At 37.8% G+C, this 57671-nt stretch carries 53 protein-coding genes (2 of these 53 cut by a window edge); 36 read left to right on the top strand and 17 right to left on the bottom strand.

All coding sequences use genetic code 11. The features are described from left to right. The 13 genes from G6N06_RS14325 to G6N06_RS14270 form a co-directional block, all read right to left on the bottom strand. On the bottom strand, positions 1-1493 hold the 5' portion of the coding sequence (locus tag G6N06_RS14325) for a carbon-nitrogen hydrolase family protein (protein WP_163517489.1). It extends 28 nt beyond the left edge of the window; only the first 1493 of its 1521 coding nucleotides appear in the window; it begins with the start codon at positions 1491-1493; its stop codon lies off the left edge, out of view. A 66-nt stretch (positions 1494-1559) separates the two neighbouring features. Then, positions 1560-2012, bottom strand: a complete 453-nt coding sequence (locus tag G6N06_RS14320) for a tRNA (cytidine(34)-2'-O)-methyltransferase (protein WP_163517472.1) — start codon at positions 2010-2012, stop codon at positions 1560-1562. Between the two features lie 135 nt (positions 2013-2147). Further along, positions 2148-2291: a hypothetical protein gene (locus G6N06_RS19745; protein ID WP_205334780.1), complete on the bottom strand. Its 144-nt coding sequence runs from the start codon at positions 2289-2291 to the stop codon at positions 2148-2150. 182 nt (positions 2292-2473) lie between these two features. After that, positions 2474-2878, bottom strand: a complete 405-nt coding sequence (locus G6N06_RS14315) for a DUF805 domain-containing protein (RefSeq protein WP_163517471.1) — start codon at positions 2876-2878, stop codon at positions 2474-2476. Positions 2879-2919: 41 nt separating this feature from the next. Then, positions 2920-3690 carry a tryptophan synthase subunit alpha gene (gene trpA / locus G6N06_RS14310; RefSeq protein WP_163517470.1) on the bottom strand — a complete coding sequence of 257 codons (771 nt, stop codon included), beginning with the start codon at positions 3688-3690 and terminating at the stop codon, positions 2920-2922. A 183-nt stretch (positions 3691-3873) separates the two neighbouring features. Then, positions 3874-5055, bottom strand: coding sequence for a tryptophan synthase subunit beta (trpB, locus tag G6N06_RS14305; RefSeq protein WP_163517469.1), 1182 nt, complete (start codon positions 5053-5055; stop codon positions 3874-3876). Between the two features lie 210 nt (positions 5056-5265). Further along, the gene (locus G6N06_RS14300; protein WP_163517468.1) at positions 5266-5922 is read right to left on the bottom strand and encodes a phosphoribosylanthranilate isomerase; all 657 of its coding nucleotides are present in this window, start codon (positions 5920-5922) and stop codon (positions 5266-5268) included. Positions 5923-6014: 92 nt separating this feature from the next. Beyond that, a complete protein-coding gene (trpC, locus tag G6N06_RS14295) occupies positions 6015-6797 on the bottom strand; it encodes an indole-3-glycerol phosphate synthase TrpC (protein ID WP_163517467.1) in 783 nt (260 codons plus the stop codon). Between the two features lie 67 nt (positions 6798-6864). Further along, positions 6865-7860: an anthranilate phosphoribosyltransferase gene (trpD, locus tag G6N06_RS14290; RefSeq protein WP_163517466.1), complete on the bottom strand. Its 996-nt coding sequence runs from the start codon at positions 7858-7860 to the stop codon at positions 6865-6867. A gap of 115 nt (positions 7861-7975) precedes the next feature. Continuing rightward, a complete protein-coding gene (locus G6N06_RS14285) occupies positions 7976-8560 on the bottom strand; it encodes an anthranilate synthase component II (RefSeq protein WP_284046802.1) in 585 nt (194 codons plus the stop codon). 176 nt (positions 8561-8736) lie between these two features. Next, positions 8737-10140, bottom strand: a complete 1404-nt coding sequence (locus G6N06_RS14280) for an anthranilate synthase component I family protein (protein WP_163517465.1) — start codon at positions 10138-10140, stop codon at positions 8737-8739. A gap of 273 nt (positions 10141-10413) precedes the next feature. Next, the gene (locus G6N06_RS14275; protein WP_163517464.1) at positions 10414-10971 is read right to left on the bottom strand and encodes a YceI family protein; all 558 of its coding nucleotides are present in this window, start codon (positions 10969-10971) and stop codon (positions 10414-10416) included. 35 nt (positions 10972-11006) lie between these two features. Then, positions 11007-11462: a MarR family winged helix-turn-helix transcriptional regulator gene (locus G6N06_RS14270; protein WP_163517463.1), complete on the bottom strand. Its 456-nt coding sequence runs from the start codon at positions 11460-11462 to the stop codon at positions 11007-11009. A 113-nt stretch (positions 11463-11575) separates the two neighbouring features. Here G6N06_RS14270 and G6N06_RS14265 point away from each other — a divergent pair, with 113 nt between their 5' ends. The 16 genes from G6N06_RS14265 (at position 11576) to G6N06_RS14190 (ending at position 29915) form a co-directional block, all read left to right on the top strand. Beyond that, entirely contained in the window at positions 11576-12103 is a 528-nt protein-coding gene (locus G6N06_RS14265) for a TlpA family protein disulfide reductase (RefSeq protein WP_163517462.1), read from the top strand. A gap of 70 nt (positions 12104-12173) precedes the next feature. After that, a complete protein-coding gene (locus tag G6N06_RS14260) occupies positions 12174-12779 on the top strand; it encodes a thioredoxin family protein (RefSeq protein ID WP_163517461.1) in 606 nt (201 codons plus the stop codon). A 137-nt stretch (positions 12780-12916) separates the two neighbouring features. Next, positions 12917-13228, top strand: coding sequence for a rhodanese-like domain-containing protein (locus tag G6N06_RS14255; RefSeq protein ID WP_163517460.1), 312 nt, complete (start codon positions 12917-12919; stop codon positions 13226-13228). A gap of 41 nt (positions 13229-13269) precedes the next feature. Further along, positions 13270-13665, top strand: a complete 396-nt coding sequence (locus G6N06_RS14250; RefSeq protein ID WP_163517459.1) for a rhodanese-like domain-containing protein — start codon at positions 13270-13272, stop codon at positions 13663-13665. A 294-nt stretch (positions 13666-13959) separates the two neighbouring features. Beyond that, positions 13960-14541 carry an RNA polymerase sigma factor gene (locus G6N06_RS14245; protein WP_163517458.1) on the top strand — a complete coding sequence of 194 codons (582 nt, stop codon included), beginning with the start codon at positions 13960-13962 and terminating at the stop codon, positions 14539-14541. A 118-nt stretch (positions 14542-14659) separates the two neighbouring features. Then, positions 14660-15721 carry a FecR family protein gene (locus tag G6N06_RS14240; protein ID WP_163517457.1) on the top strand — a complete coding sequence of 354 codons (1062 nt, stop codon included), beginning with the start codon at positions 14660-14662 and terminating at the stop codon, positions 15719-15721. 124 nt (positions 15722-15845) lie between these two features. Then, the gene (locus G6N06_RS14235; protein ID WP_240338075.1) at positions 15846-19139 is read left to right on the top strand and encodes a TonB-dependent receptor; all 3294 of its coding nucleotides are present in this window, start codon (positions 15846-15848) and stop codon (positions 19137-19139) included. A gap of 4 nt (positions 19140-19143) precedes the next feature. Beyond that, positions 19144-20472, top strand: a complete 1329-nt coding sequence (locus tag G6N06_RS14230) for a RagB/SusD family nutrient uptake outer membrane protein (protein WP_163517456.1) — start codon at positions 19144-19146, stop codon at positions 20470-20472. Positions 20473-20502: 30 nt separating this feature from the next. Continuing rightward, positions 20503-21852, top strand: a complete 1350-nt coding sequence (locus G6N06_RS14225) for a PKD domain-containing protein (RefSeq protein ID WP_163517455.1) — start codon at positions 20503-20505, stop codon at positions 21850-21852. 6 nt (positions 21853-21858) lie between these two features. Beyond that, positions 21859-22992, top strand: coding sequence for a PKD domain-containing protein (locus G6N06_RS14220; protein WP_163517454.1), 1134 nt, complete (start codon positions 21859-21861; stop codon positions 22990-22992). Further along, positions 22992-23849 (top strand): cyanophycinase, encoded by an 858-nt coding sequence (locus G6N06_RS14215; protein ID WP_205334779.1) that lies wholly within the window; start codon positions 22992-22994, stop codon positions 23847-23849. Before G6N06_RS14220 ends, G6N06_RS14215 begins: the two co-directional genes overlap by 1 nt. Positions 23850-23859: 10 nt before the next feature. Beyond that, positions 23860-25170, top strand: coding sequence for a M20/M25/M40 family metallo-hydrolase (locus G6N06_RS14210; protein WP_240338074.1), 1311 nt, complete (start codon positions 23860-23862; stop codon positions 25168-25170). Positions 25171-25188: 18 nt separating this feature from the next. After that, entirely contained in the window at positions 25189-26469 is a 1281-nt protein-coding gene (locus G6N06_RS14205) for a T9SS type A sorting domain-containing protein (protein ID WP_163517452.1), read from the top strand. A gap of 270 nt (positions 26470-26739) precedes the next feature. Beyond that, positions 26740-28131 (top strand): DUF1800 domain-containing protein, encoded by a 1392-nt coding sequence (locus G6N06_RS14200; protein WP_163517451.1) that lies wholly within the window; start codon positions 26740-26742, stop codon positions 28129-28131. Positions 28132-28142: 11 nt separating this feature from the next. Next, a complete protein-coding gene (locus tag G6N06_RS14195) occupies positions 28143-29330 on the top strand; it encodes a DUF1501 domain-containing protein (protein WP_163517450.1) in 1188 nt (395 codons plus the stop codon). A 138-nt stretch (positions 29331-29468) separates the two neighbouring features. Next, a complete protein-coding gene (locus G6N06_RS14190; protein WP_163517449.1) occupies positions 29469-29915 on the top strand; it encodes a protein-disulfide reductase DsbD domain-containing protein in 447 nt (148 codons plus the stop codon). 261 nt (positions 29916-30176) lie between these two features. On the opposite strand, the gene G6N06_RS14185 is transcribed toward G6N06_RS14190, so the two are convergent. Continuing rightward, on the bottom strand, positions 30177-31550 hold the full coding sequence (locus tag G6N06_RS14185; RefSeq protein WP_163517448.1) for an MBL fold metallo-hydrolase RNA specificity domain-containing protein: 1374 nt from the start codon (positions 31548-31550) through the stop codon (positions 30177-30179). A 4-nt stretch (positions 31551-31554) separates the two neighbouring features. Next, entirely contained in the window at positions 31555-32391 is an 837-nt protein-coding gene (locus tag G6N06_RS14180) for an ATP cone domain-containing protein (protein WP_163517447.1), read from the bottom strand. A 339-nt stretch (positions 32392-32730) separates the two neighbouring features. Here G6N06_RS14180 and G6N06_RS14175 point away from each other — a divergent pair, with 339 nt between their 5' ends. The 6 genes from G6N06_RS14175 (at position 32731) to G6N06_RS14150 (ending at position 39428) form a co-directional block, all read left to right on the top strand. Continuing rightward, positions 32731-33342 (top strand): WG repeat-containing protein, encoded by a 612-nt coding sequence (locus G6N06_RS14175; protein ID WP_163517446.1) that lies wholly within the window; start codon positions 32731-32733, stop codon positions 33340-33342. A gap of 64 nt (positions 33343-33406) precedes the next feature. Next, positions 33407-34495, top strand: a complete 1089-nt coding sequence (locus tag G6N06_RS14170; protein ID WP_163517445.1) for a site-2 protease family protein — start codon at positions 33407-33409, stop codon at positions 34493-34495. Between the two features lie 113 nt (positions 34496-34608). Then, entirely contained in the window at positions 34609-35508 is a 900-nt protein-coding gene (locus G6N06_RS14165; RefSeq protein ID WP_163517444.1) for an RsiV family protein, read from the top strand. 74 nt (positions 35509-35582) lie between these two features. Continuing rightward, on the top strand, positions 35583-36350 hold the full coding sequence (locus tag G6N06_RS14160; protein ID WP_163517443.1) for a patatin-like phospholipase family protein: 768 nt from the start codon (positions 35583-35585) through the stop codon (positions 36348-36350). A gap of 211 nt (positions 36351-36561) precedes the next feature. Beyond that, entirely contained in the window at positions 36562-37566 is a 1005-nt protein-coding gene (locus G6N06_RS14155; protein ID WP_163517442.1) for a T9SS type A sorting domain-containing protein, read from the top strand. 281 nt (positions 37567-37847) lie between these two features. Further along, entirely contained in the window at positions 37848-39428 is a 1581-nt protein-coding gene (locus G6N06_RS14150; RefSeq protein ID WP_163517441.1) for a sulfatase family protein, read from the top strand. Positions 39429-39481: 53 nt separating this feature from the next. Here the strand turns inward: G6N06_RS14150 and G6N06_RS14145 are convergent, their stop codons facing one another. Next, entirely contained in the window at positions 39482-40084 is a 603-nt protein-coding gene (locus G6N06_RS14145; RefSeq protein WP_163517440.1) for a DUF2179 domain-containing protein, read from the bottom strand. 398 nt (positions 40085-40482) lie between these two features. Here G6N06_RS14145 and G6N06_RS14140 point away from each other — a divergent pair, with 398 nt between their 5' ends. Beyond that, the gene (locus tag G6N06_RS14140; RefSeq protein ID WP_163517439.1) at positions 40483-41145 is read left to right on the top strand and encodes a sugar-binding protein; all 663 of its coding nucleotides are present in this window, start codon (positions 40483-40485) and stop codon (positions 41143-41145) included. On the opposite strand, the gene G6N06_RS14135 is transcribed toward G6N06_RS14140, so the two are convergent. Further along, positions 41123-42163: a LacI family DNA-binding transcriptional regulator gene (locus tag G6N06_RS14135; RefSeq protein WP_163517438.1), complete on the bottom strand. Its 1041-nt coding sequence runs from the start codon at positions 42161-42163 to the stop codon at positions 41123-41125. The genes G6N06_RS14140 and G6N06_RS14135 overlap by 23 nt on opposite strands. A gap of 149 nt (positions 42164-42312) precedes the next feature. Between G6N06_RS14135 and G6N06_RS14130 the strand changes: the two genes are divergently transcribed. From G6N06_RS14130 to G6N06_RS14070, 13 genes are all read left to right on the top strand, one after another. Continuing rightward, the gene (locus G6N06_RS14130) at positions 42313-43224 is read left to right on the top strand and encodes a nucleotidyltransferase family protein (RefSeq protein WP_163517437.1); all 912 of its coding nucleotides are present in this window, start codon (positions 42313-42315) and stop codon (positions 43222-43224) included. 1 nt (position 43225) lies between these two features. Then, on the top strand, positions 43226-44290 hold the full coding sequence (locus G6N06_RS14125) for a phosphotransferase enzyme family protein (RefSeq protein WP_163517436.1): 1065 nt from the start codon (positions 43226-43228) through the stop codon (positions 44288-44290). A gap of 112 nt (positions 44291-44402) precedes the next feature. After that, positions 44403-45719, top strand: coding sequence for a sugar MFS transporter (locus G6N06_RS14120; RefSeq protein WP_163517435.1), 1317 nt, complete (start codon positions 44403-44405; stop codon positions 45717-45719). A 33-nt stretch (positions 45720-45752) separates the two neighbouring features. Further along, on the top strand, positions 45753-46751 hold the full coding sequence (locus G6N06_RS14115; protein ID WP_205334778.1) for a Gfo/Idh/MocA family protein: 999 nt from the start codon (positions 45753-45755) through the stop codon (positions 46749-46751). A 12-nt stretch (positions 46752-46763) separates the two neighbouring features. Beyond that, positions 46764-48692 (top strand): glucosamine-6-phosphate deaminase, encoded by a 1929-nt coding sequence (gene nagB, locus G6N06_RS14110; protein WP_163517434.1) that lies wholly within the window; start codon positions 46764-46766, stop codon positions 48690-48692. 95 nt (positions 48693-48787) lie between these two features. Next, positions 48788-49345: a LacI family DNA-binding transcriptional regulator gene (locus tag G6N06_RS14105; protein ID WP_163517433.1), complete on the top strand. Its 558-nt coding sequence runs from the start codon at positions 48788-48790 to the stop codon at positions 49343-49345. Positions 49346-49425: 80 nt separating this feature from the next. Beyond that, positions 49426-49755, top strand: coding sequence for a hypothetical protein (locus tag G6N06_RS14100; protein WP_163517432.1), 330 nt, complete (start codon positions 49426-49428; stop codon positions 49753-49755). A 500-nt stretch (positions 49756-50255) separates the two neighbouring features. After that, positions 50256-51809 (top strand): glutamate racemase, encoded by a 1554-nt coding sequence (locus tag G6N06_RS14095; RefSeq protein ID WP_163517431.1) that lies wholly within the window; start codon positions 50256-50258, stop codon positions 51807-51809. 51 nt (positions 51810-51860) lie between these two features. Then, entirely contained in the window at positions 51861-53588 is a 1728-nt protein-coding gene (gene ggt, locus G6N06_RS14090) for a gamma-glutamyltransferase (protein ID WP_163517430.1), read from the top strand. A gap of 265 nt (positions 53589-53853) precedes the next feature. Beyond that, the gene (locus tag G6N06_RS14085) at positions 53854-54732 is read left to right on the top strand and encodes an AraC family transcriptional regulator (RefSeq protein ID WP_163517429.1); all 879 of its coding nucleotides are present in this window, start codon (positions 53854-53856) and stop codon (positions 54730-54732) included. A 168-nt stretch (positions 54733-54900) separates the two neighbouring features. Then, entirely contained in the window at positions 54901-56220 is a 1320-nt protein-coding gene (locus G6N06_RS14080) for an L-fuconate dehydratase (protein WP_163517428.1), read from the top strand. A gap of 2 nt (positions 56221-56222) precedes the next feature. Beyond that, positions 56223-56999, top strand: a complete 777-nt coding sequence (locus G6N06_RS14075; RefSeq protein ID WP_205334777.1) for an SDR family NAD(P)-dependent oxidoreductase — start codon at positions 56223-56225, stop codon at positions 56997-56999. A gap of 67 nt (positions 57000-57066) precedes the next feature. Continuing rightward, positions 57067-57671: the 5' portion of a fumarylacetoacetate hydrolase family protein gene (locus G6N06_RS14070; protein ID WP_163517427.1), read on the top strand. It continues 247 nt past the right edge of the window; only the first 605 of its 852 coding nucleotides appear in the window; its start codon is at positions 57067-57069; its stop codon lies beyond the right edge, outside the window.

The following is a 57671-nucleotide window of genomic DNA, read 5'->3' as shown; positions in this document are numbered from 1 at the left end:
GTTCTTCTGTCCTTTAAGTTTCTGACGCTTCCAAATTGGTTCAGTTCTCTTAAAAGATCGATATCCACATCAGCGATGAGGATCATTTCAGCGTTTTGTGTTGCTTCTGCTTTAACCCCATTGGTTGGGAATGCAAAATCGCACGGTGTAAATACCGCCGATTGTGCATATTGAATGTCCATATTTTCAACATTTGGCAAATTGCCAACACTTCCCGCTATGGCAACATAGCATTCGTTTTCGATGGCCCTTGCTTGTGCACAATGGCGCACACGGGAAAATCCATTTTGGGTATCAGTCAAAAATGGTACAAATAGGATGTCCATTCCTTCATCTGCCAAAATACGGCTCAGTTCAGGAAACTCGACATCATAGCAAACGAGGATACCAATTTTACCACAGTCGGTATCAAAGGCCTGAAGTTTGTTGCCACCAACCATGCCCCATATCCTGGCTTCGTCCGGTGTGATGTGTAATTTTTCAAATCGCTCGGTACTACCATCGCGTCGGCATAGATAACCTACATTATAAAGGATGTTATCCACCATTTCGGGCATACTTCCGGTAATGATATTGATGTTGTAGGAAATGGCTAGTTTGGAAAAACGCTGTACCATTTCTGCTGTATGTTTGGCCAATTCCCTGACAGCTTCAGGTGTCGATAAATGATTGTTTTCAGCCATCAACGGAGCATTGAAAAACTCTGGAAAAAGAGCGAAATCACTTCGATACCCCGAAACTGAATCGATAAAGAATTCTGCTTGTTGCATCATTTCGTCCATGTCCTTATACAATCGCATTTGCCATTGCACCAATCCGAGACGCACAACCTTCTTGATGGTTGTAGCTTTTTTGGATTTTTTCTCGTAGTAGATATTGCTCCATTCCAATAGTACGGCATAATCCTGAGAGGAGGCATCACCCTCAAGATAATTCTTTAAAATACGAGTCGGGTGAAAGTCGTTGGAGATTTGAAAGTTTAAGACCGGATCGTGGATTTCCTTGCGTCTTACTTTATCAATATATTCTTTGGGTGTAAGGGTATCTGAATATTTATGATAATTAGGTATTCGGCCCCCAAAGGCCAAACCTCTTAAATTTAAGCGCTCACATAATTCCTTGCGGTAATCATAAAGTCGACGTCCCAAACGCAGTCCTCTATATTCAGGTTTAATGAATACGTCAATACCATAAAGAACATCGCCTTCATTGGTATGAGTGCTAAATGTATAGTTCCCTGTAATGTCCTTATAGGTGTGATTGTCATCAAATTTTTCATAATCTACAATAATGCTCAAGGCACAACCTGCAATTTGATCATTGATTTTAATGACCACTTGTCCTTCTGGAAATTCTTTGGTCAGTTTTTTTATCTGATGTTCTTGCCAAAATGCATCAGGCATGGTGGTGTATGAAGCAATCATAGCTTCCTTTAATTCCTGGTAATCTTCCGGGTTTAAATATTTTAATTCAATGTTTTCAATCTCTTCCATGTTATGATTCAATGTGGGTTGGTTTTTTATAAAGTTGAATTGGTGCTCTACTTCATTTATTTTGTTTTATTTCAAAGCCTTGATTCCTTCATAGGCGACAATGGCCACGGCATTGGCAAGGTTTAAACTGCGTACATGTTTACTGAGCAGCGGAATTTTGTACAAATGTTCCTTATGGACTTCAAGGATAGCCTTAGACAAGCCTACCGATTCTTTGCCGAATATCAAGAACAGGTCATCTTCAAATGGAATATCCCAATAGTCCTTATCACCATGACTTGATAGAAATACCATTTTAGCGCCAATATGTGCATCAAAAAACTCTGTTGTATTTTCGTAGGTACTAATGTTTACGTGTGGCCAATAATCCAATCCTGCGCGTTTGAGGCGAGAATTGGTGATCTCAAACCCGAAAGGTTTGACTAAGTGCAAATGTGACCCAGAGGCTAAAGCTAATCTGCCAATATTACCTGTGTTATTAGGGATTTCAGGTTCTATCAATACAATGTTTAAAGGCATATTGGGATTAATGGTTTTTTAAATTTATGTTAGCTCCCATTTCCGGGTTTTAAGCTATTTATGATGGTGTTCAACCAAAAAGAAACCTATTCGTTAAAGATAAGAATAGGTTTCTTTTATAGATGTATCACCGAATCATTTTTTCGATTTTTGATCTTTGATCGTTTTTTTATCGATATCAAATTGATTACTATCCATTTCAGTTTTTCCAGTTGGATTCGTTGGATGTTTTTGTTCAGTTGTTCTTTTAAACTTTTTATTGTCTTTTATAATTCCCATGACTATTTTATTTCTTTTTCAATTATCGAAAAGTTAATGAAAACAGAATGAAATTATATTAAAAGTATCATAAAACATCCGTGCAGTTTGTTAAAGCCAGGCCTGACGGGCCGCGATTTAAAAAGATCATTTTATTTATTAGATCGACAATATTTTGAACTGTTAAAAGGTTATCGAAGTTACTACGATACCGTCCCAATTTCGTCAATTTCCAAATTACTGACGCTTTTTGGGTCTGGACCGTATTGATTAGGACCTCTATCACCTTCAGTGGCCAAAAGTACAATTAACCAAATACCTCCAATAATAGGAATTAGACCAACTAAATAAAACCACCCACTTTTATTAATATCATGCAATCTGCGCACTGCCACCGCCAAACTTGGTATTATTATGGCTATGATGTAAATAAAATAGAGTCCTATAAATGCCGGAACGTCTGTCATGCCTGCCAATGTGCCGGAAATCATGACAATGCCAATGGCAAAGAGGAAATTAAATAAAACAAACATCCAATATTCTTGGCGCCTTGCCCGTCCATTGAAATTTGCGTAGTTGTCTCTGATTACTTTTAAATACCATTTCATAAATTAAATTTTAAAGGTTGGTTAAGGGTCAAATATAATTTTTAATTTAGAATGGAATGTATAAAATGCTCTGTATTATCTACGCCATTTTTTGAAAGATTCTTGATAAATGCACTTCCAATAATCGCGCCTTTGGCGTATTTTATAGCTTGGGTGTAAGTTTCATGATCAGAAATACCAAAGCCAATAACTTGAGGGTTTTTAAGGTTCATGTTGGCAATACGCTTGAAATAATCCGTTTGTGTATTTCCAAAACCAGAGCTGCTTCCGGTAACGCTGGCTCTGCTGACCATATAAATAAAGCCTTTTGAAATGGAGTCGATGAATCGAACGCGGTCTCCAGAAGTCTGCGGTGTAATCAGAAACACGTTGATGATATCATATTGTTCGAAGATGGATTTGTAATGATCATTATAAACATCAACCGGTAGGTCAGGAATAATCAGTCCGTCAATACCAATCTCCTTACATTTCTTGCAAAAAGCTGCTACCCCATATTGCAATATCGGATTAAAATAGCCCATTATGACTAATGGAATGTTGACTGTTTTCCTGATGTCCTTAAGTTGGTCGAAAAGCACTTCAGTTGTCATACCATTTTTTAAAGCTTGGGTAGAACTTGCTTGAATAGTTGGACCGTCCGCCAAAGGATCGCTAAATGGCAATCCGATTTCGATCATGCCGACGCCACTTTTTTCTAAATCTTGAATAATAGTCGCCGTATCGTTGAGGTTTGGATATCCTGCGGTAAAGTATATGGAAAGTAACTTTTCGTTACTGTTTTCTTGTAATTTCTGATTGATTCTGTTCATGCTTACTTCCCGCGAAGGCGGGAATATTTTTTAGTTAAACTCTATTCCCACGATCCCGATAGCTATCGGGAGGGAATCTCTTCTTATATAATAATACCTCTTTAATTCTTCTTCTTTCGTAGACAAGGTTTTTTATTCCTATAAACCTCACAGGTTTCCAAAACCTGTGAGGTTTTGTTAATCTTATAATTTAAAATGCTTTATATAAGTCTCCAAATCCTTGTCACCACGGCCTGACAAACTAACTACAACGACATCATCAGGTTGAAACTTTTTATGTTCAAAAACCGCCAAGGCATGTGAACTTTCAATAGCGGGGATAATACCTTCTTTTTTGCACAATTCCAGTCCGGCGATCATGGCATCATCATCGGTAATCGCAATAAATTCGGCTCGACCACTTTTGTACAAATGCGCGTGCATTGGCCCTACTCCTGGATAATCCAGACCTGCCGAAATACTGTAAGGTTCCGTAATCTGTCCGTCAGGCGTTTGCATCAATAGTGTTTTACTGCCGTGAATGATGCCCTCTTTTCCTAAAACTGATGTAGCTGCGCTCTCTCCAGAATGTACCCCTTTTCCAGCAGCTTCCACCGCAATGAGTTTGACTTCCGTATCGTCCAAAAAGTGATAAAACGCACCTGCAGCATTACTACCGCCGCCTACGCATGCTACAACATAATCGGGTTTTGTGGTGCCTTCTTTTTCTTTAAGTTGCCATTGGATTTCTTCGGAAACTATCGCTTGAAAACGGGCTACCATATCTGGATAGGGATGTGGGCCAACCACGCTGCCGATAATATAATGCGTATCCACTGGATTGTTGATCCAATCACGAATGGCTTCATTAGTGGCATCTTTTAAGGTGCGACTACCCGAAAGTGCGGGAACAACGGTAGCGCCCAACATTTTCATCCGCGCCACGTTGGGCGCTTGACGGGCAATGTCAATTTCCCCCATATACACAATACATTCCAAGCCCATCAGCGCGCAGACTGTTGCCGTAGCCACGCCATGTTGACCAGCGCCAGTTTCGGCAATGATGCGGTTTTTGCCGAGACGTTTCGCCATCAAAATCTGACCAATGGTATTGTTGATCTTGTGTGCACCGGTATGGTTGAGGTCTTCGCGTTTTAAATAAATTTTGGTATCGTACTTCTCGCTTAATCGCTTCGCAAAATAGAGCGGGGAAGGGCGTCCTACATAATCTTTTAGCAGCGCATTGAATTCTTCTTGGAATTCAGGTTCTGCCATGACTCTGAGATAGTTTTGGCGTAATTCTTCTACATTGGGATAGAGCATTTCTGGGATGTATGCCCCACCAAATTCGCCGTAATACCCTTTTTCGTTGATGTTGTATGTCATATTCTACATTCCCGCGAAGGCGGGAATCTCATTTTTAAAAGACCTGACAGTCCCGATAGCTATCGGGACCGTCAGGTCTGGCTATGCCAATTAATTTATTTCACATTCCTGCGAAGGCAGGAATCTCATGTTTATAAGTTCAATCAAATTCTTTAAACTTGTTATTTTATTTTTCATTCCCACACTGTTAGGAATCTCATGTTTTTAAGTTCAATTGATTTTATCAAACTTGTTAATCCTTTTTTTAAATACTTCCAATTTTTTCGAATCCTTCAATCCAGGTTCAATTTCAAATTTACTGTTGACGTCGATGGCATGGCAATATTCGGATTCCTGCCTTCTCAGGAATTTAGATACCTTATCAGTTTCCTCCGAACCAATCCCGCCACTTAAAAAATAAGGTTTGGTGGATGGGTAATCTTTTAGAGCTTCCCAATTGAATGTGTAACCGTTTCCTCCAGGGAGTTTACCTTTGGTGTCAAACAAAAAGTAATCACACACCGATTCGTAAGGTATCAATTCGTCAAAATTGAAATGGTCTTTGATTGAGAACACCTTCACAATTCCTGCGAAGGCAGGAATCTCAGCATTCTCAGTTCGATCTACCTTTGTAAGAAGACCATGTAGTTCTTTACAAAATTCCGGAGATTCCTTCCCATGCAATTGAACCAGATCTAAATCATATTTTTCAACCTTTTCAATAATGTTCTCAATCATTGCATCCACAAAAACCCCTACTTTTTTAATGCTTGAAGGCAACTCTGGAATGGTGCCTCTGAAAAATCGGCTGGACTTTTCATAGAATATAAATCCGAGATAATCAGGTTGAAGCATGGCAATATCACCAATATTGTCGGAATATTTCATGCCGCAGACTTTGAGTTTTAATCCAATCTTCTCCGATAAAGAGGGAGTTTGATTCGTTTTATTTAGGTCATTGTCGGTACTCATTTTACTTTTTAAATCAGGTTTTTGATAAATGATTTAGCACTTTCTCCAGCGTTGTCCGTTTTCATAAAGTTTTCTCCAATTAAAAAACCTTGATAACCGTAGGGATGTAATTCTTTAATAGATTCAATGCTGCTGATGCCACTTTCTGATATTTTTATAAAATCATCTGGAATTAACGTGCTCAAATGCTTGCTAGTATCCAAGCTGACCTCGAAAGTTTTTAAATTTCTGTTGTTGACGCCCATCATATCCAAGCTTGGCATCACCGATTTGTGCAATTCTTCTTCATTATGAATTTCCAACAGTACTTCCAGATTTAAGCTTTTCGCCAGTTCTGAGAGCTTCTTAATTTCCACTTTGGATAAAATGGATGCGATGAGCAAAATGACGTCTGCGCCATAAGCTTTTGCTTCCAATATTTGGTACGGATGGATGATAAATTCCTTTCTCAATAAAGGCAAATTGCAACTCGCTTTTGCCAACAATAAATCGTCCAAAGAGCCTCCAAAATATTTCGCGTCGGTTAGAACTGACATTCCGCAAACTCCAGCCGATTCATAACCTTGTGCTACGTCGAACACATTTAGGTTTTGATTTATGATGGATTTCGAGGGTGACCGACGTTTGTGTTCAGCAATAATACCTGAAGCGCTGTTCTTCAAACTTTTAGTAAGTGAAACCGTATCTCTTTCAAACAAAACTGATTGTTCCAATTGCGAAGTAGGAATGAGTGATCTTCTTAAATCAACTTCTTTGCGTTTATCAATAACTATTTGGTCTAAAATATTCATTTAAAAAATGTTTAATTTTTTTGTCTGTTGCCTGTACAACTGCCGACTACAGACTGTCCACTGTAGACTATACTTTACTTATTTCAACCAATCTTTCAAATTTCTCCTTTGCTTTTCCGCTCAATAAAGCGTCTTTTGCCATTCCAAAACTATCTTCTGCCGATTTTTTGGTCACGGTCGCAATGGCCATAGCTGCATTGGCGCATACTACGTTGTTTTGTGCTTCGCTACCTTGTCCATCTAATATTTGTGTGAAAATATTAGCTGATGAGGCTACAGAATCACCACCATAGATTTCGCTTTGGTTTAAGGTGTTTAATCCAAAAAATTCTGGTGAAATCATGGTTTCTGTAGTGTTTCGAATTACTTTGGTCGGTCCAGTCAATGAGATTTCATCATAACCATCCAAAGCATGGAGGATGGTATAGTTGATATCCGTATTTTGGTAGAGGTAGCTATACATTCTAAGCAACTCCAAATTAAAAACGCCTACCAACTGGTTTTTTGGAAATGCCGGATTCACCATTGGTCCCAACATATTAAAAAAGGTTTTTACGGCCAAATCCTTTCGGATGGGTGCCACATTTTTCATCGCTGGATGAAAGAGTGGGGCGTGCAACACGCAAATACCGGCTTCGTCCAAGGATCGTTTAAGGAAATCAATATCCGAGGTGAATCTAATACCCAGATATTCCATGACATTTGACGAACCACAAGCCGAAGAAACGCCATAGTTGCCGTGTTTGGTAACATTGATGCCTGCACCTGCAGTGACAAATGATGCCAAGGTTGAAATATTAAAGGTGTCTTTGCCGTCGCCGCCAGTACCACATAAATCGATACCATTATATTCAGCCAAATCCACGTGCAAGCAAAGTTCTAAAAGCGCATCCCTAAAACCTTGCAATTCTTCAATGGTAATACTTCGCATCATATAAACGGTTAGGAAAGATGCAATCTGGCTCTGATTATAGGTTCCTTTGGATATGTTGACCAAGACCTGTTTGGCTTCTTCGCTGGAGATGCTTTCCTGGTTGATGAGTCTGTTGAGTATGTGTTTCATATTCATTACCCACGAAAGTGGGGATTTTATTTTGTTAATCTTAATTTTTGTTTTTTGGGAAAGATGAATCTATTATTTTATATTTTATATCACCATTTTCACCTTATCAATTTATCTATAAGATTCCTGCCTGCGCAGGAATTTGGATCCAATTCTCCAATATCTTTTTCCCATCCGGTGTCAACACCGATTCTGGATGGAATTGTACCCCTTTTAAATCGTATATTTTATGACGCAAAGACATCACTTGTCCGTTTTCATCAAAGGAAGTGGCTTCCAATACCTCGGGTAAGTTAGGGTCCACCACCCAAGAGTGGTAACGACCAACTTCAATGGTTTTGTCCAATCCGTTAAAAAGCGATTCGTCGGTAACGCAACTAGTGACTTTTGTGGCGACACCATGATAAACCGTGTCGAGATTGATCAAACTACCACCAAAAACTTCACCAATAGCTTGTTGGCCTAAACAAACGCCCAAAATACTTTTTGTGGGAGCGTAAGTTTTGATAATGGCTTTTAATAATCCAGCCTCATCAGGAAGACCTGGTCCTGGCGATAGTACTATTTTCTCAAAGGCATCTACCTCTTCAAGAGTGAGTTGATCGTTGCGTCGGACGGTGACCTCACAGCCCAAATCTTCAAGATAATGGACGAGATTATATGTGAAACTGTCGTAATTGTCTATAACTAATATTTTCATAATCTTTCCCCGCGAAAGCGGGGATCTCAGTGTTAAATGTTAATTCTTTTTGTTTGAGACCTGTCAGGCTTTTAAAACCTGAAAGGTGTCAGATCTGATGCTAAATACTTTTTTCTTTTTAGACCTACAAGGTTTTTGAAACCTTGCAGGTTAGTATTCAAACCTTGTTTATTCTCTTAAATCTCCTTCGCCATTTCAATCGCCTTGGTCAATGCGCCCAACTTATTATATACTTCCTGTAATTCATCGTCAGGGTTAGACTTAGAAACCAATCCTGCACCGGCTTGCCAATGTAATTGATGATTTTTGCTCAAAAATGTCCGAATCATTATGGCGTGGTTGAAGTTGCCTTGAAAATCCATAAATCCTATGGCGCCACCGTAAAAGTCGCGACTTGTTTTTTCGTATTTTTCGATAAGCTGCATGGCTTTATGCTTCGGTGCACCACTTAAGGTTCCTGCAGGAAAGGTATCGGCGACCATTTGCATGGTGGTGGTATCAGTATGCTTTTTACCTGTAACCTTGCTCACCAAATGAATTACGTGTGAAAAGAATTGGACTTCTCTATACTTTTCGACGGTTACTTGACTTCCATGGCGACTCAAATCGTTTCTGGCCAAATCTACAAGCATGACGTGTTCGGCATTTTCTTTATCGTCAATTGATAGTTTTTTGGCGAGTTCAGCATCTTTTTCGTCGTTACCAGTGCGTTTAAAAGTTCCTGCAATTGGATGGATTTCAGCCTTATCCTTATTGATGACCAATTGTGCTTCTGGCGAACTTCCAAAAATTTTGAAATCGCCGTAATCAAAATAGAATAGGTAAGGAGAGGGGTTGATGCTTCGCAAGGCGCGATACACATTGAATTCGTCACCTTTGAATTGCTGTGAGAACTTTTTTGACAGTACAAGTTGAAACACATCCCCCCGGGCACAGTGTTTTTTTGCGAGGATGACATTCTCCTTATATTCGTCGTCGGTTAAATTGGAGGACGTGTCACCATTTGTCGAAAAGTTAAAGGCTGCAAAATTTTTCGATTTGATCAGCTGTAAGATTTCATCAATATTATTTTCGGTGTCAAAACAATGTGCAAATACATAAGCTTCGTTTTTGAAATGATTAATGGCGATAATGTTTTGATACACTGCATAGTAAATGTCTGGAATATCTTGATGACCTTCTTTTTTTGAGATGTCTACATCTTCAAAATAACGCACGGCATCATAGGCAATATATCCAAAAATGCCATTATTGATAAACTTGAATTTATCCTCAGAATCTGTTTTAAAACGTTTTGTGAAGTTGTGGATAACATCCGCCACATTGGTTTTCGGAGAAATTGGATGGCGCGTTTGACTCTTATCAGGGAAGTTCTCTGTAATAACTTCGTTTTTTACTTTGATAGAAGCAATAGGATTGCAGCAGATATAAGAAAAACTATTGTCATTGGCGCGGTAATCACTACTTTCCAAAAGAATACTGTTGGGAAATTTATCCCTAATTTTTAAATAAATGCTCACGGGCGTGATCGTGTCTGCGAGTATTTTCTTGTGATGAGTGTATAGATTGTAGGTTTTCATTGATTTTTTGTAAAAAAAAAGGCTTGTCGTGAATGACAAGCCTTTGTTATATTAGAATTAAATATACTATAGCATTACTTCACGAATGTTGTTTCGAAAAGTTCCACCACCAAGTATGATTTAAAGTTGTGTACATAAATTTGTTTTGTCAAATATAGAAATCAATATTTAGTTTACAAATAATTTAGGAAAAAAATAAAAAAAAATCCTGCTTCCGGAAAAATAAAAGCAGGATTCTGTTTACTTGAATATGATACTCAATAAAATTTCAGATTAAAATTTAAGATTTACATGGAGATCAAAATTATCATAAATAGCTTTGTCTTTAAGGTTGTCAAAGAAACTTGCTGATCTAAATTTTATATCATATTTGGTACGATCTACTTTAAGGTCAGCCTTAGCGGTATTTCCAGAAATAATCATATCAAAAGTGTTAGGGTTGGTAATGCCTTTAATAGTCAGGTCTCCCGTTACTTTGTACTTACCATCTTTTCCAGAAACATTCGTGATTACAAATTTTGCTTCAGTATGCTTGTCTGTGCTGAAAAAATCATCTGATTTTAGATGTCCTTCAAGTTTGCCTTTCATTTCGCCTTCAAGATCTGTTACAGTTAGAGTGGTCATATCCATGACAAATGTTCCACCTGTCAACTGATTTTTGTCATCAAACTGAAGAGCTCCCTTTTGTAGAATGATGTATCCATCATGCTCTCCGGTTACCTTATGGCCTTTCCAGGTTATTTTACTGTTGTCAACATCTACTTTTTTTTCGATTGAAGTGATAAAGGAACTGGCTGTAAAAGCCATGGCTAAAATTAGTGTACTATTCATAAAATTTGTTTTAAAAGTGTAATTAATTAATGGTTTTAATTTCTGAGTTTTGTTAATAAATTATTTAGAGTTTTGAGTTCTTCTTCAGACAAAGGGGAGGTAATGTCCGTTTCAGCTTCTGCCACCAAAGGATCTATTTCCTTTAGAAATTCTAAACCTTGTGGGGTTATGAAAATTTCAACTTTCCGACGGTTTTTTTTACATATAAAACGCTCTACAAACCCCTTTAATATGAGCTTGTCTACCAATCTGGTCGTATTGCTCATTTTGCTGACCATTCGTCTTTGAATGTCCTGTAGGTTGGTGGCTTTGCCTTTTTGTCCCCGTAAAATTCGGAGGACATTAAACTGTTCAATGGAAATATCCGAAGGCTTAAGAGTGTTCGAAATACTGTCGCGAATAACGTTGCCTGTATAGGAAATATTCAAAACGGTCTTTTTTGCCAAAGGTATTTCGGATGTGGTTAATAAGATGTCTTCCAATTCTTTCATATACAACTGTTGTAGGTACAAATGTATAATATATTTTGATTTGTTGAGTTATTTAGACGATAATTTTTTGTTAAAGTTTAATTAAACATCAATTGGATTTTTACTTTTATGGCATGAGACTATTCTGTTTGTTGTTATTGATTTTAACGGCATCTTGCAAAGACGAGAGTGCCCGAAATGGGACTATGGATGATATTGACCATAATGAAGATTATTCTGCAGTTTCCTTAGACGTCTATGATTTTGAAGGTTTAAAACCTTTTCTTAAAACGAATACGGATAAAATCTATGTCGTTAATTTTTGGGCCACGTGGTGTGCACCCTGTATTAAGGAATTGCCTTATTTTGAAGCTTTGAATTCTGCTTACAGTGATAAGAATGTTGAATTCTTATTGGTAAGTTTGGATTTTCCAAAGAAGTATGATTCCCATGTGAAGCCATTCATAAAAAAGAATAATTTGAAATCCAAAGTTGTCGCTTTGAATGATAATGATTCCCATACCTGGATCCCTGCCATTGACCCTGATTGGTCTGGGGCCATTCCTGCAACGCTTATTTTTAATAAGGATAAACGCCAGTTTTATGAACGAACATTTACTTATGAGGAACTGGAAGCAGAAGTAAAGAAATTTTTAAATTAAGCAACGTATTAGGACCGCAAGGATGATGAAACAATTTTTGGAAGACAGGTCAAATTAACAACATAAAACCATGAAATATATTAAAGGATTTTTTGCTATCGTGGCCCTCGTAATGCTCTCTGCCTTTGCCACTGTAGGAAATGGCTATAAAATTGGTGATATTGCCACCGATTTTGAACTTGAAAGTGTTGACGGTAATATGGTATCCTTATCAGACTTTAAAGATGCCAAAGGATTTATTGTCATTTTCACCTGTAATTCCTGCCCTTATTCTGTGGCTTACGAAGATAGAATTTTAGCTCTCAACAAAAAGTATGCAATCCAAGGTTATCCGGTGATTGCCATTATGCCAAACAATCCAGAGGTCCAACCTCGAGATAATATGGCGGCCATGATACAAAGAGCAAAGTCTAAAGGATTCACTTTTCCTTACTTAATAGATGAGGCCCAAAAGATTTCTCCACAATATGGAGCTTCAAAAACGCCTGAAGTATATGTTCTGCAGAAGACCAGCAAAGGGAATGAAGTGAAATATATTGGTGCTATTGATGATAATTATCAAGATGAAGGTGCTGTAACATCGAAATATGTCGAAAACGCAGTGGAGGCACTTTTATCGGGTCAACCAATCAAGGAAACCCAAACAAGGGCCATAGGTTGCTCAATAAAATTATAAGAGTATATTGATGAAAAATCACGGGAACTAAGGAGGATTCAAATGTTAAAAAATGAATCTGGAGTGTAACACTTCGGATTTTTTTTCGTCTATATCATAAAGAAACGTTAATTTTGTATTCTCAAAAAAAAAATTCGATGGCAGATTTAACGCAACAAGAATGGGCGTCCCAATTGGACCAAGATAAGGATGCGGTTATTTTGGATGTAAGAACACAAGAGGAAGTCGACGAAGGTTATATTCCGGGAGCGATTCATTTAGACATACATAAAAGTCAAGAGTTCATCAACGAAATAAAAAAACTTGATACGGATAAAAAATATTATGTGTATTGCAGATCAGGTGGGAGAAGTGGCCAGGCTTGTTCAATAATGAATTCTTTGGGATTTGAAAATGCCTATAATTTAATGGGAGGTTTTATTGAATGGAAAGGCCCATCTACACAATAAAATATCATTCTTTTCTTTATAAGAAAGTTAAACCACATATTATGAACCGTTATTTATTGATTTTTATTATTGCTTCTGTCTTCCTTACCAGCTGTAAAGACAAAGCTGATGGCGAGATTATTTTGGTTACCCCTGAAGAAATGCAATCTTTGATGGAGTTGGAAGAGGTGCAATTGGTTGATGTAAGAACAGCAAAAGAGCGTGAAGATGGATTCATCAAAAACTCACAAAATATTGATTGGTATTCCCCAACATTTGAGTCAGATATTGAAAATTTAGACAAAACGAAGCCCGTTATCATCTATTGCCGGTCAGGAAAGCGCAGTGCAGAGTGTGCTGAGAAATTGATAGAGGCTGGCTTTGTCAAAGTTTACGACCTAGAAGGTGGTATTACTCAATGGCTTTATGAAGACCGTGCTATTGAACTAGCGAATTAATTTTGAAATCTTTTTTTTTTTGGTCTCTAAGGTTTCTCTAATGTTGTTGTGAGGCCGTTTTCTTTCTTTGAAGCTCTTAACTTCAATCTTGGGTCATTTGACTTTTAGCGTTATTCTTCGTGTTTTTTATCTAAAAATGGATACTTTAGCCTAATATGAGGCTATGGATTATCTCTTCTTAATCGGCCTGATCTGATTTCTTGTTGATTGACATATGAAAATAAGTTTATAGGGTTGATTTGCAGAGGTATTAGTTTTTATTAGGTGACTATTCATTTTCAGTAGATTGTAAAGTTGGAGCGACATAAAAATAGAACACTGGTTTTATGGACAAAACTAAAAGATGGTGATGTTCGCGCTATGGGCGATCTTTATGATATTTATGTGGATGAACTGTTTGCTTATGGTATGCAGTTTTCTTCAGATAAAAGCCAAGTCATGGATGCCATTCATGATCTGTTTTTAAATCTTTACAAATACAGAAAAACAATTGCGGTGACAGATAATGTTACCTATTATCTTTTTAGATCCTTAAAAAACAACATTCTTAAAATTGAGAATAAAAGCCGTACGTTTATTCCACATAAGCAGGAACAAGAACTTAAATTGAGCGAAATCTCTATTGAGGACCGTATATGTGCAGAAGAGTTTGAAAACGATCGCGCATATAAGCTCGCTAAAGCCATCACTAAATTGAGTAAAAGGCAAAGAAAAGCATTGTCTTTGAGATTTACTCAAGAGCGTTCTTACGAGGAGGTCGCTGCCATTATGAAAGTTTCTGTTGCAACTTCGAGGACCATTATTTATAGGGCCATTAAAACCTTAAGAAAACAGTTATACTCCTTAGGGCTTTTCATTTTTTCATTCTTTTTATAATTTTTTAAATAAAAGTGTCTATAAACTAAGACTATCTGACTTATCCTAATAGGACATTATCTGTTTTGATGTTAATCATTGAAATGAGTTGTGTTTTATAAACTGTTCAGATAGTATCATGGAAAACAATTTTCAAAAAAATATAAACTTTAAGAGTCTTAAAAAAGAGGAGAAAGCGCAATTAAAACGGCGAATTTCAAATTCTGTTTATAGCTATATAAAACGTAGAAGACTGTTAAAATACGGAGTTGGAGTTACTGCTGCTGCAGTTGTAACCTTTCTCTCCATAGGCATTTTTAACTCGCAAATGCCTCAACCATCACCAATTGAAGTCTTCGCAAAAACAGCAGAAGATTTGGAATCGTCAAATAAAGTACAACTTGTTTTGAGTGATGACCATAATGTTGAAATAACTGAAGACGATTCGGCCATCAGTTATTCAAGCACAGGTGAGCAGGTTCAGATTGGAAATGAAAAATCAGTAAGCCAGAAAACATCCCAAAAAGACCAGCCGGTTTTTAATACCTTAATTGTGCCGTTTGGCAAACGCTCAGAAATTGTACTCTCCGATGGGAGCAAAGTTTGGCTAAATTCAGGTTCGAAATTGATATTTCCAGCCCACTTTTCAAAGAATAAAAGGGAAGTATATCTTCAAGGTGAAGGTGTTTTTGAAGTGGCACACCGTCAGAATCAACCTTTTTTGGTCAAATCTGAGCATCACGAAATCGAAGTTTTGGGAACTGTCTTTAATGTGAGCAATTACAAAGATGACCCAGCTATCTATACAGTATTGCAAAGTGGGAGTGTTCAGATAAATGTGACTGAAGACAAGCTCTTCAACGCCCAAAAACATATTGTAATTACACCTGGAACCTTGGCTACATTTGACAAGGATGACAGGGCAATCAAGACAGAATCAGTAGCTATTGAACCTTATTTCTCTTGGCGTGATGGTGTTTTTATCTTCAAAAACGATTCGCTTAAATCGATTATGAAAAAAATTGCACGGTATTATAACGTAGAAATCATCATCAATGACAAAAATTTGGCAAACGAAACCTTCTCGGGATATTTGGATGTCAAGGAAAGCATTGAACATGTCATGGAAACTATTAAAGCCACTGAATCTTCTGAATTCGAATACCAATTGACTCAAAATAATCAACTAATCATTAACTAAATTCAAAGACGCTATTGAAGACATTATTCCCATAAAAAAAGATAGAAGATGCGCCAACATCCTCTATCATACAGAAAAATCAATACCACTGTAAATCAGCAATATTAACCACTAAAACAAAATTATGAATAAAAATGAGAACCTTTATTCTTTTAAAAGGATAAAATCTTTTAGATACTATTTGGTACATATGATGCGAGTTTTCCTATTACTAATAACCTTCGGTTTGGGTTCTGCTTTTGCAAATTTATCAGAAGCCCAAACGAAGATGGATATCAATGTAAAAAATGTTTCCTTGGAAGAATTGTTTAAAGAAATTCAAAATAAAAGTGAGTTTTTATTCTTCTACAAAGATGATGTTTTAAGGCATAAAGTATCCTTAAAGCTCAAAAATGCTACACTTTCAGCTATTTTGGATGCCGCTTTAAAAAACACTAACCTAAGTTATAAAATAGATGTTAGGCAAGTCGTCATTAAAGAAGATGTAAGTTTAAAGGCTATTGGAACAGTCGGCCAAAATCAAGAACAACGTTCCATCAAAGGAACTGTTTATGATGATACTGGTACGCCATTATTGGGGGCTACGGTACAGATTAAGGGAACCAACCAAGGGGTTACAACAGATTTTGATGGAAACTTCGAAATATCCGTTCCGGATAATGCCACAACTCTTGTCATTTCATATTTGGGATTCGTTACTAAAGAAGTTTCTATTGTTGGACTTTCAACAGTCAACGTGACCATGGTTGCCGATAACTTAGCCTTGGAAGAGATTGTGGTTATTGGATATGGTACAGAACGTAAGTCGCTAATCAGTGATGCCATATCCTCCATCAGTTCACAACAGATTGAAGATTTGCCTGTGTCGTCTGTTGACGGTATACTTCAAGGACAGTCTTCAGGCGTTCAGGTGATGCAGAACTCAGGAACACCTGGTGGCGAAATGTCCGTTCGGATTCGTGGCTTGACATCTATTAGTGGATCTAGCCAACCGCTTTATATTATTGATGGTATTCCTGTAACGACGGGAGATTACGGTCAGTTAAGTTATTCGGGGCAAGGGTCTAGCGCACTATCAGATTTAAATCCGAGTGAGATCGCATCTATAAGTATTTTGAAAGATGCCTCGGCAACTGCTATTTATGGGGCGAGGGCGTCTAACGGAATCGTATTGATTACGACCAAACGTGGTAAAGCTCAACAATCAGTGGTAAATGTCAATGTGTATTCTGGAATGCAACGTGCATGGAATAGATTGGATATGTTAAATTCCAGACAGTGGATGGAATACAGAAATGATCTTACGGGTACTACGGTTTTTACGCCAGAACAAATGAACAATATCACGGTTGATACCGACTGGCAAGACGTGATTTTTAGAACAGCACCAATTAGTAGTTACGAGATTTCTACCACTGGTGGTTCCGAAAAAACGAAATTCTTTATTAGCGGTTCCTTGTTTGACCAAGAGGGAATTTTGATTGGAACGGATTACCGCAGATTGAATGCGCGTGCCAATATTGACCATCAATTATCGGATAGATTTACTATTGGTACGAGCATTGGATTGGCATATGCCGAAACCAACAGGGTTGAAAGTGACCAAACACTTCATGGACCTTTGCCTAATGGTATTTCCACTCCGGCTATTTTTCCAGTGTATAACGAAGATGGTTCCTACAATCAATCGGGACCTTATTCCAATGCCGTATCCATAGCAAATGAGGCTATTGCAGTGAATTACTCATATAGAACTAACTCAAACTTTTATTTGGATTGGAAAATTATTGACAACCTAAAGTTTTCCACAAAATGGGGTGTGGATTTCATGAACTTTAGGGAGCACTCTTACGAATCGACCAAAACGGTTCAAGGTGCCAAGTATAACGGACTTGGATTTGAAACTTACAGCAATGTGACCAATATCGTTTCCAATAATCTTTTAACCTATAATAAGAGTTTTGGAAACCATAAACTGGATGCTTTATTGGGTTACAGTTTTGAAAGCTATGAAAGAACCTCTTCTTATATTAGAGGCCAGGATTTTGCCGATGACAGTTTAGAATACCTTAATTCGGCGGCTACCATAGTTTCAGCGAGTTCAGGGGCTACCGAATCAGGTTTGCGTTCCTATTTTGGACGTTTGAATTATAATTTTGACGACAAGTATATTGCTACGTTCACCGGACGATTTGATACCTCTACCAAATTTGGGGAAAACAATAGAACTGGATTTTTCCCAGCAGCATCCTTGGCCTGGCGTGTTATCGAGGAAGATTTCATGGAGAATTTGAACACTGTGTCCGACTTGAAATTTCGTGTAAGTTATGGCTTGACGGGAAATGACGATATCAGTCCGTTCTTATTTTCTGAACTCTATAGCACCACCGTTTATTCTGGATTACCTGGAATCTATCCAAGCAATATTCCTAACCCAGATTTAAAGTGGGAAAGTACAGCTCAATTTAACCTTGGGTTTAACTTAGGTTTGCTCAATGATCGTTTGATGCTTACCGCCGATTATTATGATAAACAGACCAAAGATTTATTGCTGAGCAGGCCGTTGCCACCCACCTCTGGGTTTTCGTCAATTACTGAAAACGTAGGACGGGTTGAAAATAAAGGTATCGAATTGACTTTAGAGACTCGAAATTTTGTGGGCGATTTCAGTTGGAACACACAATTTAATATATCCGGAAATCGAAATAAAGTATTGGAACTTTATAACGGTCAACCCATTGATGATATTGGAAGAGGTGGTAACCGTATTATGGAAGGTCAACCTATTGGAATCTTCTACAGTTATAAATCGCTCGGGGTCGATCCGTCCACTGGAGATATTGTATATGCCGATACCAATTTTGATGGTGTCATCACCTCTGAGGACAGAACCATTGTTGGTAATCCGCATCCAGATTTCATCTACGGATTGACCAATAACTTTTCATACAAAGGATTTGACTTAAGTATCTTCTTACAGGGTTCCCAGGGAAATGATGTTTTTAATGGATCCAGATTGTTTTTGGAATCCCTGCAAGGTGGCGATAACCAGACCACTGCAATATTAAGAAGATGGAGACAGCCAGGAGATATTACGGATATTCCGAGAGCTACAACAGATCCGGTAAAAGCTGCACAAAACAAACGGGTGTCTTCAAGATTTATAGAAGATGGCTCGTATTTAAGATTCAAGAATGTGACTTTGGGTTATTCGTTGGATGACGAGATGTTGAGAAAAACATTCTTTAGCTCTATCCGAGTTTATCTAAGCGCCCAGAACTTATTCACATTTACAAATTATACAGGTTTGGATCCTGAGGTTAATTATCGAGGTGATGATAATTCGGTTATTGGAACTGATTTCTTTACCTATCCACAAGCACAAACATTCACTTTAGGAATTAACTTAAAACTTTAAGAAGATGAAAAAGAGTATTTTATTGATTTTTGTTATGATAGCGGCCTGGTCCTGTGATGTTTTGGAAGTGGAACCAAAAAGCTCTATTGAGGCAAGTACCGCATTTAAAACTAAAGAAGATATTGAAAAGGGGATTTTAGGAGCGTATTCTTATTTTCCGGCTTTTAGCTATTATGGAAGATCAAATGTGATTTTTCCTGATTTAGCGGCCGATAATTTGTCCCATCCCATTGGAGCAACCGCCAGTGAATACAGAGAGATTGCCAACAATAATATTCTTCCAGAAAATGGATCAGTTGGAGGCATGTGGAGTATTATGTACGGTGGCATCAACGTTGCCAACAACGTCATAGATAAAGTGCCAGGTATTGAGAATATGACAGAGGCCGAAAAGAACGCCGCTTTAGGTGAACTTTATTTTATCCGAGCGCTTAACCATTTCAATTTACTGAATTATTTTGGTGCCATTCCCATCAAAACTTTGCCAACTGTGGGAGTTGGGAACTTAGACGCTCCTAGAGATCCTGTAGATCAGGTGTATAGTCAAATCATTAACGATTTAGTGTTTGCATCAGAAAATCTATCGGCCTCGGGCAACAAAGTGAGAACTTCTAAATATGCGGCAAAAGCCTTATTGGCACGTGTGTTTTTGTATAAAGGTGATTACGATCAGGCAGTTACTTTTGCAACTGATGTCATTGATAACGGTGGTTACACTTTGTTGGGCAATTATGCAGACATTTTTGCGGCGGATCTATCTTCAGAATCCATTTTTGAGATTTATTTTTCCCAAACCGAACGTAACCGTATTGCAGAATATAATTTTCCAACTTCCTTAAACGGAAGAAGGGAAGTAGAACCGTCGGCAAGTTTGCTAGCGGCCTATGAAACTGGAGATGCTCGTTATGAGGCTTCGATTGCCTTTGCTGGAACAAGTGCTTATGCCATCAAATATGACGATCTAAGTCTCGGTGCAGATAATGTTATCGTCTTAAGATTGGCAGACATGTATTTGATTAGGGCAGAAGCTGAAGCCCATAAAACGGCACCAAATATAGCTGCAATACAAAGTGATATCAACAAAATCAGATTGCGAGCAAACCTTACGCCTACTTCCGAAACTTCGCCTGCCCAATTACTGAGAATCATCGAAAAGGAAAGACGTATAGAATTTGCTTTTGAAGGTCACAGATGGTTTGACTTGGTCAGAACAGGAAGAGCCATTGCGGTTTTGCCAAATGTCAACGGCGTTAACCAAACCTTGTTTCCGATTCCATCTGATGAAATCCAAACCAACAATCACCCAGGAATGACACAGAACCCTGGCTATTAAAAACTAATCACCACATTTAAAATAGATCTTATGAAAACTAAATTTCTAAATTACATACTAATAAGTGTCTTCTCTTTAGCATTTTTTACGTGCCAAAATGATGATGATGTCACACCACCACAATCGCAAGCAGAATTTACTGCAAGCAAAACGGAAGTCAAGGTAGGTGAGGATATTCAATTTACCAACACATCCCAAAATGCTACGGCGTATTTGTGGAGTTTTGGAGATGGCACCACATCCAATCAGGTATCGCCTAAAAAATCATACCAATCTAGTGATGTGTTTTTGGTGAGCTTGGTCTCTACCGGTGCCGGTGGTTCTACCATTTCCAGTATGGAAATCAAGGTCACTCCGGCTAGTAATTTTACAGTGACTGATGAAGACAATTTAACGGCTAATATTCCGGTTCAATTCACTAATACCTCTTTAGGGGCCACAAGCTACAGCTGGTCTTTTGGAGATGCTAATAACTCAAGTTCAACCGAAACAAATCCGACCTTTTTCTATCCGTCGGCAGGAACATTTACCGTAACACTTACGTCCAATGGGGCAGGTGGTGCCCATACGTTTTCCAAGGAAATCATTGTCGCCGCTGCACCAGAAGATCCAGCAGAATTATACTATATTGATTACAGCACCGAATTTATGAGAAAACTATCCTTGGACGGTTCGGGAACAATTTCTGATGTTTTGGATTTAGCAGGTAAGGCTGGTGTTGGAATGGCTTATGATGAAATTAATGAGAAAATTTATTTCAGTGATTTTGATACAACACCATTTGGAAATATTTGGAGAATGAATCCCGACGGCTCGGAATTGGAAGTTATTGCCTCAGACATCGATGATCCTTACGCTATTGCCTTAGATGTTGCAGGAAATAAGGTGTACTGGGTTGATAATGATGGCAATGTGTCAAGAGCAAATTTAGACGGTACAAGTCCAGAGATAGGAATTTTAAACATTCCCTCAGCGTCATGGAGAGGTTTGGCTTTAGATCTGGTTAATAATAAACTATATGCCTATGATGCCAATATTGAAGATTTGTATATAGCTGATTTGGATGGAAGCAACGCTTCTATTATTATTTCAGGAATTTATGGATACGCGGTTGCAGTTGATACTGTAAACAACAAAATTTATTTTGACGACCAAAATTCAGATGAACTCAAAAGAGCAAATCTTGACGGGACCAATATTGAAACTGTTGATGATAACGGAACCAGAATTTACGGGATTATAATAGATAATGAAACCAATAAATTATACTGGGGCGGACGAGATTCCGGCGAATTGTATCGTGCTGATTTGGACGGCTCAAACAAGGAAGTGTTGAAATCGGGATTAGGGAGTGTAAGAGGTATCGCATTAATTAAATAAAAAACTATGAAAAATTCGTTTATTATATTCTTTTTAATGACAATCGGTATCTGTTTTCAGTCCTGTAGTGATGATGATTTTCCGGTGCCACCGGCAAGTACGGTACCTTCATTTACTTATACTATAAGCAATGATGAGTTCGCACCGGCCACGGTTACGTTTACCAACACATCTATAGTGCCAGGAACCGTAGGAAATGCCACCTATTATTGGAATTTCGGAGATGGCAATTCCTCTACAGAAACCAGTCCTACCTATATTTATAACGAGGCTGGAGTCTATGTTGTAAACTTAGTGGTCACAACTTCTGGTTCTTTAGAAATAAAAGAATCGTCACAAACCATTGTAATTAAAGATCCTAACGCCACAGGCACGCCGATTTATTTTACGGATGGCACCAAGGTGTATCAAGGTCTTATCAATACGCAAGCACCAATTTTTACACCAATAAATGGTTTAGTGGCCCAAACATCATATGGTATGGCAATGGACACCTTAAACAATAAATTGTATATCAGTGATTATGGTGCTAATAAAATTTTCAGAGCCAATTTAGATGGTAGTAATTTTGAGGAATTCAGGACTAATGTAAACAGTCCAATTGGGATGGCCTTTGATTATGAGGAAAACCAACTCTATTTTAATACAAGTAGTGGAGTCCAACGTTCAGATTTGAGCAGTACAGATCTTTCTCAAGTAGAAGATTTCGTTACCGGTCAAGCAAATGATCCTGACGGATTGGCCATTGATCTGGTCAATAGAAAACTCTATTGGATTAATTACGATGGAGGTGTATGGTCTAAAAATTTAGATGGTACCGGAGAAACAGAAATAATTCCTGGGGTTGAAGGTGCGAGTATCATCGTGGTTGGAAACCGTATTTATTATGATGAATATGTTGCGTCTGGAGATATCAGAATCAAATCGGCAAATTTAGACGGCACTGGGATTACTACCATTGCTGTAGGCGTTTCACGTGTGGTGTATGGTTTGGCTTATGACCCGTATGGAGAAAAACTTTATTGGGGAGACCGAAGAGCATATACCATGATGAGAGCCAACTTGGATGGAAGTGACGCAGAAATCTATTATCAAGGAACTGCTGGCATCAGCGGAATTGTAATAGGAAAAAAGCCATAATGATGAGGTTAAAAGGATTTTTAGCAATATGTGTATTTATTGGGAGTATGTTCTGCATTACTCCCATAATTGCACAGGAGGTTCAGAATAAAGGCAAATTGGTGATCATAGGCGGAGGTTCCAGACCTTCTGCTATGATAGATCGAATCATCAAGGAATCGGGAATCGATAAATCGGGATATGGTATTATTTTACCAATGTCCAGTTCAGAACCAGATTCTGCGGTCTATTATGCCAGCAAACAATTTATCGAAAAAGGACTAAAAAATGTTTATGGGCTTGATTTTGTGAAAGATGAGGTCTTAACTAAATCGAAAGTGGATTCCATCAAAAACGCCAAAATGATATATATTTCAGGTGGCGATCAAAACCGATTTATGGATATTGTTGCCGGAACTGATATAGAAAAGGCCATCCACAATGCCTATTCTAAAGGCAATCTGATTGCTGGTACCAGTGCTGGAGCAGCGGTCATGAGCAAAATGATGATTACGGGTGCCGAATTGAAACATCCGGAATATGCGTCCACATTCCGTAATATTGATGCGGACAATATCGAAATCGGAACTGGATTGGGCATGTTGACCAATGTGATTATCGATCAGCATTTCGTAAAACGCAGTCGCTACAACCGATTGATCAGTGCCGTTATAGAGCATCCTGAAATGCTTGGTATTGGTATTGATGAAGCTACGGCTATATTGGTGAGTGGTACAAATGCTGAGATTATTGGCGATTCACAGGTCATTACACTAAAAAACCCGAAAGGTTCAAAAAATGTGCATGACGATAAACTGGGGGCCCATGGTCTTCAACTGAATATCTATTTACCAGGCGAACATTTCTCACTAAATTAAACTTATTATTTTGAAGAAAACATCACAAAAAATTCTCATACTTTCAGCTCTGTTCATAAGTAGCTTGTCATTTGCACAAAAAGGAAAAATGGAGAAAAAAATTATAAAATCTGTCGATCAACATGTAGATGCTTCCATTGATTTGCTTAAAAAAGCAGTCAATATCAATAGTGGAACGATGAACTTTGATGGCGTGAAAAAAGTGGGTGAATTGTTTAAGGCAGAATTGGATCAACTCGGATTCCATACCGAATTGACCAGCGGCGAAGCTTACGGTCGAGCCGGACATTTGATTGCTAAAAGAGAAGGTAAAAAGGGGCCGAAATTTCTGTTGATCGGTCATTTGGATACAGTTTTTGAATTGGATAGCCCATTTCAGGAATACACCATGATAGACGAGAATATTATGAAAGGTCCGGGTGTTGCTGATATGAAAGGTGGGGACGTGATTATTATTTTGGCCATGAAAGCTTTGAAAGAGGCTGGCGTTTTAGACGATATGTCCATCGAAATCGTCATGACTGGCGACGAAGAGAAAAGTGGCGAACCTATTGAATTGTCTAAAAGAGATTTGATAGAAGCTGCCAAACGTGCCGATATTGCCTTAGGATTTGAAAATGGAGACAATAATCCGAAAACCATTGTGGTTGCCCGTCGGGGGTCTTCAGATTGGCAATTGAAAGTCACCGGGGTACCGGCGCATTCATCGCAGGTGTTCACGAAGGATATTGGAGTGGGCGCTATTTATGAAGCCTCGCGGATTTTGAATGAATTTTATTTGCAGTTATCCAAAGAAAAGGACTTGACCTTTAATCCGGGTTTTATTATTGGTGGCACTGATTTGGATGTTAATGATGATCTTACAGGCGGTACTGTTTTTGGAAAAAATAATGTGGTCGCGCAACAGGCTATTGTACATGGCGATATTCGTGCAACTTCGCCAGAGCAATTGGAAAAGGCCCATTGCATTATGAAGCAAATTGTGGCCAATAATTACCCCAACACTACTGCTGAATTGATTTTTAACGATAATGGGTATCCTCCTCTGGCATTAACTGAAGGCAATACAAAACTCTTGAAAATTTATGATACAGTAAGTCAGGATCTTGGCTTTGGAGCCGTAGAGGCAGTGAATCCGAGAAACGCTGGAGCAGCCGATATCTCCTTTACCTCAGGATATGTAGATATGGCGCTTGATGGATTGGGTTTAACAGGCGGTGGTGGAGATCACACAATTGAAGAAACTGGCGATTTGCGAACGGTTGCCACTCAAGCAAAAATCACCGCAGTGTTAATGTATCGCTTAACTAATCAGAAATAAAACAAGTACTATAGGCTTATGAAGAAAATTACACTCTTATTTTTACTGAGCATCCAAATGGTTTTTGCTCAGAATTATACAGAATACCTGACCGGTAATGCTACAGATATCACTACCAATCATAAAGCGGGCATTTGCTTGATGGGTGGTGCTGGGGAGCAAGATGACGCCATGAAGTGGTTCTTGAATCAGGCCGATGGTGGCGATGTTGTTGTATTGAGAGCTTCTGGAGATGACGGGTACAACGATTATTTTTACACAAGTTTGGGTGTGACCATAAACTCGGTAAGAACATTTGTTATTAATGATGCTATGGCCGCTGTCGATCCATATGTATTGGAAAAAGTAGCTAATGCAGAGGCCATTTGGTTTGCAGGTGGAGACCAATATGATTATGTCCAGTATTTCAAGGATAATGCTATGGAAGACGCGTTAAATGCCTTCATCAACACCAAGCAAGGTGTTATTGGTGGTACGAGTGCTGGGATGGCCATTTTGGGAAGTGCTTATTTCACTGCACAATATGGATCACTGACCAGTCCAGTTGCTTTGAGCAATCCTTACCACCCAAGAGTGGCATTAGGCTACAACGATTTTTTGGAAATTCCTTTTATGGAAAACGTCATTACCGATTCCCATTTTGCAGATCGTGATCGGGAAGGGCGGATAAGTGTTTTTATGGCTCGGTATTCAAAAGATAACAATAAACGTTCTTTTGGGATCGCTTGCAATGAATACACAGCAATTTGTGTCGATGAAGATGGAAAAGCCTCAGTATTTGGTGATTATCCGGCTTATCCAGAATTCGCTTATTTTTTACAATCCAATTGTGTTGCCGATTATATGCCAGAAACGATTGAAAAATTTCAACCTATCACATGGAATAGAGGAGGAGAGGCCATAAAAGTGTACAAAGTTCCGGGAACGGCATCTGGCACCAATTATTTTGATCTCACCGATTGGGAAACCGGAAGTGGTGGTGCTTGGGAGGATTGGTCCATTGATGATGGTGTTTTTACTGCCGTAGCGGGAACAAATCCGATGTGTGGCACACTTTCTATTCCAGAATTCGAGAATTTTAGTGTTGAAATCTATCCAAATCCAGCATCCGATAGACTATTTATAAAATCAAAAACTCCCATAAAATCAATTAAAATTTACAGTGTTTTAGGGAAGGAGTTTTCAGCAAAAATGTTGAATAATGAAACAATTGATGTGACACCTTTAAGTTCTGGCCTATATGTGTTAAAATTGTATTCCGAAACATCAGAACAAGTCTATAAGTTCATTAAAAGATAACTAAGTTTTATTCCCATAAGTGGGATTAATACCCAAAAGATTATATTGAACAAAAAAAACATTTGTATAGAGCCCTTGTGGGATTACTTGTAGACTCTTATTATTTAAGTCATAAACCTTGTAGTTATAAACAACACTACAAGGTTTTTTTTTGGTCTAAGGTTTGAATAGTATATCTTATATCAGTTAGGATAAACCTATATATTAAATCCTTCATTTTAAACGTTATAAAAATTATGGAGTCTTAATATCAAATCCAATACTAAATCCATGGAAACAGACCACATTCAACACTTATATTTTAGAGCGGGATTTGGTATTGATCCAAAGACTCTTGGATCGCTCACTTCCAAATCGCGATCCTTTGTGGTGAAGCAACTCTTTGAAAAATCCCAACAGACAACTCCCTTAAAGCTGGATCTTTCAGAATTTGAAAGCTATTTAAATTTGGATAATAGGAGATTGAAACCTGATCCAGACGAAATAGACCTCAAAGCTTTGCAGAAAAAAAGCAGAGAAAAAATCATGGAGCTCAATTACAGGTGGATTGAACGGATGGTCACTTCAGATGCGGTTCTTGCAGAAAAAATGACTCTTTTTTGGGCCAATGTTTTTGTTTGTCAAGATAATAATATATGGTACATCCAACGCTATAATAGTACACTTCGGGAACATGCTTTGGGAAATTTCAGGAATTTTGTTAAAGCCATCGCACGCGAGGCTTCCATGAGCAAATATCTCAATAATAGACAGAATGTCAAGGCAAGTCCCAATGAAAATTTCGCAAGAGAATTAATGGAATTGTTCACCTTGGGAATTGGGAATTATACTGAAAATGATATCAAAGAATCCGCAAGGGCATTTACAGGCTGGTCCTTTAAGATTAACGGTGATTTCTTTTTAAGACCTTTCAAGCATGATGACGGTATCAAGACCTTTATGGGTAAAACAGGAAATTTTGATGGCGATGACATTATTGACATCATCTGTGAACAAAAACAATGTGCGCGTTTTATTTGTGAAAAAATCTATCGCTATTTTGTAAATCCCACATTGGATGAGGCACACTTGAAAACATTGACCGAGTTGTTTTATAAGGATTATGACATTAAAAATCTCATGCAATATATTTTTAGTTCCGACTGGTTTTATGAGACAAAAAATAGAGGCACAAAGATTAAATCGCCCATCGAGCTACTTGTCGGAATTCAAAAAATAGTGCCTTTGACCTTTGACAAACCGTTGCAATTGTTATATATCCAACGAATTATGGGTCAGGTTTTATTATACCCACCAAACGTAGCGGGCTGGAAAGAAGACAGAAATTGGATCGATTCGAACACGCTCATGTTTCGAATGAAATTGGCTGCAATACTTCTCAATAACGAAATTATCAACGTTGATGAAAAAGGAGCGTTTGAAGATGATTTCGAAATGTATTATAAGCGTCAGGCGAATAAAAAACGTTTGCTAAAAGTTACAAAATATTGGAATGTATTTGAGACCAATTACGGCCATTTGAGTCCGCAAAACCTGAAGGAAATACTGATAATTTCCCCGATTGATAAGGATACCGAACGGTTTCTGGCAAATTTGGAAATCAAAAACAACAAGGAGTTTTGCATCCAATTGATGTCAATACCTGAATATCAACTGTGCTAAAAAATAAGATTATGGAACGACGTCATTTTGTAAAACAGAGTGCTCTTGCAAGTAGTTTATTTTTCGTGCCAAGTTTTGTGCGCGCTTTTGAGAATGTATCCAATACTTCCTTAGGGTTCAAAAAATTGGTCATCATACAAATGGCGGGTGGCAATGATGGGTTAAACACTATTATTCCCTATTCAAATGATATTTACTATAACAGCAGGCCAACACTCGCCATCAAAAAAGACGCACTAATCAAAGTTAATGAGCATTTGGGATTTCATGAAAGCCTAAGGCCTTTAAAAAACTTATTCGATAAAGGTTATGTATCCATCATTAACAATGTTGGATATCCCAATCCAAACCGATCACATTTTAGATCAACGGATATCTGGCAAACGGCAAGCAATTCTGATGAATATTTAGATACAGGTTGGTTAGGACGTTATTTGGACGAAAATATCCATAAATCCTATGGGGGTATTGAGTTGGATGATAGTCTTTCCTTAGTTTTGAAAGGAAAAACCTTGAATGGCATCGCCACAAAAAATCCGGCTATTCTCTATAATAACATGCAAACGCCCTATTTTAAAAAAGTTCTTGATCACCAAAGTGAAGAGCATTTGAGTGAGCATAATTTAGGGTACTTATATCAAACGATGATAGAGGCGAGGTCATCGGCAAAATACATCTACGAAACTTCAAAAACATTTAAAAGTAGTTTTGAATATCCTAACAATCCATTTGGGAAACAACTTAAAACCACTGCTGAATTTATCAACTCAGGATTGAAAAGTAGAGTTTATTATATTTCAATGGGCGGTTTTGATACCCACGCGGGACAAATTAATAGACAAAGCCGATTGTTGGACATCTACAGTAAATCCATTGACGTTTTTGTTAAAGATTTAGAACGGAATAATACCTTTAAAGATACTTTGATCCTTACCTTTTCTGAATTTGGAAGACGTTTAAAACAAAATGCTGCCAACGGCACTGACCATGGGGCTGCAAATAATGTCTTTCTGATTGGGAAAAATCTGAAAGCACCGGGATTCTACAATGAGATGCCAAATTTATTAAATTTGGACAATAATGGAGATGTTAAACATACTGTAGATTTTAGATCCATATATGCCACAATATTGGACAAATGGTTAGAAGTCAATGATGCAGCTATTTTAAACAGATCTTTCAGCAAGCTCGATTTTTAATTAATAAATCAGATAAATTTAAATGTGTATTAAATATTTAATACATTCTTAACATTTGCAACTAAGGGTTAATGGTGAAATTTGCGTTATGACAGTAGATGACGGCAGAAAGCAATCATTAATCCAAAAATCAAGCCTATGAAAAATATAGTATATCTGTTTCTTATCTTATCTAGTGTTCAAGCCTTTTCTCAAATCCATGATCCTGTGAAATGGAAAACGTCGGTGAATAAAATTTCCGATACGGAATATGAGCTTGTGGCCACAGCTACCATTCAAGACCAATGGCATTTATATTCGCAAAATGTTCCAAAAGATGGTCCAGTGCCCACAAGTTTTATTTTTGAAGGTAGCTCTGATTATATGAAGCGCGGAAATACTTCAGAAGGAGTTGGTCATGAAATTGATGACAAGATCTTTGGCATGCGCATCAAATATTTTGATAATAAAGCCGATTTTAAACAGCGCATCCGAATCAAGAATAAGAAAGCGTTTAAGGTAAATGCCGTAGTGGAATTTATGGTGTGCAATGACACCCAATGCTTACCTCCAAAAGAGGTCGATTTGGTATTTGATGTAAAATAGCTTAATCCCACAAATGGGTTTTAATGGCCCGTGGCTTGTCTCGATCAAAAAGATAATTCCTTATTCTTACATCGTGGGGTTGTCCGCCCGGCCAGTCTGTCGAGCCCCATGGTTCTTGATTAAGAAAATCAATTGAATTTTCTTCCAACATATTCGATTTTCATATTTAGATTTTTGAATTAGCCTAAACCGTGAAGAAAAGTAAAGAGCTGCGATTGCAGCTCTTTTTATGTATAACAGTCTCAGTATTTATTTTCACTTTTAAATCATCATGGTTTCTATATCGTATAGTTTGGGAATGCACACATTCCATTTGTAGGAATCTGTTATTTTTACTCTAAATGCATCCAAAGCGGCCGGTTCACCATGGATAAGGAACACTTTTTCAGGAATGTTCTTAATAGCTCCCATCCAATGAAGTAATTCATTTTGATCGGCATGTGCTGATAAACTCTCAATATGCTTGATCGTGGCCTTTACCGGATGGTATTTTCCGGAAAACCTGATTTCATGGGCGCCGTCAAGTAATTGTCTGCCGCGTGTGCCTTCCGCCTGATAGCCTACCAATAAAACAGTGGTCGAAGCCTCATCAATGAGTTGTTGTAGATAGGTGAGGACTCTTCCTCCAGTAACCATACCGCTTCCGGCAATGACTATTTTGGAACGTTTGTCGTCAATGGTTTCCCAGGTTTCTTTGTAAGATTGAACAATATTTACATGATTGCACATAGCGTTGTAATCGGCATCGGACAATTTATGCCATTTAGGAAATTGTCTAAACACATTTAAAACATTGTTTCCCATTGGACTATCTACAAAAATGGGAATGTTGGGGATTTTATTCTTTTTATATAATTTCCATAGAATATACATCAAAGTTTGGAGTCGTTCTACTGCAAAACTTGGAATGATCAGATTGCCTTTCTTGTGAATGGCTTCATGTATGATATTCGTAAGAACCTGCTCTACATCGTCTTCCGGATGGAGTTTATTTCCGTATGTACTTTCGATAAATAGGAAATCTGCCCATTCGGGGCGCTTGGGTTCGTCCAATAAATAATCGTTTTGTCGTCCAATATCTCCAGAAAACACAAAGCGTTTGGAATTGATGTCCAATTCTATAAAAGTCGCACCAAGTATATGTCCATTATATTGAAAACGATAGGAAATATGATCGGATAAACCAATCCATTTGTCTTCCATTTCAACGTGAAATAAACGTATGGTTTTTTCTGCCTCGCTCACTGAATAAAAAGGTAGTGCAGGGGTGTGTTTCGTGTATTTTTCTTCATTGGCTTTGGCGGCTTCTTCTTCATGGATTTTAGCACTGTCCATTAAAATGATTTCTGCAATAGCCAAAGTAGGCCCAGTTCCAATGATCTTTCCATTAAACCCCTGTTTTACCAAGCGCGGTAAATATCCAACATGATCCAAATGGCCATGGGTAAGTAATACGATATCTATGGTGCTGACATCGATTGGAAGATCCGTCCAATTAAGTTCACGGAGTTCTTTTAAACCTTGGAACATTCCACAATCTATCAGGATGTTTTTTTCAGAAGTTTCAATTAAAAACTTCGAACCCGTAACAACACTGGATGCTCCCAAAAAATTTATTTTTACATGATTGTCCATAGCTTTACTGTTTACATAACATCTTTATCTCATTCTGAATTTTTGATTTACGGGTTTCCGAAATCCCAAGATGATCCAAGAAAAAAAGATCGTCTATCAAGTCTCTGCATAACACCACGTCTCTGCTTAACAGAAATTGTTTTTCGCGATTGGTCAATAAGGTTGAAACGGTTATTGGATATAATCCCAATCTGTCAATCCGATTTCTTAGCCCATCATTATTAGGGTAGTCCCAACTTAATAGATACAAACCAATGCAATTTCCGTATTGAATGGCGTCTTTGGTAAAACGCGTGTTGGTAACGACCCAGCCTGCTTCCAATTTTGTCTCATGACGTTTTGTGTCCCAATGCATTTTGACATCTTTAAATCGTGATGCTATATATAAAGGAACTTTAACATTGCAGTTTCTGCCTTGCTCAGTATGGAACTTGCATTCAATAAGCGTTGTCATTCCATTTTTCTCGGCGACGACATCTATTTCATGGCGGACACATTGGCCTTGCATGATTTTGCCAACAGTAGTGTCATAACCCGAGTATTTTAGGATGGCACTTATAAAACGCTCAAATGGATAACCTGTAGGTCCCAATTCATAGATGGCTTTTTTAAGTTTGTATTTTGATGCGAGGTGCCCGCCTTTCTTTTTTAATAATGCGAATGCTCTATTGTAGATTTCTTTTGTTGAAATGCCGTCGTATAATTCTTCTTTCACCTTGTCGATAATCTCGGTTACCGTTTCCTTGTCTGCGCCTGATTTTTCCAAAGATGCGCCTAATTTATTCAGTGAAAACTTTACTTTTTCACCAGATGATTTAATGATGTTGATATTAGTGTTCATAGTATTTTATGAAAAAGATGAGTACCCTTCATGGTTAATGAGTTAAAGTTAAAAAGTAAATGGGAGAAGACATATGATAAATATCACTTCATCCAAAGATTAAACTAACCATCAAATGATATGCGCTATTACTTGCCGTCATTTAAATTCGAATTGGTAGAGGTAGTCAGAATGTAATATGGTTATAGGTCAATGGCAATTGGGCCTGTAATTTCCGAACTCAATTGGTGTTGTAAATTGTTTCAAGACCAATCCATTATTTCTCTTATCCTGATGGATGTCATTTTACAAGGTTTTAATTCAGGGTATTTTTATACCTAACTATAAAACGATAAGATCATGAAACGTTCACATTTTTTAATTTTTATAACGGTATTTTTTACGACTGTTCTTTATTCCCAAAACATTGACAATGCAGATTTTGTGTCGCCAATGAATGACGGGATGGTAGCAGTTAAAAAAGGAAATCAATGGGGCTTTATAAATTCTGAAGGGAATGTGGCGATTAACTTTAGAAATGATTTGGTGGTTTCCACAACCGCAGATGGCAGTTTCCCTATCTTCCAAAATGGCAGATGTCTCATCACCCAAAAAAAAGACGGGATTGATTATTATGGCTACATAGATCATACAGGTAAAACGGTAATTGAACCTCAGTACTTGAATGCTACCAATTTTAAAGATAATGTCGCTATAGTACTTGTGTTACGAAGAAACGAACTATCACAGAATATTGCCTTGAATAAACCTGTTGTCAATTATGATTATTTTGAGGTCGCGATTAATTTAGAAGGTGAAGTCATTACCTATTTGACTCAAGAACCTGTACATATTACGCTCTCTGCAGAGAAATTAAGAAAACCGCCGGTAATTTATTCCAAAGCACTTTCAAACACACTTTTTGCAGTGATGAATCCACAAAAGAAATGGTCAATTCTAAAAGTAGAGTAAACCAAATGAATCTTCAGCCTATCAATTTGATATTTACTAATTCACATAAATCAAGGAATGACCTATGAGTGCAAATCTTAAGTTGGGTAAATACTACGGAACGGAAGTTCAACTCCATTGGACATTTTTCTTGCTAATGGTGTGGGTTGTTTTAAGTGAGGTGTTAAGCGGTGCATCTGTTGACCGGGTTTTATTTAACCTTCAGTTTGTCCTCGCGGTCATGATCTGTGTGCTGTTGCACGAAGTTGGTCATTTATTGACCGCAAAAAAGTTCGGAATAAAAACGACGAAGATGCTGCTATTGCCCGTTGGAGGGGTTTCGACCGTGGAAAAAACAACCAAATCGCCTAAAGAAGAATTTTTGATCACCTTGGCTGGACCTTTGGTGAATATTATTATAGCGATCATCTTGTTTTTTGCTATTCCTGTGAGTGATTATATCAGTTATGACCTTGGGCAATATTTTACTGCGCTAAATGATTTTTCGGTTAGAACCTTTCTTTTCTTTCTTTTTATCGTGAATGTGGCTTTAGCAGTGTTCAATATGATCCCAGCATTTCCCTTGGATGGTGGTCGGATTTTGAGAGCTGTTTTGGATATCAAGCTCAGTCGTGTGAAGGCGACACGTGTTGCAACCACGATAAGTCAAGTTATTGCCATTGCCCTACTGTTGTTGGGTTTATTGTTCAACCCGATATTGTTGTTCTTGTCATTGTTCCTATTGATTGGAAGCTTCAGTGAAAATAGATTCGTACAACATATCGATTTGCTCAAAGGTTATACGGTAAAGGATGCCATGTTAAAAAACATCACGGTTTTTGATCCTGAAGATACGATGGAAGAAATTATCAGAGTTATTATTAGAGGATCTGAAACCAATTTTGTTGTCTTAAAGGATAAGAAAATAGTAGGGTTATTATACCATAAGGATATTATGAGAAATTCAGATAACAGAAGTCTTAGGGTCCGGGATTTAATGACTACCACTTTTAAAACTATGGAGACCAAAGAAAAACTTAAGGATGCTTATGTATTAATGCAAGATGAAATTCATCCCTTTTTTCCTGTCACAGAAATGGATGAACTCGTTGGTGCTATTGATTTTGACAATTTATATGAGTTTTTATTGATTGAAGACCGATTAAAAAACTAATTAATTTGCGGGAATGATGTTCCCATTGTATAAATTGCAATTTGATTTATCCATTGTGAAAATCGATGAAATTGCTGAATTTAAGAGACAAAATCGAATTTAATAAAGCGTACATGAAATATTTAAACCTAATCTTAGTAGTTCTTTTGTTTACAAGTTGTAAAAGCGATAAGCGTGAAGAAAGCGTTATTGAAACGGAAGATATTGAACAAGTAATATCTAAAGAGCTAGATTCGCTACAAAGAATGAAGGGCGATGGAAATGCCGTCACTAAATCAATTTCAATTGAATATAAACAAAAAGAATTGATTGAGAAAAAGGATCAAAGATCTGAATTTGAAAAGTTGATAATCAACAAAAGCTATGAAATTCAGCAACCAGACTACACGATCAATTTTAAATATCCACAACTCGATGAGTCGCTTAATGCATCCAATAGGAATTTCAACGAATTTATAACAGATTATTACGTCAATATCAAGAAGGCGATTTCTGATATAGAAGCGAGTAAAATATTATGTGATAGTATTGAGGCCATAAATTTTAGAGAAGATCGCTTTATTGATTACAAAATTTATATTGTTAATGATCAATTGGTCAGTGTCCTTTTTTATAAAGAGAACTTTTATTCAGGTGCCATGCATCCGAGTTATTCTTTTGACTGCTTTAATTTTGATTTGAACAAGGGTGTTTTTATGAAATATGAAGATTTTTTCAATCAAGGTTCTGAAGAAGAATTATTGATTTTGATAAATGAGAGAATCGTTAATAAGATTCAGAATTCAGAGTTGTATTATGATTGTTGGGAACTATCAGCAAGCGACTTTTTTGAAAGTAAAAATAATTTTGTCATCAATGATAATCATATAGAATTTTATTTCGACGACTGTGTCATGTGTCCGTCGTATACAGGATCTTATTCTATTGAGCTGCCACTTGTCGATTTGTTATCAGTTTTAAAGAAGTCCAATTCAAATCTGTTGATGGTTGATAAAAATCAGCCGAGTCGCTAAAAACCAATCAACAAGTCTTATCCCATGTGGTTTACTTTAAATTTGACAAAAATCTCCATAGTTAAAGATAGCTTATGAATATTGGTTTAGTTTTATCTGGCGGCGGGATGCGGGGGGCTGCCCATATTGGGGTCATCCGAGCGCTTGAAGAACATCAGATTCATCCCACTCATATTGCAGGATCAAGTGCTGGAGCCATTGTAGGTTCTCTTTATGCCTATGGTTATGGCTGGGAAGACATTTTGACTTTTTTTAAAGAAATCCAAATCTTTAATATTAGAAAATACGCAATCAATAAGCCTGGGTTCATTGATGCAGAAAAGTTTTATGATGAATTTAAAACCTATTTGGAAGAGGACAATTTCTCGTTTTTAAAAAAGGAACTGTTCATCACGGCGACCAATATTTTAAAAGGGAAACTAAGAGTGTTTGAGAAAGGAGAATTGATAAAACCTGTTTTGGCATCTGCTGCCTTTCCTGGGCTCTTTGCTCCCGTTAAAATAAAAAGTTCATATTATATTGATGGGGGAGCACTTAACAACTTTCCCTTGGAGCCAATCAGAAAAAAATGCGCTCATATTATTGGGGTTTATGTTGACGGATTTGACGTGCTCGCGATGAAAGATTTGAAGCATTCCCATCAGGTGGTCGAACGTGTGTTTAGAGTGAAATCCGTATTAGAGAATCAACCTAAATTTGCCGAATGTGATCTCATGATTATACCCTCAGAATTGAACGGCTTTGGAACTTTCGATAAGAAAAACCTCGATGCGATTGTTGAGATAGGTTATAAGGCGGCAAAAAATAAGCTTTCAAACTATGATTTAAAAATATTTAGATAATGTTGACCTTCGAAATTTAAATCAATTTTGCAATTTCAATGGCTTAGAAGTAGATTTTTTATGGCGTTTAGCGACAGAAACAGATGCTTTACCGATGAACTATGGTTAGTACTTATTTTTTCAATATTATGCGGCCTTAACCGAGTTTGATGAACTTGTGAAACTCGGTTTTAGTTTTACATTTACATTCGAATTTTAAACTTGAATCAATATGAAAAAAATTACTCAAAACATTTTAATTGCTTTGGTTTTTGTTGCTGGAGTCTCTCAAACCTCAGCACAAACTATTAATTTGACTGGATTGCCTGGAGCAGACTTAATCTTTTATGAAGATATGAGATACCTACACAATTCTGGTTTCTCAGGTTATGTCGTTACCGAAACAACAGTGACAGAACCTGTTACTAATAATGCTTATATTCCAGTCAATGGCTTGGAGGCTGGAGAATTAGGTTATGAAAGGCCTGCTCAAAATTATCCTGCTGGAAGCGCTGTGAACAACAGATCGGCAAAGTTAAACGGAAATAGCGATACAGTCAATTATGATATTGATGTTTGGTTTGTCGTTAATTCTATTGACTTAAGTGGGTATGATGCAGGTTCCAAATTCTTTACATTCTCTACGGTATCAAAACATAGAAAAGACGGAGGCACTAACATAGATAATGATACAACCATATGGTACACAACTGATTTTCCAACAGGAGGTGATCCAACTGCTGCGATATGGACAGAGATTACCGCGTCACCAATTGGTGCATCTGCCACTATGGGTGCAGATGAGCAATGGACTACACAGTCAGTCGATTTATCATCAATAAATTGTGGAACTCAGTTCGCCATAGCCATAAGACGACAGAGTAGTGCAAATGGACCTGCTGGAGGAGCGTATGATTATGATACTAATAGAAATGGCAGTTGGTGGTTGTCAGATTTAACTTACACAGGATCAACATCGCCATTGTCAATTTCAGATAAGGAACTTTCTGAATCTTTGATTGTCTATCCTAATCCTTCAAATGGTTTATTGAACATTAAGTCAAATGCAAACGTGACTATTAAAAGTGTGGCTCTTGTAGATGTGATCGGTAAGGAGGTTTTTAGACAAATGAATTCTAAGCCTATAGATGTTAGTTACTTGTCTAAAGGCATGTATGTTTTAACAGTTGAATCTCAAGAAGGAATTGTGACAAATAAAAAAGTATTGATCAAATAAAAAAATAGAATAAATACATTTTTAAGTATTATGACAGTGCGCTTCATTCATAAATAGGTTATGAATGAAGCGCATTCTTTTATACCTTTAGAATCTGAGGTTCATTTATAAATTATTTTGACGATATAGATTTTTTTAATAATCCAGAGGTTTTAGCTTTCGAAAATGTAATATCTTGGTTGATAATTTTAAGTTACAACCAACTTTGCAACTGTAAGTTTACGAATTTCTAACACGAAATTTTCGGATTAATTATTTGATAATCCTTATTAATGACTTTTATGACATTTAACATCCATTATGCTTTAGTTTTCTTATTTTTTACCATTATTGTAGCAGGTTGTAAGGACAAAACTTCAGAAAACAATTCTGATGCCGAGGTCATAATTAAAAAAAACCGGAACCCGAATATTGTTATCATTTATACAGACGATTTAGGTTATGGAGATCTTAGTGCCTATGGTGCCACAGAAATTGCCACACCTGCCATAGACGGATTGGCGGATGAAGGAATTTTATTCACCAATGCCTACGCAACTGCTGCCACCTGCACACCATCAAGATATTCTCTGTTAACAGGAGATTATGCATGGCGTAAAAAGGGAACCGGCGTTGCAAAAGGTGATGAATCACTTCTGATCGATACGGAAAAGACCACCTTGCCTGGTGTTTTAAGAACTGCCGGCTATAAAACAGGTGTCGTTGGAAAATGGCATTTGGGCTTGGGTGATGAAAATGGGCCAGATTGGAACGGTAAAATTAGTCCAGGACCCTTGGAAATAGGTTTTGATTATGCATATATCATTCCCGCAACTGGTGATAGGGTGCCATGTGTTTTTGTCCAAAACCACCATGTTGTGAATTTAAATCCTGATGATCCAATTTCCGTGAGCTACAAACAGAAGATTGGTGACTGGCCTACAGGCAAGGAGAATCCAGAGTTGTTGACCATAAAACCATCACATGGACATGACCAAACCATCATAAATGGCATCAGCAGAATCGGTTATATGAAAGGTGGAAAAGAAGCGTTGTGGGATGATGAGACCATTCCAATGGAATTGGTTGATAAGTCTAAAAAATTTATCGAGTCAAGCAAAGATCATCCTTTCTTCCTGTTCCTTTCAACTCACGACATTCACGTACCAAGAGTTGCCAACAGCATGTTTCAAGGAAAAAGTAGTATGGGTCCAAGAGGTGATGTTATTTTGCAATTGGATTGGACCGTAAATGAAATTGTCAAATCACTTAAAGAACAAAACTTATTAGATAATACGATTATCATTTTCTCAAGTGATAATGGCCCAGTTGTAGATGATGGGTATCAAGACCAAGCGAGAGAATTGTTGGGTGATCATGAACCTACTGGAGGTTTACGAGGAGGCAAATATAGCAGTTATGATGGCGGTACCAAAATACCATTGATCATTCGTTGGCCAGATGGTAAAGGTCAGGGAACAATTTCTACAGCACTTGTAAGTCAGGTTGATTTTTTAAGTTCATTTGCGGCCCTTGCGGGTGTACATAAAAAATATGATGATGTCATCGATAGCCAAAACACCTTAGATGTTTTTTTAGGCGATAATGCCGTTGGAAGAACCTCACTGGTACAAGAATGCTTTAGGGGACCATTGTCCTATATTGAAGGCGAATGGAAATATATTGAGCCATTTAATGGCCCAGAATTAGTACCATGGGGACCAATTATTGAAACTGGCTTTCAATTGGAACCACAATTGTTTCATCTGAAAAACGATCCGAATGAACAGGAGAATTTGGCTTCGAAATTTCCTGAAAAAGTAGTGGATTTAAAAGAAAAGCTCTTTAACTTGAAAGTAATTGATTTTGCTAAGAAGGAATAGCTTCATTGGAAGTCGCTTTCAGCTTAGAAATAAACAATGCTCTTATCCGCTGGTTATTTCCGTTTTAATTGTAAGCCCCAAAATCCGATTTGTCTCGGGCTGTCATCGATCGTATTGGCTTCATTTACCATTTTCACCCCCTCTATAGTATAGAAGGCACTTGGATGATATCTATTGATGGCTTCGGTCAAATGTTTTAAGTTTTCTCTTTTCAAAACTAAAAAAACTACGTTGACTTTCCCGGTTTTCCCTTCAGCATCCAAAATGGAATAACGATAATTATTATCACTCAAAAAAGTTAGTAATTCGTGAACAGGCTCTTTGGTGATTAACCTTAAAACAACACGGCCAATGGCAAGTTTTTCCTCTATATACATTCCCACAAAAGTTCCTGCGGCGAAGCCACTGGCATAGGCAACATAAGATAAGGCATTATCGATATTGCTAATGATCTGACCGATGGCCAATAACCAAATCAAGGCCTCAAAGAAACCTAAAATAGGAGCTATATTCCTTTTGCCACTCATCACAAAAAGGATCCGGATGGTAGAAATCGAAACATCCCCAATCCTTGCCAAAAATATTAGTAACGGAATAATCACGTAGTTGAGAGTGTTCTCACTTACACCGAAATTGTCATAAAAAAATTGTTCCATATTAATGAAATACTAAAGAAATGGGATTCTTGATCACTTCCAAAAACATGTCGTTGAAAGTGGGTACAAATGTATTGAATTATATCGTTATTGATATTAAATTGATGCCGTTATCCTTGTGGCGAGTCTATATTTTTTTGGTGATGGTATAGCCTGATAGTTCACCTACCTTTTAGAAGTGGTCTGTCAGTTAAGTGATTCCGTTACAAGTTCTTTGCGGGTCCGTCCAAAATGGAGAATAGTTAGCCTACAATAATTATATTCCTTTAAAAATAGACGTTCGTGTTGCTCATTATTAAGCTTTATTAAAGGCTTGTTTTTTAGGATGACAGTCATTTAATGCATTTATTTGTGGCATTTATTGATTTTGGTAACCAAATTTATTTGATCTCTAAATTATGAAAACATATAAAGTTAACCTGATTGATTCCAACCTTATGGAAATCAATGGCAAAGCGAATCATCACCTATGGGAAAAAGCAGTCGCATTAAAGGACTTTTCTTCACCATGGCAATCTGAAACAATAGAAAATATTGAATTCAGAGCCTTGCACGACGGCAAAAATTTATTCGTGTCATATAAGGTAGTTGATAGCTCATTGCACATTGATCGTACTGACAGCACGAAAAAAAGTGTTGACAATTCCGATCGTGTAGAGTTGTTTCTAAGGTCTGATAATCGATTAGATCCTTATTACTGTCTTGAAATAGATCCGTTGGCGAGAGTTCAGGATTTTAAGGCGCGCCCAAATAGGGAGTTTGACTATCTGTGGGATTGGCCAAAAAAGGACATTGCCATAAAATCTCACATAACTTCTACATCTTTTAGTGTGGAAATAGCTATTTCAATAGATTCCTTAGAAAGATTCAATCTCATCCGAAATGATGGCCATATTGAAGCAGGAATTTTTCGTGCAAAATACAATCAACATGAGAATGGTCGGTTTGAGCCAACTTGGATCACCTGGGTCGATCCGCAAACCGAAACGCCCAACTTCCATACGGCATCCGCCTTTGGGATATTAAAACTTGAGGATTTTAAGGTCTCAAAAACGGTTTGACATTTTCGGAATTAATAATGTCTATTGGCAGCAAATGTTTTCCGGGAATTTCTTTTTCAAACACCAAATACTCTATTAAAAATTTAAGGCCAAGATAGGCTTGTTGTCTTGGATTTTGATGTATCAGAAAATCGATCACGCCATTTTTTAGAAAATTGACGTTTTCTTCCAATAGGTCATAACCTACTAATTTAATATGGTTTTTGTTTTCAGACTCTAGCAATCGTGCTACATGGAAAGCTTTGGAATTGGTTACAAAAATACCGGTCAGATTAGGATGGTCTTTTAAGAAATCGCGCAGTTTATCTTCCGTCTCGGTGTATTTGATCTTACACTTTAAAATATCATCATGAAAGCCATTAAGGTCTTCGTAATAACTTTTAAACCCTTTTTCCTTTTCTTGCATGTGCACTGCATTTTTATATTTTTCATCGATATGGATAATGGCCATATCGCCTTTATCGATAATACTATGCATTAGTTTTGCGGCCACTCGACCACTTTGATACAGGTCCTGGCCAATAAAGTTTGCAGTAGAGGCTTCAATCTGATTGTTAAAGGTGCAAACTTGGATGTTCAAGGATTTATACTGTTCCAAAACATTTTTAGCTTCCTTATAAAATAAAGGCACCATCAAGATAATATCAGGAGCAGAGTCTAAAAGCTGTTTATGTTGTGCGGTGAACGACTTTGTATCTGTGGGATCAAATAGAAAAGTATTCATCCTAATGTCAAAAGCACTGAATTCGGAAAGGGCTTGTTGAATCCCATCGGAGCACACTTCCCAATAGGCGTCCTTTTTTGGATCGGGCAATAAGGCGCCTATTTGATATATCCGATTGTTTTTTAAATTTCTCGCGATGAGGTTGGGCTGGTAATCTATGTCTTCAAGCAGCCGTTTTACCTTGTCCTCGACATCTTTTGCCACGTTACCTCGGTTATGGATAACCCTATCAATAGTTCCTTTTGAAACTCCAGCTAATTGGGCAATATCTTTTATGGTATATTTTTTCATCATTCACATTTGTATAGTACACAAGAGATGTGTATATTCGCATAACTGTGTTCGAGCACAATTTATGAAAAATTCTATTGCAATTCAAAATTATACTAATTTTTAAATCAATCTCAATCGTTTGAGGTTAATTACAAGTTGAAATAAAAGTCATGGTAGAAACAAATAAACCAACGTTGGTCATTTTAGCAGCTGGGATGGGAAGTAGATATGGCGGTTTAAAACAAATGGATTCTTTTACTCCTGAAGGGGATACCATCATTGATTTTTCACTCTATGATGCTCTTCAAGCAGGATTTGGGAAATTTGTTTTTATTATTCGGAAGAGTTTTGAGAAGGAGTTTAAAGAGATTTTTAGTAAAAAATTAAAAGGAAAAGCTGAGGTTGATTATGTGTTTCAAGAATTTGATAGCGTTCCAAAAAAATATATTGATCCTAAAAGAACAAAACCTTGGGGTACGGGGCATGCCTTGTTAATGGCAAAAGATGCCGTACAAGAAAACTTCGCCATCATTAACGCTGATGATTTTTATGGAAGGGAAGCATTCATGACCATGGCCAAATTCTTGTCTGAAACAGATAAAGATTCCTATGATTTTAGCATGATGGCTTATTTGCTCAAAAATACGGTTTCAGATCATGGTTATGTCGCAAGAGGAGAGTGTGAAGTTGATAAAAAAGGCTATCTAAAAGATGTAACTGAACGTACACATATTGAAAAGATTGATGGTGAACTTATGCGCAAGGACGCCAACGGCAAATTTATTCCTATTGATGGGGACACTATTGTATCTATGAATTTTTGGGGCTTTACACCGAGATGCTTCGAGTTTGGTGGAGAATTGTTTGACGCGTTTTTAGAGGTCAATAAGAATAATCCGAAGGCAGAGTTTTTTATTCCATACGTGATCAATGAGATTCTAAGGTCAGAAAAGGCAAGTGTCAAAGTATTGAAATCTAATGCCCAATGGTTTGGTGTGACGTATAAGGAAGACAAGGAAATCGTTCAGGCGGCTATTGGTAGACTAAAGGAGCAAGGCGTCTATCCCACAAAATTATGGTAAAATGATATCAGAAAAACTAAAATATATTTTTGGACAGTTTGAGCACGGCGCCGAATTTGACTCCTATAAGGAACTGGCTTCTGGTCATATCAATGATACCTATTTGATAAAGGCGAAAGAGAAGCCACATTTTGTTTTACAACGGATCAATCATGGGGTGTTTAAAGATGTGCCTGGGCTTATTGAGAATAAAATGCTGATCAGTAACCATATTAAGGATAAACTCGGCCATTTGTCTCCCAAAAAACAAAAAAGACGCATTCTGAGGTTTTATATGACAAAATCAGGAGACTCTTACTATAGGGGTGACGAAGGCAATTATTGGAACCTCATGCATTTTATTGATAAAAGTGTCACTCATTTAAGTGTCACTAGTGAAACCATTGCTCATGAAGGTGGCCGATTGTTGGGTCAGTTTTTGACTTTGACTAACGATTTTGATGCATCTAAATTAACTGAGGTCATCCCGAAATTCCATGACATGTCTTTCAGATATTGGGAATTTGAAGAAGCCAAACGAAAAGCATCCCAAGAGCGACTTGAAAAAGCAAAGGCTCAGATAGAACTTGTGGGAAATGCCAAAGAAGAAATGCATATTCTTCAACATTTAAAAGAATCCGGCGACATCAAATTGCGTGTTACCCACAATGACACCAAAATATCCAATGTGTTATTTAATAAGCGTGACAAGGGTCTTTGTTTGATAGATCTGGATACCGTAATGCCTGGAATTGTGCATTATGATTTTGGAGATGCCATTCGTACCATTTGCAATACCGCTGCAGAAGATGAAGCCAATCTGGACCTCGTAGAGTTTAATGTCGATTATTATAATGCCTATACCAAAGGATTTTTGAAGGAAATGGGAGATTCTCTTACGCCAATCGAATTAAAATATCTGCCCTTAGGAGCCAAAACCATGATATTTATTATTGGATTGCGTTTTTTGACAGACTATCTGAATGGTGATATCTATTTCAAAACTAAATATGACGACCATAATTTAGATCGCGCAAAAAATCAATTTAAATTATTACAAAGTCTCTCAGAAAAACTAAGTGTTTAAAAATTAAGGTGTATGCATCAATTCCAAACACATAAATTTTGAAAGAATTCAATACATGTTATAACAACCAATTAACAATAACCAATAAGTCGCTAACTGATAACTTGTCTTTATGAATACTACACAAAAAAACAACCTCGTCCCTATACTAATAATTGGTGGGCTCTTCGCTATTTTTGGATTTGTAACCTGGATCAATGGGGCGCTCATTCCGTTCATGAAGACGCTTAACGAACTCACTGAAGCGCAATCTTATTTTGTGGCTACGGCATCCTATATCTCGTTTGTGGTCATGGCATTGCCTGCCTCTTATGTCATTAATAAGATTGGATATCGCAACGGCATATCCTTGGGGTTGGCCGTTATGGCCGTTGGAGCCTTGGTATTCATTCCCGCAGCTGATGCACGTACCTATTGGGTGTTTTTACTCGCTATTTTTATACAAGGAATCGGGATGACTATCTGTCAAACTGCCGCAAATCCTTACATTACTATTTTGGGACCCATCGAGAGTGGTGCCAAGCGGATGGCCATGATGGGAATTGCGAACAAGGTAGCTGGAGCACTTGGATCTGTGATTTTTGGGGCCTTGTTATTATCAGGTATTGATGAGGTCAATGAAAAACTGGGGACTGTTTCTGACGACGAGAAGAATGTATTGTTAGATGCGATGGCCGATAGTGTGCATACGCCTTATATTGTGATGGCTGCCATCTTGTTCATCTTTGCTTTTTTTATTAGAAAGGCAAATTTACCACATGTTGAAGCAGCTGAGGAGGAAGTAGTAGAAGTTGACGGAGTGAAAAAGACTAGTAAAACCATATTTCAATATCCACATTTATGGTTGGGCGTTATAGCGCTATTTGTTTATGTGGGCGCCGAAGTGATTGCTGGTGATACGATTATTGCCTATGGTATTTCACTTGGTATCTCAGCTGATGAAGCTAAATGGTTTACAACCTACACCCTAATGGCTATGGTAGGGACCTATGCTTTGGGCGTGATTTTGATTCCGAAATATATTAAACAAAAAACAGCTTTGATTATCAGTGCTGTTTTAGGAATTATCTTCAGTCTCTGTATTTTGTCAACCTCCGGATTCACGTCGGTTTTATTTGTTGCAGCATTAGGTATCGCAAACGCATTGGTGTGGCCAGCTATTTGGCCGTTGACTCTAGATGGCCTAGGAAAACATACCAAAACGGCCTCTGCATTATTGATTATGGCCATTTCGGGTGGAGCCATCATTCCGCCGTTATATGGTCGTTTGGTTGATTCCGGTAAACATGAGATGATGGCTAACGGTGTTCAAGATGTTAGTGAGTTATCAACGGCATCAACAAGTAGCTACTGGATATTGATTCCTTGCTATCTCATCGTTTTGTTTTTTGCAGTTTGGGGGCATAAAATTAAAAGTTGGAAAAAATAGGAATAGTGAAAATAGGCGGTTGAAATTTTAGAAATGAAGGCGAATAAAACATATAAATGGGGCATGATTGGTTGTGGAAGCGTGACCGAGCTGAAAAGTGCGCCTGCTTATTACAAAACAGAGGGTTTTGAACTTTTTGCAGTCATGCGAAGAGACCTTGCTAAAGCCGAAGATTATGCCAAAAGGCATAAAATTTCTTTCTTTTATGATGATGCTGATGCGCTTATCAATCACCCAGAAATTGATGCCATTTATATTGCTACCCCACCAGATTCGCATGAATACTATGCTTTGAAAGTGGCCGAGGCGGGTAAGATATGTTGTATTGAAAAGCCTATGGCACCAAGCTATGAGGCCTGTTTAAGAATCAATACAGTTTTTGAAGATAGAAAACTGCCATTGTTTGTAGCCTACTATAGAAGATCATTGCCGCGTTTTGTAAAGATCAAGGAGTGGATTGATCAAAGTCAGATTGGCACCATTAGACATATTCATTGGCATTTTACCAAACCAACCAATGATATGGATAAGTCAAAGTCATACAATTGGCGCACCGATGCCGACATTGCTCCAGGTGGTTATTTTGATGACTTGGCATCACATGGATTGGATTTATTTGTGTATCTGTTGGGACCTGTCAAATCAGCAAAAGGAAAGGCTGAAAATAGACTTGGACTCTATACGGCGAAGGATCTGGTCAAAGGACAATGGACACATAACTCGGGAGTCACTGGTTTCGGGAGCTGGAATTTTGGAGCTGACCAGCGTGAAGATGTCGTTAAAATATACGGTAATGAGGGCAATATCACCTTTTCAGTATTTGGGGAGGTCCCTATCATTTTGGAACGTGATGAGGAAACGAAAAGTCTGACTATCAAAAACCCTGAACACGTGCAATGGTATCATGTTCAGAATATAAAGGCTCATTTGTCAGGTACAACCTTACATCCATCTGTGGGTAGGTCAGCAATGCATACCGCTTGGATCATGGATCAAATATTAGAAAATAAAACTGAAGTCATAAAAAATTAAATTAGTCAGGATATGTTAAAAAGCACAATCGATAAAGCAACAGATTTCGAAAAAAGATTCGAAAATATCAATACGGTTATGTTTGAGGATTCTCAAGTGGCCTCTAAAGCCGTTGCAAAGGAAATAGCAGATCTTATTAAGGTAAAACAATCCCAGAAACAGCCCTGTATTTTAGGGTTGGCTACAGGTTCGTCACCAAAAGGATTATATGCTGAATTAGTGCGTCTGCACAAGGAAAAAGGCTTGAGTTTTAAAAATGTCGTGACTTTCAACTTGGATGAATATTATCCAATGGAACCGGATGCCGTAAATAGCTATGTCCGTTTTATGAAGAAAATGTTGTTTGATCATGTTGACATACTTCCTGAAAACTGCTATATCCCGGATGGGACCCTTCCTAAGGATAAAATAGCCAGTTATTGCAGTGATTACGAAAAGAAAATCGAAGCACTTGGTGGTATTGATCTCCAAATTTTGGGGATTGGTGGCAATGGTCATATTGGATTCAACGAATCGGGATCTTTACAGAACTCCAAAACGAGGTTAGTGGCCTTGGACCACATTACCAGGGTTGCGGCAAGTAAGGATTTTGCAGGGTTGTCCAATACTCCAAGAACTGCGATTACCTTGGGAGTAAAAAAAATTATGGAGGCCAAACGAGTCATCCTTTTGGCTTGGGGCGAGAGTAAAGCAGCCATTATAAAAACAGCAGCAGAAGGACAGGTGACCAATCAAGTGCCTGCTTCTTTTCTACAAGAGCATAATAACGTCACCTTTGTACTTGATAAAGAAGCGGCATCAAAGCTTACCCGTATCAGTGCACCATGGTTGGTTGAAAAAGTGACTTGGACAGATCGTCTTATCAGAAAAGCTGTTTTAGGACTGGCAATGCATCTCAAGAAACCTATTTTAATGCTTACCGATGCCGATTATATAGAGAACGGGATGAGTGACCTCTTGGCAGAATTCGGTCAGGCTTACGATATTAATATTAAGATTTTCAACAAATTACAACATACTATTACTGGGTGGCCAGGAGGGAAGCCAAATGCAGATGATTCCCATAGACCGGAGCGTGCTGTGCCAGGAAAGAAACGTGTTTTGATTTTTAGCCCGCATCCTGATGATGACATTATCAGTATGGGAGGTACTTTTAAAAGGTTACATGAGCAAGGACACGATGTCCACGTGGCTTATCAAACGTCGGGCAACATTGCGGTGGCAGATGAGGAAGCCTTGCGTTTCGCAAACTTTGTGATTGATTATAACGAGAGATTTGAGATTAAAAGCGAAGCCACCGAAAAGATATATAAAAAGGTGGTGAAATCCCTTCTGAATAAAAAACCGAGTGAGATTGACATTCCAGAGGCACGTTATATCAAAGGATTAATCAGAAAAGGAGAGGCAAGAGCGACAAGTCATTTCGTTGGACTGTCCGATAACCAGATCCATTTTATGGAAATGCCGTTCTATGAAACAGGAACCATTGACAAACATCCTTTAGGAGAAGAAGATATTCAAATGACTGTGGATCTCATTGAGAAAATAAAACCGCATCAAATTTATGCTGCAGGAGATTTGGCAGATCCCCACGGAACCCATAAAGTCTGTTTGGATGCCGTATTTGAAGCCGTTAGACGATTGAAAGAGAAACCATTTATGAAAGATTGCTGGGTATGGCTCTACAGAGGCGCATGGCAAGAATGGGGAATCGACGAAATTGAAATGGCTGTACCAATGAGTCCAGATCAGGTATTGGAAAAACGTCACGGGATTTTTAAACACCAATCACAAAAGGATGGCGTGGTATTCCAAGGATCAGATTCAAGAGAGTTTTGGCAACGGGCTGAAGATAGAAATAAAGAAACCGCTGATCTATATGATCAACTGGGCTTAGCCCACTACGCTGCAATGGAAGCCTTTGTAAGATGGCATTTTTAACTTGTAGGAATGTAAAATGTGATGGGGTCCGTCACACCATGCTATGATAGACCCTTTCTAAATGTTGGCATGGATTAATTTAAAAGAAATGAAATATGATGGAAGTAACCATGAAAACTTTGTCACAAATGAGTGGCTATTCTGTGTCTACGGTATCCAAAGCTTTACGTGACAAAAAGGATATTAGTATAAAAACGCGACGGATTATTAAAGAGCTGGCAGAGAGTTATGACTTTGTGCCTAACAATTCGGCTATTGCATTACGATCACAAAAAAGCAATACCATTGCTGTTATCGTACCGCAAATTGATTCTATGATATACGGGAGTATGTTGAACAGTATTCAAATGGAGGCCTATAACCAAGGTTACCGTTTGGTAGTGCAACAGTATTTAAATTTTGAAAATGGCGAATTGGAATGTTTGAAAAGTTTGAGGAATGGAGGTATTGACGGTGTTATCGTTATTGGTACATCAACTTCTTTAGAGGATCTAAAACAGAATTCTAAAGATCAATTATTTCCTACTATCATAAAAAAAGTGGACGACTTAACTCTAGAAGCTCAAGATTATAAACAATTTGGAAAAAAGATGATCACTTCATTGTTTTCTAAAATAAATATTAATGATAACCTACGTGTTAATATTGTATAGTTAAAGAGTAAGTGGTGATATTTTAACCAATATTGATTTAGGATCAACGGTTTTTCATAAGTGTAAAAGGAAATTGTAAGATGGCATACAAAACTGATTTAAAGGAGGTGGACCAGCACCATTGGTATCTGGAAATGGACTTTCCATGTTCTAAAAAGTACGATCAATTTATCAATTGGTTACAAATGGAATATTACTTTTTTCAACAGGAAAATGGATCTTTCTTGACGATTTATTTCCCTAACGGACATGTTAAAATAGAAAAAAAAGCTAAAGAAGAAAACATATTTGCTTCTGAAATTACTGTTGAAAGTAAATGCAGAAAATTCGGTTTAAAAATGCGAAAGAACCTTGCAGCTTTTCTTGACTATATCAAAAATTATCATAAAATTAGTCAGTTACAATACTAATTATTGATTTTCGAATGATTATGACGACCTGTGAATTTTATGATTTACAGGTTTTTTATTTGCCATAAATTAGGTGAAACAAAGATGACAAAAGAGCTAGTTTAAAATAGCCTAAAATTTACCAGTAATTTATTTGTAAATCAAAATGAGTATTTTGAGGCTTGTACGATATGTATAATGACGGTTCACTGAAAACTGATTTTTAGAACAAAAGAATAATCGTATTTAATTTACTGAAGATCTTTTAAAATGTAAAATCTCAACATCAGTCAATTGGTGGCTGGTTGAGAGCTTTGTAATACCCACCAATATTCTTCCTGACGCCAACCTCTGAATTATTTTTTAATAAATCCTCGATACTCCATATAAATAAATAAATTTCAATATTTTAGACAAAGGACTAAATAATTTTGAACTTCTATTGGGATATATAGAAACACTTGTTAATTTTAATCCCGATTCTGAATTGATTAAGCATATCACATAAAAAATTGTATATAATGAAACACTTGAAAAATCAGTATTTGTGGGCTTTATTGGTGGTACTTGCAAGCTCTTGTAAAAATTCTGAAAAGATGGACATTGTAAAAAATGAGATTGATATTCAAAATGAGCGTGCTATCGAGAAGGCCATTTTGAATGATGAAAGTTCATTTTACCATGTCAATTTTGAAAATTATCCTGAGATGGACAAAAGCTTGCCCATCGGTGTTTTCGATTCAGGGACTGGCGGTCTGACCGTATTGGATGCGCTCGTTAATTTTGACGGTCATAACAATAAAAACCAAGAAAAAGGAGGCGATGCTCTTCCTGACTTTATCTCAGAAAAATTCATTTATTTGGCAGACCAAGCCAACATGCCGTACGGCAATTATTCCAGTGAGGATAAAACAGATTTACTGGTAGAGCATATTCTTAAGGACATGCAATTTTTGCTATCAAATAAGTATTATCGTGCGGCTAGTGATACCCAATATCAGAAAGATAAACAACCGGTAAAATCGATTGTGATTGCCTGTAATACAGCAACCGCTTATGGAAGTGAATTTATCAAGGCATTTATTGATAAAACTGGGATTGAGTTAAAGGTGATTGGTGTTATAGATGCTGGAGCCCGTGGTACATTATCTACCTTTGAAAAGGATGAAAACGGTTCGATTGGCGTCATGGCTACGGTTGGGACAATTCAGTCAAAAGGCTATGAGAACACACTTTTAAAAGTGAAGGATGAGTTGGGATATACCGGAAATATCCAAATCTTCAACCAGGGAGGCCATGGAATTGCTGAGGCAGTGGACGAAGAACCTGATTTTGTGAACAAGGATTTTAAAGAACCTCGCGATGATTATCGCGGACCTTCATTAGATGATCCAAACTTCACCATTGATAAAACCCTTATGGATATTTATAATTTTGATTTTGACCATGGGAAAATGCTTTGTGATAATCAAGATACTGACGATTGCCAAATTCTTCAAATTAACGATTCTGAAAACTATGTGCGGTATCACGTCGTGAGTTTATTGGAGAAAATTAGAACTTCAGAAAATTCGCAACCCCTAAAAGCCATTGTTTTAGGATGTACGCACTATCCTTATTTGACGGAGGAGATCAATGAGGTTTTGGCCGAATTATATAATTATAAGAAGGATGGAAAATACGTTTATCGCGACTTTATGACTGAGGATATTGCTATTGTGGATCCTGCCGTAAATGTTGCCGAAGAGTTATATGTCTATATGAAAGAAAAGAATCTTTTTAACCCTTCTGGGGATATAATGGATAGTGAATTCTTTATTAGTGTACCAAATTCTGCAAATCCAAAGGTGAAGATCGATGATAACGGTCGTTTTCCATACGACTACAAATACGGAAGAACGGAGAACGATATTCAGGAATATGTAAAAATGGTCCCATTCAGTAAAAGTAATATTTCAGAAGAAACCTTAGATCGATTTAAAAAATCAATCCCTGAAACTTATGAGCTGATCGAGACTTTCAACAAATCCAATGCTAAAACTCGGTATTTGGATCAATCCGAAAGAATTCAGTAAATAAGAACAAGTTGCCTTAAACTTCCAATTAAAAAATAACATTAAGATATTATGAAACATCATTTAAAATTATTGAGTTTAACACTCATTTCCGTGCTTTTCCTAACCTGTGGTGGAAGCAAGACGGAGTTTGAAACTTCTCCAACCTCTGGTAAAACAGCTGTCGCCAATAACGGTATGGTGGTAACCGCGCATCCTGAGGCTACCAAAGTTGGCATGGACATCCTTAAACAGGGTGGAAATGCGGTTGACGCTATGGTGGGCGTACATTTTGCCTTAGCTGTTGTCTATCCTTCTGCCGGGAATCTTGGCGGCGGCGGTTTTATGATGTATAGAAAAAACGATGGTGAACTGTTCTCTTTGGATTTTAGGGAGAAGGCTCCAGGCAATGCCTATGAAGACATGTATTTGGATGAGAATGGAGACGTGATCCCAGGAGAGAGTTTATACGGGCAAAAGGCTTCCGGTGTTCCCGGTTCAGTTGATGGCATGCTCAAAGCTCATGAAAAATTCGGCTCTTTACCACTTGCCACTTTAATTGAACCGTCCATTAAGTTGGCAAAGAAAGGGTTTCGTATTACTTCCAAACAGGCTCGTAACTACAATTATTTTAAAGACGATTTTATAAAGAATAACCGCAACCCAAAAAAAGTTACTTTAATTAAGGAAGGCCAATGGGAGGAAGGTGATTTATTGGTGCAAAAGGACTTGGCCGAAACCTTAGAGCGGATCAAGCAAAACGGAAGATCTGGGTTCTACCAAGGTAAAACCGCAGAACTTATTGTTGCAGAAATGAACGCCGGAAATGGCATCATTACCTTAGAAGATCTTGAAAACTACAATTCTGCATGGCGAACGCCTATCACAGGAAACTTTAGAGGCTATAAGGTCTACAGTATGGCGCCATCAAGCAGCGGGGGTATTGCACTGGTACAACTTCTGAAATTGTCGGAACATTTTCCATTGTCTGAGTATGGCTCAAAGACAGCAAAAACAGTTCATTTGATGACTGAAATGGAACGCCGTGTTTATGCCGATAGAGCCGAGCATTTAGGCGATTCTGATTTTTGGGATGTACCTGTTAAAGCACTCCTTGATGATGATTATATTGCTGAAAGGGTCGCGCAAATAGATCCTTCAAAAGCCACCGATAGTGGGGAGGTCCGTGCTATGGAGCTTGATAATATTGTCGAAGGTGAGGAGACTACCCATTATTCAATCGTCGATAATATGGGGAATGCCATTTCATTGACTACCACCATCAATTCGGCTTATGGGTCAAAAGTTTTTGTGGAAGGTGCGGGGTTCTTAATGAACAATGAAATGGATGATTTCAGTGCCAAACCAGGCGTGCCTAATGTCTACGGATTATTGGGAGGTGCGGCCAATTCAATTCAACCTGAAAAACGAATGCTGAGCGCCATGACGCCAACAATTATTGAAAAGGATGGGCAGTTGTTTATGGTTGTTGGAACGCCAGGAGGCTCAACCATCATCACCTCTGTTTATCAAACCATACTTAATGTTATTGATCATGGCATGACCATGAGCGAGGCAGTTTCAGAAAAAAGAGTGCATCATCAGTGGAAACCTGATTGGATCTCTATTGAAAAAGGTGCTTTTGATGACGCCGTACGTGCTGAGCTGGAGGCTATGGGCCATGTCATAAAAGAGCGAAGTTCAATTGGACGGGTGGATGCCATCTTGGTAAGACCTGATGGTTCGTTGGAAGGCGCAGCAGATCCAAGAGGCGACGATTGGGCAATGGGCATCGAATAAAATATTGGAATATTCGAATGGAAACTGTGAGTTTCCTAAAAATCTATGATTTGTCCATTCCGGCAAAAATTTAAAATTGGACTTAGTTGACGTATCATTTTAGTTTTGGTAGACCTTGGTCGATTGCTTTTTAAATGGTTACTAAGAGCAATTCCATAATATAGGCGCTTGTTTTTAGCATTTCAAAATATCCCTATGATTCTCAAGTAATACTTTTATTGCACAAAGCGTTTCAAATTAGCTAAAAAATGCTATTTTCATAGTGATGAAATTATATTTATTAGACCGTAGCCATACTGCATCTGCGATATCTGTAAGAAAAAATAGTTACGCCAATTTTCTTAAAATTTGGCACTACCATCCCGAATTGGAATTGGTGGTTGTTCTTAAAAGTAAGGGCACGCGTTTTATTGGCGATAGCATTAAGAAATTTCAGCCCAAAGATGTCGTGCTTATTGGTAAAAATTTGCCGCATATGTGGTTGAATGACCCAAAATATTTTCAGGAAGATAAAAACTTAAGGGCGGAGGCTGTGGCTATTCATTTCAAAGAGGATTTTTTGGGAAGCACATTTTTACAATTACCTGAAATAAAACCTATTGTTGCCCTTTTTAAAAAAGCGGAGCAAGGGATTCAGTTTAGGAATCTGCCAGGAGATTTACTGCAGACCATTGTAAAGTTAAATGACGAAACCGATTTTAATAAAACACATCAGTTTATTGGCATTCTCCATCAATTGGCTTTGCACGATGACTTCAATCTCTTGGCCAGTTCGGGCTATGTGGCCTCTTTAAGACTGGAGGAATCAGACCTATCGAATAAAGTCATTGCATTTATTTTTAATAACTTTAACAAGGATATTGATCTCAATACAGTCGCTGATATTGTGAAAATGAATCCATCGGCATTCAGCCGTTCGTTTAAACGTGTGCATCGGAAAACATTTTCAAAATATGTCAATGAAATTAGAATCGGTTATGCATGTAAACTACTTATTGAGAATGAATTGAATGTTGCAGCAATTGCAGACGAATCTGGATTTAACAATCTTTCAAATTTCAACCGGCAGTTTAAAATGATCAAGAATATGTCACCATCGGCCTATTTGAGAAAGCATAGTAAATATACAAAAGAGTCGATATAATGTACTCTAATGCAAAAATAGTATTAGTTGTGGTGTAATTATTAGTGGATTTAATAAAATTCATAGTATAGCTTTGGAAGATTATCAAGGAGGTTTCATGGATTGGGTAGGAGAGATTCAAATCGACCCCAATTGCAGCCGACGACCTAAAACAATACGTATCAACAAATGAAAAAACCAATTACCATAACCGAAGTCCTGACCAAAGACGTTCGTTTTCCCACAAGTGATGATTTGGACGGTTCTGATGCCATGAATCCAGATCCGGATTATTCCGCAGCCTATGTCATTTTAAAAACCAACCACCCAGAATTTGAAGGCCATGGCTTAACGTTTACCATTGGTCGCGGCAACGAATTGTGTGTCGCAGCCATTGAGTCGCTTTCACATTTGATCATTGGTAAAACCTTGGAATCATTCACTCAAAACATGGGTGATTTCTGGAAGATGATCACTGGCGATAGCCAATTGCGTTGGTTGGGTCCTGAAAAAGGAGTCATCCACTTAGCCACGGGCGCCGTTGTGAATGCCGTTTGGGATTTATATGCGAAGGTTGAAGGCAAGCCACTTTGGAAATTGATTGCCGACATGTCTCCGGAAGAATTTGTGAGATGTGTTGACTTTACTTATATCACAGACGCTATTACCCCAGAGGAAGCGCTCGAACTTCTTAAAAGTAATGAGGCCACCAAGCAAGAACGGATTGATATTTTACTAAAAGATGGCTATCCTGCCTATACAACCTCTGCAGGTTGGTTGGGTTATAGCGATGATAAAATGCGTAGATTATGCCAGGAAGCAAAAGCGGAAGGTTTTAAACACATGAAAATTAAAGTCGGATCTGATTTGCAGGATGATATGCGCAGGGCACAAATTATACGAGAGGAAATTGGAGACGATCTGCAATTGATGATGGATGCCAATCAAAAATGGGATGTGGATGAGGCGATAGAAAACATGGCCTCGTTAAAGAAATTTAATCCGTATTGGATTGAAGAGCCTACTAGTCCAGACGATATTTTAGGCCACGCCAAAATTGCAAGGGCCGTCGCACCTATAAAAGTTGCCACGGGAGAACATTGCCAAAACCGTGTCATGTTCAAACAATTGATTATGGCCGACGCTTTGCAAATATGTCAGATTGATAGCTGCCGTGTTGGTGGTGTCAATGAGATTTTAGCCATTTTATTGATGGCTGCAAAATATAAAGTTCCTGTATGTCCGCATGCTGGAGGTGTTGGTCTGTGCGAATATGTACAGCATTTATCCATGATCGATTATATTTGTATCAGTGCCACTATGGAAGATCGAATTATTGAATATGTCGATCATTTACATGAACATTTCTTTGACCCCGTAGTGATCAATAATGGTGCTTATATGCCACCACAACTTCCGGGATATAGCATCACCATGAAACCAGAATCATTAGAAACCTATAGTTTTCCAAACGGAGAAGTTTGGACTAAAAAATTACAAAAAGCATAATTATGGTATTCAGTTTAAAGGGAAAAACAGCCATCATCACCGGTGGCGGAAGCGGGATAGGAAAGGCCATTGCCACTACATTTGCAAAACAGGGCGCCCATGTTTGTGTTTTGGATTTTAATGCAGATAATGGTGCGTCGACTGTTTCAGAAATAGAAACTGAGCAGGGAACCGCAAGTTTTTACAAATGTGATGTGGCCAATCAAGAACAAATGGAGAGCATTTTTAGCGAGATTGCTAAAAACAATGCCATCGATATTTTGGTGAATAACGCTGGTATTGCCCATGTTGGAAATATTGAAAACACCAATTCTGATGACTTAGATCGTTTGTACAACGTGAACATCAAAGGGGTTTATAACGGCATGAGAGCCGCCATCCCATATTTTAAGAAGCATAAAAAAGGAGTGATCGTCAATATGGCGTCCATTGCCTCTTCAGTCGGGATTTCTGATCGATTTGCGTATTCCATGACGAAAGGCGCAGTGTTGACCATGACCTATTCGGTGGCAAAAGATTATGTTGCGGAAGGCATCCGATGCAATTGCATATCGCCAGCGCGTGTGCACACACCGTTTGTAGATGGATTTATAGCCAAGAATTATCCTGACAATCAAGCGGAAATGTTTGAGAATCTCTCAAAAACACAGCCTATCGGACGCATGGGGAAGCCTGAAGAAATTGCGAATTTAGCACTGTATTTGTGTAGTGATGAAGCGTCGTTCATAACAGGAACTGATTTCCCTATTGATGGTGGTTTTATTAAGTTGAATGGGTAATTTCCATCCTTCCCGATAGTGATTGCACCAATAAAATAAAATAATAAAAAATAAATAATAGTTTAAAATGAAACTCATAAGATTTGGGTCGGAAGGCCAAGAAAAACCAGGACTTCAATTAGAAAACAAACGTATAGACGTCAGCGCCTTTGGCGAGGATTTCGACGAAAAATTCTTCGAGTCCAATGGCTTGGAGCGTTTAAAGGACTGGTTGAAAACCAACCAAGCCAATTGTCCAACCGTTGATGATGCTGTGCGATTGGGATCACCAATAGGCAGGCCTTCCAAATTGGTTTGTGTCGGGTTAAATTATGCCCAACACGCCGCTGAAACGGGAGCTAAAGTACCATCCGAACCAGTGTTGTTCTTCAAATCAACTACGGCTATCGTGGGTCCGAATGATAATGTCATCATTCCGAAGAACAGTGTGAAAACCGATTGGGAAGTGGAATTGGCCATTGTTATTGGTAAGAAAGCTTCCTACATATCTGTAGAAGAAGCAGATGATCATATCGCAGGTTATGTCTTGCATAATGATGTGTCTGAACGTGCTTTTCAAATTGAGAAAGAAGGCCAATGGTGTAAAGGAAAAGGTTGTGACACGTTCGCACCCTTAGGACCATTTATGGCCACAAAGGATGAAGTAAAAGATGGAAACAATCTACACCTCTG

It is taken from the genome of Gelidibacter japonicus (assembly GCF_010725055.1).
Lineage (GTDB): Bacteria > Bacteroidota > Bacteroidia > Flavobacteriales > Flavobacteriaceae > Gelidibacter > Gelidibacter japonicus.
The sequence above is the reverse complement of the archived record's forward strand: the minus strand, read 5'-3'. Positions and strand labels throughout refer to the sequence as shown.

Coding starts and splice junctions, on each gene's coding strand:
- G6N06_RS14320 (WP_163517472.1), bottom strand. CDS start 2,012: ATGCCTTTAAACATTGTATTGATAGAACCTGAAATCCCTAATAACACA.
- G6N06_RS19745 (WP_205334780.1), bottom strand. CDS start 2,291: ATGGGAATTATAAAAGACAATAAAAAGTTTAAAAGAACAACTGAACAA.
- G6N06_RS14315 (WP_163517471.1), bottom strand. CDS start 2,878: ATGAAATGGTATTTAAAAGTAATCAGAGACAACTACGCAAATTTCAAT.
- trpA (WP_163517470.1), bottom strand. CDS start 3,690: ATGAACAGAATCAATCAGAAATTACAAGAAAACAGTAACGAAAAGTTA.
- trpB (WP_163517469.1), bottom strand. CDS start 5,055: ATGACATACAACATCAACGAAAAAGGGTATTACGGCGAATTTGGTGGG.
- G6N06_RS14300 (WP_163517468.1), bottom strand. CDS start 5,922: ATGAAATATTCCGACAATATTGGTGATATTGCCATGCTTCAACCTGAT.
- trpC (WP_163517467.1), bottom strand. CDS start 6,797: ATGAATATTTTAGACCAAATAGTTATTGATAAACGCAAAGAAGTTGAT.
- trpD (WP_163517466.1), bottom strand. CDS start 7,860: ATGAAACACATACTCAACAGACTCATCAACCAGGAAAGCATCTCCAGC.
- G6N06_RS14285 (WP_284046802.1), bottom strand. CDS start 8,560: ATGAAAATATTAGTTATAGACAATTACGACAGTTTCACATATAATCTC.
- G6N06_RS14280 (WP_163517465.1), bottom strand. CDS start 10,140: ATGAAAACCTACAATCTATACACTCATCACAAGAAAATACTCGCAGAC.
- G6N06_RS14275 (WP_163517464.1), bottom strand. CDS start 10,971: ATGAATAGTACACTAATTTTAGCCATGGCTTTTACAGCCAGTTCCTTT.
- G6N06_RS14270 (WP_163517463.1), bottom strand. CDS start 11,462: ATGAAAGAATTGGAAGACATCTTATTAACCACATCCGAAATACCTTTG.
- G6N06_RS14265 (WP_163517462.1), top strand. CDS start 11,576: ATGAGACTATTCTGTTTGTTGTTATTGATTTTAACGGCATCTTGCAAA.
- G6N06_RS14260 (WP_163517461.1), top strand. CDS start 12,174: ATGAAATATATTAAAGGATTTTTTGCTATCGTGGCCCTCGTAATGCTC.
- G6N06_RS14255 (WP_163517460.1), top strand. CDS start 12,917: ATGGCAGATTTAACGCAACAAGAATGGGCGTCCCAATTGGACCAAGAT.
- G6N06_RS14250 (WP_163517459.1), top strand. CDS start 13,270: ATGAACCGTTATTTATTGATTTTTATTATTGCTTCTGTCTTCCTTACC.
- G6N06_RS14240 (WP_163517457.1), top strand. CDS start 14,660: ATGGAAAACAATTTTCAAAAAAATATAAACTTTAAGAGTCTTAAAAAA.
- G6N06_RS14235 (WP_240338075.1), top strand. CDS start 15,846: ATGAATAAAAATGAGAACCTTTATTCTTTTAAAAGGATAAAATCTTTT.
- G6N06_RS14230 (WP_163517456.1), top strand. CDS start 19,144: ATGAAAAAGAGTATTTTATTGATTTTTGTTATGATAGCGGCCTGGTCC.
- G6N06_RS14225 (WP_163517455.1), top strand. CDS start 20,503: ATGAAAACTAAATTTCTAAATTACATACTAATAAGTGTCTTCTCTTTA.
- G6N06_RS14220 (WP_163517454.1), top strand. CDS start 21,859: ATGAAAAATTCGTTTATTATATTCTTTTTAATGACAATCGGTATCTGT.
- G6N06_RS14215 (WP_205334779.1), top strand. CDS start 22,992: ATGATGAGGTTAAAAGGATTTTTAGCAATATGTGTATTTATTGGGAGT.
- G6N06_RS14205 (WP_163517452.1), top strand. CDS start 25,189: ATGAAGAAAATTACACTCTTATTTTTACTGAGCATCCAAATGGTTTTT.
- G6N06_RS14200 (WP_163517451.1), top strand. CDS start 26,740: ATGGAAACAGACCACATTCAACACTTATATTTTAGAGCGGGATTTGGT.
- G6N06_RS14195 (WP_163517450.1), top strand. CDS start 28,143: ATGGAACGACGTCATTTTGTAAAACAGAGTGCTCTTGCAAGTAGTTTA.
- G6N06_RS14190 (WP_163517449.1), top strand. CDS start 29,469: ATGAAAAATATAGTATATCTGTTTCTTATCTTATCTAGTGTTCAAGCC.
- G6N06_RS14185 (WP_163517448.1), bottom strand. CDS start 31,550: ATGGACAATCATGTAAAAATAAATTTTTTGGGAGCATCCAGTGTTGTT.
- G6N06_RS14180 (WP_163517447.1), bottom strand. CDS start 32,391: ATGAACACTAATATCAACATCATTAAATCATCTGGTGAAAAAGTAAAG.
- G6N06_RS14175 (WP_163517446.1), top strand. CDS start 32,731: ATGAAACGTTCACATTTTTTAATTTTTATAACGGTATTTTTTACGACT.
- G6N06_RS14170 (WP_163517445.1), top strand. CDS start 33,407: ATGAGTGCAAATCTTAAGTTGGGTAAATACTACGGAACGGAAGTTCAA.
- G6N06_RS14165 (WP_163517444.1), top strand. CDS start 34,609: ATGAAATATTTAAACCTAATCTTAGTAGTTCTTTTGTTTACAAGTTGT.
- G6N06_RS14160 (WP_163517443.1), top strand. CDS start 35,583: ATGAATATTGGTTTAGTTTTATCTGGCGGCGGGATGCGGGGGGCTGCC.
- G6N06_RS14155 (WP_163517442.1), top strand. CDS start 36,562: ATGAAAAAAATTACTCAAAACATTTTAATTGCTTTGGTTTTTGTTGCT.
- G6N06_RS14150 (WP_163517441.1), top strand. CDS start 37,848: ATGACATTTAACATCCATTATGCTTTAGTTTTCTTATTTTTTACCATT.
- G6N06_RS14145 (WP_163517440.1), bottom strand. CDS start 40,084: ATGGAACAATTTTTTTATGACAATTTCGGTGTAAGTGAGAACACTCTC.
- G6N06_RS14140 (WP_163517439.1), top strand. CDS start 40,483: ATGAAAACATATAAAGTTAACCTGATTGATTCCAACCTTATGGAAATC.
- G6N06_RS14135 (WP_163517438.1), bottom strand. CDS start 42,163: ATGATGAAAAAATATACCATAAAAGATATTGCCCAATTAGCTGGAGTT.
- G6N06_RS14130 (WP_163517437.1), top strand. CDS start 42,313: ATGGTAGAAACAAATAAACCAACGTTGGTCATTTTAGCAGCTGGGATG.
- G6N06_RS14125 (WP_163517436.1), top strand. CDS start 43,226: ATGATATCAGAAAAACTAAAATATATTTTTGGACAGTTTGAGCACGGC.
- G6N06_RS14120 (WP_163517435.1), top strand. CDS start 44,403: ATGAATACTACACAAAAAAACAACCTCGTCCCTATACTAATAATTGGT.
- G6N06_RS14115 (WP_205334778.1), top strand. CDS start 45,753: ATGAAGGCGAATAAAACATATAAATGGGGCATGATTGGTTGTGGAAGC.
- nagB (WP_163517434.1), top strand. CDS start 46,764: ATGTTAAAAAGCACAATCGATAAAGCAACAGATTTCGAAAAAAGATTC.
- G6N06_RS14105 (WP_163517433.1), top strand. CDS start 48,788: ATGATGGAAGTAACCATGAAAACTTTGTCACAAATGAGTGGCTATTCT.
- G6N06_RS14100 (WP_163517432.1), top strand. CDS start 49,426: ATGGCATACAAAACTGATTTAAAGGAGGTGGACCAGCACCATTGGTAT.
- G6N06_RS14095 (WP_163517431.1), top strand. CDS start 50,256: ATGAAACACTTGAAAAATCAGTATTTGTGGGCTTTATTGGTGGTACTT.
- ggt (WP_163517430.1), top strand. CDS start 51,861: ATGAAACATCATTTAAAATTATTGAGTTTAACACTCATTTCCGTGCTT.
- G6N06_RS14085 (WP_163517429.1), top strand. CDS start 53,854: ATGAAATTATATTTATTAGACCGTAGCCATACTGCATCTGCGATATCT.
- G6N06_RS14080 (WP_163517428.1), top strand. CDS start 54,901: ATGAAAAAACCAATTACCATAACCGAAGTCCTGACCAAAGACGTTCGT.
- G6N06_RS14075 (WP_205334777.1), top strand. CDS start 56,223: ATGGTATTCAGTTTAAAGGGAAAAACAGCCATCATCACCGGTGGCGGA.